Source organism: Paraburkholderia sp. SIMBA_053 (genome assembly GCF_046534895.1).
Lineage (GTDB): Bacteria > Pseudomonadota > Gammaproteobacteria > Burkholderiales > Burkholderiaceae > Paraburkholderia > Paraburkholderia caledonica.
This window is the reverse complement of record NZ_JAWRXU010000008.1, coordinates 170,982-228,652: the sequence shown is the minus strand read 5'-3', so window position 1 is coordinate 228,652 and position 57,671 is coordinate 170,982. Positions and strand designations below refer to the sequence as shown.

Below are 57,671 nucleotides of genomic sequence, written 5' to 3'. Positions count from 1 at the left end.
TGCCGCCATCGTGCAGACGAGGCGCGCGAGCGGCGACACACGCTTGGTCAGGTCCTCGACGAGACCCGAGCCGAAGGCCGGCATGCCGCACGCAATGAGCCCGAGGATGCCGCCCGATACTGCCGGGTAGGCATAGCGCAGTTGCACGGCCGAAACGATCAGCCCGACGAGAATTCCCGTTCCGCCGATGCGCGGTACGGGGCGCACGTGAAACTTCTGTACGCCGGCCAGATCGGTGTCGGTCGAAAATTTTTCATGCAGATGCGCATAGCGCACGATCAACAGCGTGATCAGCAGTGAAACGATAAAGCCGAGCGCAAAACTAAGCATGAAAGTGGGCCTGAGCGAAGACGCCGAATTATACAAACGAAACGCGAGACGCCCGGAAAAGCGCCGGGCTCCCGAGAGCCGCAACGAATCCCAGATAGTGAGGCGCAAATCGCGCGCAAACCCGCGCCAGTCATGGATTTCACCTATGTAGCGAGGGTCGCGCCGCGTCGTTAACCTGGATGCGGCGACGTGTGCGCTATGCGGGCGGATAGAACACTCGCCGCGGATCGACAAGACGGTTCCGGAGACCCAATGCTAAATAACATGACAATTCGTGGCGGCCTGACGCTGGTGATCAGCGTATTCGTTGCCTTCCTGCTGACCGTAATCGGCGTTGGATATGGCGCACTGAAGCTTGCCAGCAGTAGCCTCGACGACACGCAGCGCAGCGCAGCGGCGCTCTCGCATCTGAAGGCAAGCTCGGAGAAGTTGCTGCAGGTGCAACTCGCGCTGGGCTCTTATCAAACGCTCTTCAGCGTCGGCAAGCAAACCGACGACCTGCTGCCCGCCGCGCACAAGGTGCTGGTCGAATCGAACAAGGACTTTCGCAATTACATGGCGGGGCCGTTCTCGAGCGACGCGGAGCAGAAGCTCGCGCAGAACGTCGAGCAGGCCCGTAACGCGCTGGTCGATAAGGCAATCGAACCGGAGTTCAAAGCGCTCACCGACTTCGACTTCAATACGTTCCGCAACATTCAGGGCGAGACGGCGAACGGGTTTTACTCCACGTATTCGAAGGCGATCGACGCGCTCGAACATGCGCAGACCGAGAACCAGCACCGCCAGGCCGGGACCGCCGCTCAATGCTTCCAGATTGCGACGCTTCTCTTTGCAGCAATCGGCGCACTCGCCATCGTGATCGGCGTGGCGGCGCGCGTTGCGTTGTCGGCGGCGCTCATCAAGCCGGTCAATGCCACCGTCAAGCACTTTGAGCGGATGGCTGCAGGCGATCTGACCGTGGCGATCAAGAGCCAGTCGCGCAATGAAATGGGCCAGTTGCTGAGCGCGCTGACGAAGATGCGCGACGGTCTCGTCGACACGGTGTCGCAAGTGCGCGGCAGCACAACGGCCATTGCGCAGGGCGCCAATGAAATTGCCTCGGGCAACGCAGACCTGTCCGCGCGCACGGAGCAGCAAGCCGCGGCGCTTCAGCAGACGGCCGCGAGCATGGAGCAGCTCTCGGCGACCGTGAAGCAGAACGCGGACAATGCGAAGCAGGCCAACCGGCTCGCGCACGGCGCGCTCGACACGGTTACGCGCGGCGGCAAGGTTGTGTCGCGTGTCACGGAGACGATGGACGGCATCAGCGAGTCGTCGCGCAAAGTGACAGAGATTATCGGCATGATCGAGGGCATTGCGTTTCAGACCAACATTCTCGCGTTGAACGCGGCCGTGGAAGCGGCGCGTGCCGGCGAGCAGGGGCGCGGCTTTGCAGTCGTGGCGTCGGAAGTGCGCAGCCTCGCGCAGCGCTCGGGCGCGGCGGCGAAGGAGATCAAGGAACTGATCGGCGATTCGGCGGCTCAGGTCGAGCAGGGCGCGTCACTCGTGGCCGAGGCAAGCCGCACGATGAACGAGGCGATGCAGTCGGTCGAGCGCGTGACCGGCATCATGGGAGAAATCGAGGCCGCCGCGCTGGAGCAGAGCGACGGTATCGAGCAGGTCAACAAGGCCGTCTCGCAGATCGACGAAGTCACGCAGCACAATGCCGCACTCGTAGAGGAAGCGGCTGCGGCGGCGAAATCGCTGGAAGAACAGGCCGCTGTTTTGCGGGAGGCGGTTGCGGTGTTTCGCGTGAGCGATGCATCGGTGAGACACGGCAACCCTGCAGCGACGCGCGCGGCCAGCATGTCCGGCGCGCCGGCGGCGCTTGCAGTGTCCTGAGCGCGGACGCCGAACTCGCAAGCACCGCGCGGTGCGAAGCGCCTGATGTCAGCCAGCGAATCCTTGAGGATTCGCCGACTGCCACCGCCAGTGATCCGCACACATTCTTTCGATGCCGAACTCCGCGCGCCAGCCGAGCAGTTCCAATGCGGCGCGCGGATCGGCAAAGCATGACGCCACATCGCCCGGACGGCGCGCCACGATCTCATACGGCACCGGCCGCCCCGACGCCTTCTCGAACGCCTTCACGACGTCGATCACGCTGTAACCCTGGCCCGTCCCCAGATTCACGACGAAGCTCGCGTCGCGTTTGACGAGCGCGTCGAGCGCCGCCAGATGCCCGCGCGCGAGATCCACCACGTGAATATAGTCGCGCACGCCCGTGCCGTCGGGCGTTTCATAGTCGCCGCCGAACACGCGCAGCTTGTCTAGCTTGCCGACCGCGACCTGCGCGACATACGGCATCAGGTTGTTAGGAACGCCCGCCGGATCTTCGCCGATCAGCCCGCTTTCATGCGCGCCGACCGGATTGAAATAGCGCAGCGTGGCAATGCGCCACGAGGGATCGGCCACTTCGAGATCGCGCAACACCTGTTCGGCAATCAGCTTAGATTGACCATACGGATTCGTGGCCGACAGCGGAAACGATTCGTCGATGGGCGAGCTTTTCGGCACGCCGTACACCGTCGCCGAAGAACTGAACACGAACTGCTTCACGTTGCGATCGCGCATCACGCCGAGCAGCGCGAGCAGGCTGCCCACGTTGTTGCTGTAGTACTCGATCGGCTTCGCAACCGACTCGCCCACCGCTTTCAGCGCGGCAAAGTGGATGGCGCCGGTAATCGGGTGCGCGTCGAACACACGGTTGAGCGCCGCCTCGTCGCGCGCGTCCGCTTCGTAGAACGCAACGGCGCGGCCTGCGATTCGCTCCACGCGTTGCAGCGACTCGCGGTTGCTATTCACGAGATTGTCGATTACCACGACGTCGTAGCCACCGTTCAGCAGTTCAACGCAGGTGTGCGAACCGATGAAGCCCGCGCCGCCCGTTACCAGAATCGTGCCCTTCGTGGTCATGCTGTTGCTCCGTTAAAGTAAAACGCCTGTCATTTTTTGCACCAGGTCCTTATACGTTTCGACGACGACGCGTTCGTCGAACTCCTGCGCGACTTTCTGCCGGCCGCGTTCTGCCATGGCGCGGCGCTCGGCGACGCTCATATCGAGCATTCCGGCGAGCGCCGCGGCGAGGCTTTCTGCGCTGCGCGCTTCGCAAAGCAGTCCATTGACCCCGTGTGCTACCACCTCGCGGCAGCCCGGCACGTCGGTCGTGACAATCGGCCGGCCCATGGCCGACGCTTCCATCAGCGTGCGCGGCACGCCTTCGCGATACGACGGCAAGACGACGCAATCCGCATCGGCGATAAAAGGCCGTACGTCATGCGCCTCGCCGAGATAGTCGATGATGCCTTCCCGTTCCCAGGCCGCCACTTCGTCGCGCGTGATCGCGCTCGGGTTGTCGACGCCGACCGGACCGAGCAGCTGAAAACGCGCTTGCGGATAACGTTGCCGAAGCTGCCGTGCAGCCTCCACGTATTCGCCGACGCCTTTGTCCCACAGCAAACGGCCAATCAGAACGAACTTGAATTCCGCGCGCTCGGGCAGAGGTGTAAAGCCGAACTGTTCGAGATCGACGCCTTCACCGTGCAACAGCCGGGCGCGTTCAGGATGCACTAACAAATTCTGTTCGACAAACGCTGTCTGATCGTCGCGATTCAAAAACCAGATTTCGCGCGGAAAACGGAACGCGAAACGATACAGCTTTTTGGCCACCAGCGCGGCGCGGCTTCGCTGGATGAACACATACCCGAGCCCCGTCGTCACCGCAACCGACTGCACGCCCGCCAGTTTCGCGGCTATCGAGCCATAGATGTTCGGCTTGATCGTGTAATGAAATACCACGTGCGGGCGAATCGCGCGATAGCGCCGGTACAGCGTGTACAACGTGCGCAGGTCGTCGCGCGGATTGGTGCCTTTCGAGGCGACCGGCAATTCGATGCAGCGGCAGCCCATGGCCGTGAGCAGCTCGAACGTGCGGTCGCGCGGCGCGAGCACCGTCACGTCGACGCCGCGTCCCACCAGCATGCGAATCAGCCCTTGCCGGTACGTGTAGATTGCCCAGGCGGTGTTACACACGAGTGTAATGCGCAACGCGGGCGTCGACTTCAAGGCTGGCTTCATGCGGGAACGTGCTCGGCGGTGAATGAAAGGACGAACGGACGTGACAATGCGGATCAATGAGTCGCGCGCGGCGCGAGGAGCCTGCGTTTGACCCGCTGCAACGCGCGGTACGGTGTCACGAGATGCAGCAGATTTTTGGCAAGGCCGAACCAGTCGTAGGGATTCGCGACGTTGAAGTAGCGCAGTTGCAGCCGCAGTGTCGAGAGCACCTGGCGGCGGCGCCTCGTCGCGCTGATGCCGCCTTCGTTCAGTTCGTAGTAAAGACCTAGTTCCGGCAGGTTCGCGCAGTCGTAACGTTCCATCAGACGCACGAACAGATCGAGGTCTTCCGCCGACGGATAGGCCGCGCGGTAGTTGCCGACGGCGCGCACGGCGTCGATACGCAGCATCATGGAAGGATGCGCGAGGCATGAGCGGAAGAACCGCAGCCGGCGAATCGCCGCGGGTTCGGCGGGCGGCGTCAGCATGAAAAGCGGTGCGCCCGCACGCGTGACCACCTGCGTCCACATGCCAAGCCCGGCCACTTGCGGATGCGCTTCCATGTATGCGCGCTGCTTCGCAAGCCGTTGCGGCACGCTGCGGTCGCCCGCGTCTATACGAGCGGCATAGCGAAAGCCGCGCTGCGCAAGCGCGTCGATACCGGTTTGCAACGCACGCTCGATGCCGCCGTTCTGCGGCATGCGCAACACTTCGATCTGCAGGTTCGCAAGTGTTGGCGCGACGATGGGCGGCGTGCTGCCGTCATCGACGATCAGAACGTGCACCAGCGCACTTTCATTGAACGACGCGAGCGTAAGATCGACGTCGGCCTGGCCGTTGTAGGCGGGCATCAGCACCGCGACGTCATCAAGGCAGTGCGGCGGCGTGTCGACGGCGGTAAACGTCATGGGTGCAATTTGAAACGGATGTAATAAAGATTAACCGACGCCGCCGCGAGATAACCGCATGCAAGGCCCACGAGCGCGCCATAAGCGCCAAGCCGCGGAATAGCCAGCAGATTGACGACGAACGCAACGGCTAGCGCGAGCAGCCATTTAAACAGCAACACGAACTTCGCCTGATATTTAAGAACGACCAGATTGCCGATTGCCTCGATGCCGGCGGGCACGGAGAGCCATACCGCCCAGCGGAAAATTTGGATCGCGCCTTCGAAGCCCGGCCCGAACACGCGGCGAATGATAAAGCCGGCGAGCAGATCGAGCACCGCGGCGCCCGCGACCATCAACGCGGCGGTCATTGCGGTAAGGCGCCAGACGTTGCGGCGCAACTGTGCGGCCTGCTGCACACGGTAGACGAACGCCGGCGCGATGGTCTGCGCGAGCATCAGCGCGAGCGTGATCCAGTTCTCGTTCAACTGCTGCGCTGCCGAATAGCGGCCGAGATCGGCGAACGAAATGGCCCGCTCCAACATGAGCCGATCCAGTTTCAGGAACAGATACATACAGATCAGGCCGAGCCAGAACACCGTGCCCGCGCTCGCGAAGTGCTTGAAGAGAGAGCGGTCGAAATGTAACCGCAGCTTGCCGCCATGCCGACGAATGTAATAGACCACCAGTACACTGCCGATGGCCGCAGACTCGAGCGCCCACAGCCAGCCGAAGCGCGCCGGTTGCGCAGCGGCGCGCACGAGCAGATAGACGAAGCCAGCCTTGATAACCGCCGTACTCATGCTGGTGAGCAATTGCGGCTTGCTGTACGTCATGCTCTGCAGCCACGCATTGATCACGCCGACGAACGGTTCGCGAAACAGCATCGTGACGGCGAGTCCCGCGAGCATTGCGCCGACGAGCGGATCGAACAGATTGAGCGCAATGCCGAGCCACGTCAGCAGCAATGCTGCGACCGACACCGAAAAGCGCAGTGCGAACGCGCTGCCGAGCACGGTGCCGAGCTGCGCGGGAGGCCGTTCGACAATGGTGGGTACGAGAATCTCCGCGCCGCATACCCAGGTAATAGGCGAGAGCACCAGCAGCAGCGTATTGGCGTATTGCCATTTGCCGAACGTGTCCGGCCCGAAGTAACGCGCGAGCATGCCGCTGATTGCAATGGCCACGCCGATTTGCGTGAGCCGTTCGAGGCCAAGCCAGACAATGTTCGTGAAAGCGCGCGTGACGTCGGGATTGGCAAAGCGCTTGAGCGTCAGCATCCGGTAAGTGCCTGCCAATGCGTTTGGCGCGAGTCTGCCCACCTGGCTGGCCGTCGAGGCAAGGGCGGCCTTGGCAACTTTACAAATGGAGGGCGTCTAAGCATTAGAATGGTGTTACCAGGCTGGTCCTAAAAGCGCAATTATAAGTTGGAACCGGATTGCTTCCGGCAAGGGCGCAGCATCATGTCCGATCGCTATGATTTACCGATTCAGCATGACTGCGCCGGTCAAAATTTTCCATTGCACGCAAGTGAGCCAACATGATCTCCAAATCTATTTTCAAGGCATATGACATTCGCGGCGTAATCGGCAAGACGCTCGATGCCGATGCAGCGCGTTCGATCGGCCGTGCGTTCGGCAGCGAAGTGCGTGCACAAGGCGGCGACGCCGTGGTGGTCGCGCGTGACGGTCGCCTGTCGGGCCCGGAATTGATCCAGGCATTGTCGGACGGGCTGCGTGCGGCCGGCGTCGACGTGGTCAATGTCGGCATGGTGCCAACCCCGGTCGGCTACTTTGCGGCGAGCGTGCCGTTGCAACTCGAAGGCGGCGAACGGCGTATCGATTCGTGCATCGTCGTGACCGGTAGTCATAATCCGCCGGACTACAACGGCTTCAAGATGGTGCTGCGCGGCTCCGCGATTTACGGCGACCAGATTCTCGCGCTGCATCAGCGCATCGTCGACGAAAACTTCTCCGAAGGCAGCGGCACCTACGCCGAGTACGACATTGCCGATGCGTATCTCGAGCGCATTGCGAGCGACGTCAAGCTCACGCGCCCGATCAAGATCGTCGTGGACACCGGCAACGGCGTCGCCGGCGGCCTCGCGCCGAAGCTCTTCAAGAAGCTCGGCTGCGAACTCGTCGAACTCTTCACGGAAATCGACGGCAACTTCCCGAACCATCACCCGGATCCGGCGCATCCGGAAAACCTTCAGGACGTGATTCGCGCACTGAAGGAAACGGACGCGGAAATCGGCTTTGCGTTCGACGGCGACGGCGACCGCCTCGGCGTCGTCACCAAAGACGGTCAGATCATTTATCCGGACCGCCAACTGATGCTGTTCGCCGAAGAAGTGCTGTCGCGCAACAAGGGCGCGCAGATCATTTACGACGTGAAGTGCACCCGCAACCTCGCGAAGTGGGTGAAGGACAAGGGCGGCGAGCCGCTCATGTGGAAGACCGGCCACTCGCTCGTGAAGGCGAAGCTGCGCGAAACCGGCGCGCCGCTCGCGGGTGAAATGAGCGGCCACGTGTTCTTCAAGGACCGCTGGTACGGTTTCGACGACGGCCTGTACACGGGCGCGCGTCTGCTGGAAATCCTCACGCGTGTGGAAGACCCGAGCAAGCTGCTCAACTCGCTGCCCAACTCGAACTCCACGCCCGAACTGCAACTGAAACTCGAGGAAGGCGAGAACTTCGAACTCATCGCCCGCTTGCAGCAGAACGCGAAATTCACCGGCGCCGACGACGTCGTGAAGATCGACGGCCTGCGCGTCGAGTACCCCGACGGCTTCGGCCTCGCGCGTTCGTCGAACACCACGCCGGTCGTGGTCATGCGTTTTGAAGCCGATAACGACGCGGCACTCAAGCGCATTCAGGAAGACTTCCGCCGCGTGATTCTCGCGGAGAAGGCCGACGCAAAGCTGCCGTTCTAAACGTTCGAACGGCGGGGCCTGCGCCGGCATTGCTGGCGTTGCTGGCGAGCCGTGGCCATCGGCCACAACGCGGCGCGGGTTTCACTTACCGCGCCGCGTTTTTTCATGCCAGTCTGCCAGGTCGCGCTAGAATTGCCGTCCTGGTGACATAACGTCTACGTTCTGTCGTCTCTCGCTGGAAGTCTCACGCGAAGCGCTAGGTTTCGTTGGACTTCTTTCAATGCATCTTCGGGCCGGATAACCGGTTTTCCCACTCTTGAGCGTGCAAAAGATATTGATCGTGAGGGTGTCGTCGTTGGGCGACGTCGTTCACAACATGCCGGTGATCGCCGACATCCGGCGCCGTCATCCCGAGGCGCAGATCGACTGGCTCGTCGAGGAAAGCTTCGTGGGGCTCGTCGAACTCGTGACCGGCGTGCGGCGCGCGATTCCCGTGTCGCTGCGCCGTTGGCGCAAGCGCATCTTGTCGATCGGCAACTGGCGCGAGATAAGCGCATTCCGACGTGCGCTCGCCGCAGAGAACTACGATCTGGTGATCGACTGCCAGGGGCTCATCAAGACCGCGTGGGTCGCGAAGATGGCGCGCGGACCGCTCGTCGGCCTTGCAAATCGCACTGACGGCGCTGGCTTTGAATGGCCGGTGCGCTTCTTTTACGACAAGCGCGTGCCCATCGAGCCGCGCACGCATGTGGTCGAGCGGACGCGGCAACTGGTAGCGGCGGCGCTGAACGACCCGAAGCCGCAACCTACCGACGAAATCGATTTTGGCATCGACACGCGGCGCGCCGCATTGGCGTTGTCGGCGGCGAATCTCAATCTTCCGGTGCCTTACGTGGTGTTCGTGCATGCAACCTCGCGTGCCGACAAGCAATGGCCCGACACCGCGTGGATCGAGCTAGGGCAGTCGCTCGTGCGGCGCGGCGCGTCGATCGTCTTGCCGTGGGGCAGCGAGGCCGAGCGCGAGACGAGCGAGCGTCTCGCCAAAGAGTTCGGGGCGGCAGCCATCGTGCCGCCTAGGCTGTCGTTGCCCGCGGTGGTCGGTCTGATCGAAGGCGCGGCCGCGACGGTCGGTGTTGACACAGGTCTGGTTCACATCGCGGCGGCGCTTAAGCGGCCCACGGTCGAGTTGTACAATTTCGCGACCGCGTGGCGCACGGGCGGCTACTGGTCGCCGAACGTCGTCAATCTCGGCACGGCAGGGCAACCGCCCACGCTGCAACAGGTGAAGTCCGCGCTTGCCGGCTTCGGACTGTTGTGATTCGTCCGGTGCGCTTCGCCTCACGCGTCATCCGTTTCCAAGGGCGATCATGAACGAAACCCAGATCATCGAAGTAGCGAATGCCGACTGGCACGCGCGCAACCTGTCCGTGCCGCGTGAGACGCTGCTCGCCGGAGTCGAACGCGGCAAGGTGCTGTATTTCCCGAACCTGCGTTTCGCGATTGAAGGCGGCGAGCAGGCGCTGCTCGACCCCGCGCTGGCCGATCCGAACCGCAAGAACATCAGCCTCGAACCGAATGGCGGCGCATTGCATGGCGTGGCCGGCAACGCGGTCACGCAGTCTGCGGTGCGCGCATTGATCGCGCGTTATCAAACGAATGCGCGCACGCTCGTCGACGGGCTCTTTCCCGAATACAACGGCAAGCTGCGCGTCGCGCCCACGAGTTTGCGGCTGCATCAGGTTGAAACACGGCAAACGTCATGGCGCAAGGACGATAGCCGCTTGCATGTGGACGCCTTTCCGTCGCGGCCCAATTACGGCGAACGCATTCTGCGCGTGTTCACCAACGTCAATCCGAATGGCGTGCCGCGCGTATGGCGAGTCGGCGAACCGTTCGAGGACATGGCCAAACGCTTTCTGCCGCGCATCAAGCCGCAAATGCCGGGCGCGGCGTGGCTGCTGAATCTGTTGCACGTAACGAAATCGCCGCGCAGCGAGTACGACCATCTGATGCTCCATCTGCACGACGGCATGAAGGCCGACATGGAATATCAGAAGACAAGTCCGCAGGAGACCATGCCGTTTCCGCCGGGCAGCGTGTGGGTGTGCTTCTCCGATCAGACTTCGCACGCGGTGATGTCCGGTCAGTTCATGCTCGAGCAGACGTTCTTCCTGCCGGTCAAGGCAATGGTGCAACCCGAATGTGCGCCGCTCGGCATACTTGAACGCCTGAAGGGCAGGGCGCTGGTTTGAGCGCCGCGGTTCGTTCGGGCTCGCCAGATTTTGTGCACCGTCGCGCGCCGATGGCTGACCATGCGGCTGCGCCAGGGCCATTGCATCGGCACGGTATTCGCGAGCTGCACGCTGCGCGCTTGCATCATGCGGAGCGCCGATGCTAAGGGCAATCTATAACGCGCTCTGGTGGATCATCGCGCCGGTTGCGGTGCTGCGTCTGCTGATCCGTTCGCGCAAGGAGCGCGGTTATCGGCAACATATCGGCGAGCGTTTCGGCTATGTTCGCGGACGTTTGCCCGAAGACGACGCGCCGTTGATCTGGGTGCACGCGGTGTCGGTCGGTGAGACGCGTGCCGCGCAACCGCTGATCGACGCGCTCATCAAAGCGCGTCCGGACGCACGCATTCTGTTGACTCATATGACGCCCAGCGGCCGCGTGACCGGCGAGCAGATCTTCGGCGACCGCGTGATGCGCAGCTATCTGCCGTACGACATGCCGCACGCGGTGCGGCGCTTTCTGCGCGCGTGGCGGCCGTCGCTCGGTCTGGTAATGGAAACCGAAGTGTGGCCCACGTTGATCGACGAATGCCGGCGCGCCGACGTTCCATTGGTGTTGACCAACGCGCGGATGTCGGCGCGCTCATATAAGCGGGCCGCCAGATTCGGCGGCGCGACGAAGGACGTGTTCGGCGGCTTTGCGCGTGTGCTGGCGCAGAGCCCATCGGACGCGGAACGGTTGACGGCGCTCGGCGCGCGCAACGTCGCGGTACTCGGCAATCTTAAATTCGACATGAGCACGCCGCCGGAACTGGCGGCGCGCGGTCATGCGTGGCGCGCGGCAATCGGCGCGCGACCCGTGTGGGTGGCGGCAAGTACACGCGAAGGCGAAGAGCAACTCGTGTTGCAGGCGTTCGCGGCCCTCGACGTTGAGAATGCGCTGTTGATTCTCGTGCCGCGCCATCCACAGCGTTTTAACGAGGTTGCAGCGCTCGTCGAGAAAGCCGGGCTGCGACTCACACGACGTTCGACGTGGGCACCGGATGCGAAGGTTGCGTCAGCGGCTGCAAGCGGCGGTGTGCCCGCTTTGCCGGCGGACGTGAATGTGCTGCTTGGCGACTCGATGGGCGAACTGGGCGCTTATTACGCGGCCTCGGACCTCGCGTTTATCGGCGGCAGTCTGTTGCCGCTCGGCGGACAGAATCTGATCGAAGCCTGCGCGGTGGGTGTGCCCGTGCTGATCGGGCCGCACGTGTTCAACTTCACGCAGGCCACGGCCGATGCGGTCGCCGCAGGCGCGGCGGTGCAGGTGCAGGATCCGGCCGATCTGGCGCGAGCGCTGCGCGAACTCTTCAACGACAAGGCGCGACGGCTCATGATGGGCGGCGCGGCCTCGGCGTTTGCCGCGCGTCATCGCGGGGCAACCGCGCGCACCGTGGATGTGTTGATGGCGTTGTTGCCGGAGTGAGGTCAAGCAAGCGCTGAGGAGACTCAGCGCTTGCCTTCAAACTTTCAACAGCCCCTTTCGCTCGATAAACCGCACCACGTCGTCCAAGCCGTCGAGCGCCTTCAGATTACTCATCACGAAAGGCCGCTCGCCGCGCATTTTCTTCGCGTCGGACGCCATGACGTCGAGATTCGCACCGACCATCGGCGCGAGGTCCGTCTTGTTGATCACGAGCAGATCCGACTTCGTAATGCCTGGGCCGCCTTTGCGCGGAATCTTCTCGCCGCCTGCCACGTCGATTACGTAAATCGTCAGGTCCGACAGTTCCGGGCTGAAGGTCGCCGCGAGGTTATCGCCGCCCGATTCGATAAAGACGATGTCCGCATCCGGAAAACGCGTGAGCATGCGATCGACAGCTTCGAGGTTGATCGACGCGTCCTCGCGAATCGCGGTATGCGGACAACCGCCCGTCTCCACACCCATGATCCGCTCGGCCGGCAACGCGCCCGCCACTGTCAACAGGCGCTGATCTTCTTTCGTATAGATGTCGTTGGTGATCGCGACGAGGTCGTACTGTTCGCGCATCGCCTTGCAGAGCATTTCGAGCAACGTGGTCTTGCCCGAGCCGACCGGACCGCCGACGCCCACGCGCAGCGGCGGCAGTTTCTTCGTGCGGACGGACGAGTGAGCGGGATGATGAGGTGCGTTCATGATGGATCGTTTTATGAGCGAAAAAGCCGCGAATATTGCGACTCGTGACGCGCCGACAGAATGCCGAGCTGCGGCGCGAAAGTATTGATGTTTTCCGGCGACGTGGCTAAAGCGCGCTCGACCGCCGCATTGATCGGCTCGCGCAACGCGACGATGATGCGTTGCCCCGCCAGTTGTCCCAGCGGCACGGCTTTCAATGCCGCGGCGGCCTGGTTCTCGACCCAGCTGAACGCGTACGCGGCAAGCGCGGCGTCGACGGCGGCATCGTGTGCATAGGCTGCAAAAGCGAACGCGGTGGGTTGCGCGAGCGGCGTCATCGAGGCGAGCGTCGCGCGCCGCGCCGCATCGCCCCATTCGAGCGACGCGCACAATTGCCGCAGCGACCAGCCCATCTGTTCGGTCTCACGCCGCAACTCGGCCGACTCGCGGCTCGCGAGGAACTCGCCATTCGCCTGCGCGAGGCCGGCCGCGTCGTGTGTGCGCCAGCGCTCCATCTGGTGCGCGAGAAACGGCAGTTCGCCATGCGCGAGCACATCGGTGAGGCCGCTCGCGATCCAGGCGCGAGCCGAATCGGCGTCGGTGATCAGTTGCGCTTCGATCGCCGCTTCGAGACCCTGCGAGTAGCTGAAGGCGCCGATAGGCAGCGCCGGCGACGCGAGGTGCAGTAGCGCGGTAAGTTCAGCGATGCGCATGGTGATGGTGATGCGCGTGGCCGCAAGATTCGTCGTGGACGTGGCCTTCGTGCCCGTGATCGTGCCCGTGATCGTGCGCGTGGCCATGCCCGTGCTCGTGATCATGAGAATGCTCATGCCCATGATGCTCGCCGAACACCTGCTGCGCTAATGCGTAGTCTTCGGCAAATGTCTCGTCGTGGCCGTGCTTATGGCCGCCGCCGTACGCGCCAGACTCCGGCTGGAACGGCATCGAAACCTGATCGACCGTCGCGCCGATACGCTTCAGCATATCGGCCAGCACCGGATCGTATTCGAGCTTCAGATAATCCGCGCCGACTTCCACAGGCGTATGACGATTGCCCAGGTGATACGCCGCGCGCGTGAGCGTCAACGCGTCTTTCGCACGGACCACCAGCACGGCTTCCGGCGCGGCGACTATTCGCACGAGACCGCCATCGTCGGCAATTAGCACATCGCCGTCGCGCAGCACGGTGCCGCGCGGCAGCAGTACCGCCACTTCTTCGCCGGTGTCGAGCGTGGCCGCAAGTCGGCTCTTACGACGCTCGTCGAAAGCAAGCGTTAGCGTCGGCGCGCGCTTCACCAGCACCGGCGCGAGTTTGAGATGCGGTGCAACCAGTTTGTCGAGTGTGCGCATGGTCAGAACAGAAAATAGCGTTGCGCCATCGGCAGGACAGTCGCCGGTTCGCAGGTCAGCAGTTGACCGTCGGCGATCACCTGATAGGTTTCCGGATCGACGCTGATCGACGGGCGCCACGCGTTGTGAATCATGTCTGCCTTCGTGATGTTTCGGCAGTTCTTCACAGCCACGATACGCTTGTTCAGGCCATAGCGCTCCGCGACGCCTGCATCGGCGGCGAGTTGCGAAACGAAAGTCAGCGACGTGCGCCCGAGTGCACCGCCGCGCGTAGCGAACATCTCGCGATAATGCACCGGCTGCGGCGTAGGAATCGACGCGTTCGGATCGCCCATCTGTGCCATTGCGATCATGCCGCCTTTGAGGATCAACGACGGTTTGATGCCGAAAAAGGCGGGCTCCCAAAACACGAGATCGGCCCACTTGCCGGGCTCGATAGAACCGACTTCATGCGCAATGCCGTGCGTGATTGCAGGGTTGATCGTGTACTTCGCGACATAGCGCTTCGCGCGGAAATTGTCGTGCCGTGCGGTGTCCTCGGGCAGCGCGCCGCGTTGCACTTTCATCTTGTGCGCGGTCTGCCACGTGCGGATGATGACTTCGCCTACGCGGCCCATCGCCTGCGAATCCGAGGACAGCATGGAAAGCGCGCCGAGATCGTGCAGGATGTCTTCCGCGGCGATGGTCTCGCGGCGAATGCGCGATTCGGCGAACGCAATGTCTTCTGCAATCGACGGGTCCAGGTGGTGGCAAACCATCAGCATGTCGAGATGCTCTTCGAGCGTGTTGACGGTGTAGGGCCGCGTCGGATTCGTCGACGAAGGCAGCACGTTCGCTTCGCCGCATACCTTGATGATGTCGGGCGCGTGGCCGCCGCCTGCGCCTTCCGTGTGATACGTATGAATCGTGCGGCCTTTGAACGCCGCCACGGTCGCTTCGACGAAACCCGCTTCGTTCAGCGTATCGGTGTGAATGGCGACCTGCGTGTCGGTGTCGTCGGCGACGGACAGGCAGTTGTCGATTGCGGCCGGCGTCGTGCCCCAGTCTTCGTGCAGCTTCAGGCCGATCGCGCCCGCCGCGATCTGTTCGAGCGCGGGCTCCGGCTGGCTCACGTTGCCCTTGCCGAGGAAGCCGAGGTTCATCGGATAGCCGTCCGCTGCCTGCAGCATGCGTTCGAGATGCCACGGGCCCGGCGTGCAGGTGGTCGCATTGGTGCCCGTTGCCGGACCCGTGCCGCCGCCCAGCATCGTCGTCACGCCGCTGGCGAGCGCTTCTTCGATCTGCTGCGGACTGATGAAGTGAATATGCGTGTCGATGCCGCCCGCCGTCACGATCAGCCCTTCGCCGGCTATCACTTCCGTGGATGCGCCGATCGCGATCGTCACGTTCGGCTGAATGTCGGGATTGCCCGCCTTGCCGATAGCCGCGATGCGGCCGTTCTTGATGCCGATGTCGGCCTTCACGATGCCCCAATGGTCGAGAATCACCGCGTTGGTCACAACGGTATCGACGACGTCGGCATGCACGCGTTGCGACTGGCCCATGCCGTCGCGAATTACCTTGCCGCCGCCGAACTTCACTTCTTCGCCGTACGTGGTGAAGTCGCGCTCCACTTCGATCAGCAACTCGGTGTCGGCGAGACGCACGCGGTCGCCGGTGGTGGGGCCGAACATTTCCGCGTATGCGCGGCGGCCAATGCGTAAGGTCATGATGTCAGTCCGGAATTGAGCAGGGCGGTGCAAGCGGATGAGCGCGCGCGGCGCGTCACAGCTTGCCCATCACCTTGCCGTTGAAGCCATAGACGATGCGCTCACCCGCCAGTTCGACGAGTTCGACGGTGCGCTCCTGGCCGGGCTCGAAACGCACGGCGGTGCCCGCGGCGATGTTCAGCCGGAAGCCGCGTGCGGCTTCGCGGTCGAAAGCGAGTGCGTCGTTCACTTCATAGAAGTGGTAGTGCGAGCCGATCTGCACCGGCCGGTCGCCGGTATTCGACACGAGCACCGTGACGGTGGCGCGGCCCGCGTTGAGTTCGTGTTCGCCGTCGTCGGTGATGAGTTCGCCGGGAATCATGGGCGTGCCTTGTTAGGTTTAGCGGGATTCAGCAGATCAGGGAATCGGATGATGAACCGTGACGAGCTTCGTGCCGTCGGGAAACGTGGCTTCGACCTGGATGTCGGGGATCATCTCGGGCACGCCTTCCATGACGTCGTCACGAGTGAGCAGCGTCGTGCCGTAGTGCATGACCTCGGCGACGGTCTTGCCGTCGCGCGCCGCTTCCATCAGCGCGGCGGTGATGAACGCGACCGCTTCCGGATAATTCAGTTTGAGGCCGCGTGCGCGGCGCCGTTCGGCAAGCAGCGCGGCGGTGAAGATCAGCAGCTTGTCCTTCTCGCGAGGTGTCAGCTTCATCGAATGAGTGCGGTGGGTTGCGCCCGATCCGAAGGAATCGGGCTGCGACAATGATATGCGTTGCGGGTCGCCGATGCGACCCATGCAAAGCCGGACAAAACAGCGACGCTATCAAGCCCGGCTAACGACGCGCTTACAGATCCGCGGGCAGCGCTGCGCCGAACCACTTCTTCGACATCGTATTGAGCGTGCCGTCCTGCTTGGCTTGCGCGATGGCGGCGTTCACCTTCTGCTGCAGGCGCGGTTCGTTCCTGTTCATACCGACAAAACACGGCGAGTTCTTGATGACGAACTTAGGCTCAGGACGGCGCGGCGGATTCTTAGCCAGAATTGCGGCGGCGACGATGTTGCCCGCAGCGATCAACTGAACCTGGCCCGACAGGAACGCGGCAATGGTCGCGTTGTTGTCCTCGAAGCGCTTGATCGTGGCATTCGGCGCCATTTGCGTGAGACCGAGTTCTTCGAGCGCGCCGCGCGTCGCGCCGACCGTCTTGCCGGTCAGATCGGCGGGGCCGCTGACCTTGATGTCGGCGGGGCCGAACACGCCCTGATAGTACGGCGCGTAGGCGTTGGAGAAGTCGATCACTTTCTCGCGATCGGGCGTCTTGCCGAGCGACGAGATCACCAGATCGACCTTGTTCGTTTGCAGATAGGGAATGCGGTTCGCGCTGTTCACGGGCACCAGTTCGAGCTTCACGTTCATCGACTTCGCGAGCAGCGCGGCGGTGTCGATGTCATAGCCTTGCGGCTTCATGTCGGGGCCGACCGAACCGAACGGCGGATAGTCTTCCGGCACGGCGACCTTGAGCACGCCTGCCTTGGCGATGTTGTCGAGCGTATCGGCGTGCGCCGCAGGGGCGGTGGTTGCGAGGACAGGCGAAACGAGCAGGGCGGCGAGGAGCGTGCGGCGAGCGGAACGAAGCGTTGGTCGGTTCATTTGTAGTAGCTGTGGTGGTGGCGGGCAGGCGGCTGGCGGCGAGGAAGCGGCAGCATCGGCCGCTAGCAACGCAAGGTGTGTGCCATCGTGGTGCGGCGGGGCTGCTGGGGAGGTTTGCCAGACGACGCACCAGATAGGGGATCGAGATTGCTTCGAGTTGGTGCGGACTTGTCTTACGCGGTGAAAGCGGGTGTGATTACGGATGTGGTTGGTTAAGAAGCTGCGGCGCTGCCGCGTGCGGCGAAGCGTGCTGATTTTGCGCAGGTAGCCTACGTCGTCCAGATTCTCAAAGGCACCGCCTCGACGCCGTGCACGACGGGCCGCAACTGCAACCAGCATTGCGTCAACGCGCGCTGCAACGTCTCCATCGATCGCGACACGGCGCGCACGAGCAATACGCCACTGGTCACGCAGGAAGCCGCCGCGCGCACGGAGTCGCCGAAGGGAAGCTGCGCGGTCAGCGCTTCAGCGAGCGCGTCGTCGCAAGCTGCGCCAACGGCCCACAGCGTGCCATACGCAGGAAAGCCGCCAAGCCCCTGAGCCGCGTCGCGCAACGGGTCACCGGCAACGAGGCTCGCCCGCTCCAGCCACAACAACTCGCCGTGAGCCCGCGCGATACGCGACACCGCCCGCAGGCTTCCATCGGACCACCGCTCGCCGGCCGCTTGCCGCCCGAGCTGCGTCGCATCCCAACCGATCGCCGTTGCGTCTTCGTCGAGTGTCAGCGAGAAGTCGAGGTCTGCCTTTGCGTGATCGAAAACGATATTGTTCTGCGGCAGCCAGTCGAGCTTCGCATGTTCGCCGACGCGGACAGCGATATGCTGCCGCGCGGAGCGTCCATTGGATTTGTACCAGTTGGTCGCGCCGGGCGTCGTGATGACAGCATGCGCATGAGCACCCACATTGACTTCTATATCGAGTTGATCGCCGCCCGCGATCCCGCCCGGCGGATGCACGATCACTGCATGACAAACAGCCTGACCTTCCGGATACAACGGCCGTTGGACACGCAGCGGGCCATCGTGCAGCCGATGCTGCAGGACGCTGCGCTCGCCATGCCTGACGAACCCAAGTTCGAGCCGCGCGCGCCAATGCGCATGCGTCTCGGCTTTCGCTTGGGGTTGCACAGTAGCGAGCGTGGCGTGATTTTCGTGAAGCGACATGCGAATGAACGTGCGATCGACGTATTGGTACAGGAAGGTACAAGAAGGGAAGCCGCAAGCCCAGGAGCGCGCGGACCCGGCCCGAGACGCGCCGAGCATAGCACGCTCACTCACGCGAGAGCGTCACACCGCGATCAGCGCACGCACGCCATCCGCATCCATGTTCGCGCCTTCGCCGCCCGCGACGATCTCGCCGCGGCTCATCACCCAATAGCGGTCGGCAATGTCCTTCGCAAAGTCGTAGTACTGCTCGACGAGCAGCACGGTCATGCCCATCTCTTCGACCAGCTGACGCAGCGTGCGCCCAATGTCCTGAATGATCGACGGCTGGATGCCTTCCGTGGGTTCGTCGAGAATCAGCAGTTGCGGATCGCTCATCAATGCCCGGCCGATCGCGAGCTGCTGTTGCTGACCGCCCGACAGATCGCCGCCGCGACGGCTGCGCATATCCTTGAGCACGGGAAACAACTCATAGATGCGATCGGGAATCTTCTTCGGTGCCTTCTTGCTGGCGGCGCCCACCAGCAGATTTTCTTCGACGGTGAGCCGCGGAAAAATATCGCGTCCTTGCGGCACGTAGGCAAGCCCTTTCTCGACGCGAGAATAGGTGGGCAGCTTCGTGATCGGCGCGCCGCGCCAGGCGATCGAGCCGCTCTTCGTCTGCACTACGCCCATCAGGCAGCGCAGCAACGTCGTCTTGCCCACGCCATTGCGGCCGAGCAGCACGGTGAGTTTGCCATCGGGCACGGTGAGCTTCACATCGCGAAGAATGTGGCTGCCGCCGTAGTACTGGTTCAGGTTTTCTACTTCTAGCATGTCCGTTCGACCCTTTGACTGGCCTGTCCGCTCAGCGGCCAAGATACGACTCGATCACCGTCTCGTCGCGTTTCACTTCGTCGAGCGTGCCGTGCGCGAGCACGCGCCCTTCGGCCATCACCGTGACCTTGCCGGTGTCGCCCGATAGAGCTTTCACGAACTCCATGTCGTGTTCGACGACCATCATCGAACACGTGCCGCGCAGATGGCTGAGCAGGTCTGCCAGTTGCATCGTCTCGTCGTCGGTCATGCCCGCGGCAGGTTCGTCGAGTAGCAGCAGCGCCGGTTGCTGCATCAGCAACATGCCGATTTCGAGCCGCTGCTTCTGTCCGTGCGACAGTTCGCCGGCAAGACGCCGCGCCTCGGATTCCAGACCGATCAGCACGAGCGTTTCTTCGATGCGTGCTTGCGCTTCGCGATCTAGCCGCGCCCGCAACGACGCAAGCCATCCCTTGTCGGTCTTCATCGCGAGTTCGAGGTTTTCCCACACGGGATGCTGCTCGAAAACCGTCGGCTTCTGGAACTTGCGTCCAATGCCGGCACGTGCAATGGACGGCTCGTTCATTCGCGTGAGGTCGATCGACTGGCCGAGAAACACCTTGCCCGAATCGGGCGAGGTCTTGCCGGTGATCACGTCCATCATCGTCGTCTTGCCGGCGCCGTTCGGTCCGATGATGCAGCGCAATTCGCCAGCGTCGATAGAAAGTGTCAGCGCATTCAACGCACGAAAGCCGTCGAAGCTCACGGTCACGTCTTCGAGATAGAGGATCGTGCCGTGGGAAACGTCGATCTCGCCGGGAACGACGACGTGCCCCATGCTCGCGACGCCGCTCAACGCGTGTTCAGAAGGATGCTCGGGCAAAGCCAGATCGGGAACCATCGGGTTTTCGTTCATGAGCGGTTCCTCTTGCGCGTCACGAGCTCGACCAGTCCCATGATGCCGTTCGGCAGAAACAGCGGGACCAGCACGAAAATCAGACCGAGGAAGAACAGCCAGTATTCAGGAAAGTTTGCCGTGAAGAAGCTCTTCGCGCCGTTCACTGCAAACGCGCCGACAATCGGCCCAATCAACGTGCCGCGTCCACCGACGGCTACCCAGATGGCCATTTCGATCGAATTGCCAGGCGACATCTCACCCGGATTGATGATGCCGACCTGTGGCACGTACAACGCGCCGGCAATGCCGCACAACACGGCGGACACGGTCCATACGAAGAGTTTGTACGCGAGCGGGCTGTAGCCGAGGAACATCAGGCGCGTTTCGCCGTCGCGCACGGCGGTCACGACGCGGCCGAGCTTCGAGGTGACGATGGCCCGCGCGCCGAGGAACGCGACGATCAGCACCGCAAACGTGATCAGCAGCAGGGCGGTGCGCGTACCGGCATGCGTGATTGGAAAGCCGCCGATGCGCTTGAAATCGGTGAAGCCGTTATTGCCGCCAAAGCCCGTCTCATTGCGATAGAAGAGCAGCATGGCAGCGAACGTCATCGCCTGCGTGATGATCGACAGATACACGCCCTTCACTCGCGAGCGGAACGTGAAGAAGCCGAATACCCATGCCACCACGGCCGGCACCAGCACCACGAGCAGCAGCGCATAGCCCAGATGCTGCGTGCCTTGCCAATACCACGGCAGTTGATGCCAGTCGAGGAACACCATGAAGTCGGGCAGATCGCTGCCGTACTTGCCGTCGTGGCCGATTGCGCGCATCAGGTACATGCCGATCGCGTAGCCGCCCAGTGCGAAGAAGAGCGCGTGTCCGAGACTCAGAATGCCGCAGTAACCCCACACCAGATCGAGTGCGAGCGCCGCGATCGCGTAGCACATGAACTTGCCGGTGATGGTCGTCGCGTAAGCGGACAGATGCAGCGGACTCGCTTCCGGCACCACCAGCGCAGCGAACGGCACGCCGAGGCCGAACACGGCGATCAGCGCGATCAGCGCAAGCCATGCACGGCGCGACAGCAGCGCGGGACGCGGCGGCAAGCCGAGGGCAAAGCCCGACTGCGCGACGCGGTCAGCTGAGTTGCCGGCCGGGTTGCCATCCGTTGTACCGACATGAGCCGACGCGGCCGAAGAAGAAGTTGCAGATGTCATCTCATGCCTCCGCGCTACGGCCCTTGAGGGCGAACATGCCCTGCGGACGCTTCTGGATGAACAGCACGATCAGCACGAGCACCGCGATCTTCGCGAGCACGGCGCCCCAGAACGGCTCGATCGCCTTGCTCACGAGTCCGAGCCCGAAGCCGCCGATCACCGTGCCCGCCAGTTGACCCACGCCACCGAGCACGACCGCCATGAACGAATCGATGATGTAGCTTTGCCCGAGGTCGGGCCCGACATTGCCGATCTGCGATAACGCGCAGCCGCCGAGTCCCGCAATGCCCGCGCCGAACGCGAACGCATACGAGTCGACCCGTGCGGTCTTCACGCCGACGCATGCAGCCATGCGGCGGTTCTGCGTGACGGCGCGCACGAAGAGTCCGAGGCGCGTCTTCGTCAACACGGCCCATGCAATGCCGACGACAATCAGCGAAAACGCGAGAATCGCGAGCCGGTTGTACGGCAGGATCAGGTTCGCCATGACGGTCACGCCGCCGCTCATCCACGAAGGATTGACGACCTGCACGTTCTGCGCGCCGAACAGCATGCGCGTCGCCTGAATCAGGATCAGGCTGATGCCGAAGGTGGTCAGCAGCGTTTCGAGCGGACGGCCATACAGATGCTTGAGCACGAGCCGCTCGATCACGATGCCGACGAGCGCCGCCGCAACGAACGACGCGGGCACCGCGACGAGCGGATACCAGTCGAACCCGCCCGGCGCGAAGCGCTGAAAGAGGTTCTGCACGACATACGTGGCGTAGGCGCCGATCATGAGGAATTCGCCGTGCGCCATGTTGATGACGCCGATCAGGCCATACGTGATGGCAAGCCCGAGTGCAGCGAGCAGCAGCACGCTGCCGAGCGAGAGACCCGCGAACAGCGTGCCGGCGATTTCACCGCGGCGCTGGATTGCGTCGAGTTCGTCGATACCGCTTTGCGCCGCGGCCCGCACGCGAGCGTCGGCTTCCGCGAATGTGCCGTCGGGCTTTTTCGCGACGAGCGGTCGCAGCAGTTCGTTCATGTCGAGGTCGTGCCGCGCGGCGACGAGCTTCACCGCTTCGAGACGCTTAGCCGCGTCGGCGTCATGCAGCGCGGTCATTGCCCACAGCGTGTCGAGGCGCTTCTTCAGAGCCGGGTCGGTTTCTTTTGCGCGGGCCGTGTCGACGAGCGGCTTGATCGACGGGTCAGGGTTTTTCAGCAGCGCGTTGATGGCTTGCTCGCGCGTCGCCTTATCCGGGGAGTCCAGCTGTAAGCCCGAGAGCGCGCCCGCCACTTTCGAGCGCAGCAGATTATTCAACGTGACGGGTTGTGCGTCGCTTGCGGCGACGGTCTTGCCGGTGACGGCATCGCGCGTCGCGTCGCCGTCCTGCAGCAGCACGGCGCCTGAGTCGGTGGCGAGCACGCCGTCTTCGGACAACGCCTTCAGCACCGCGACCGACTCCTTGTCGTGATTGGCGATGAGTTTGTCGATGGCTGCGGACTTCGCGTCGAAGTCGTCGGCGGCAAGCGGCGCGACATCGGCCGCGGTCAACGCGAACGCGGCATGCGGCGTCAGCGAGCCCAACGCAACCAACGTGAGCAACGCAAGAGCGGTGCTGCTGACGCTGCGTCGCGCGGACCGCTGTGCAAAAGTGAGGAATGAAAACGCCATGATGGCCTTTGAAGAATGACCGGCGACGCGCTTTGCAAAGCTCGCATCGCGCCGGTTGAATGCGGGCCGGTGTTGTGCCGCACGCTGCACGGCTACGTTCAGCCGCCGAATCGCATGGGGCAGTGTCGAGCGGAACGGGTCGCAAGCATTACGGCCGTGATCGCTCGCCAGGCGCGCGCGAGTTTCGATTGCGATTGCTACGCATGCCGGATTCGCGGCGAACCCACTGCGCGTGCCGGAACACGGTAACGGTCGCCGGGAGTTCACCTGGAATTCGCCCGAGTTCGCCCGAGTTCGCCTCGACACATGACGGCGGCCACTCGAGCCGCCGTCATACGCGGTGCCGTTAAGCGACCCGCGAGCGCTTCAGAAACGCCGGGATCGAGCTGACCACATCCGGCTTGCCTGCATTGCCTGCGATGAACGGGCTCCACGGCTGCGCGCGAACCGCGGTCTTGGTGCGCCACACCACGTTGAACTGACCGTCCGCGCGCACTTCGCCGATCATCACCGGCTTGTGCAGATGGTGGTTGCCGTCCATTTCGAGCGTGAAGCCCGACGGCGCTGCAAACTGCTGGCCGATCATCGCCACGCGTACCTTGTCGACTTCGGTGCTCTTCGCCTTCTCGACAGCCTGCTTCCACATGTGGATGCCGACGAAAGTCGCTTCCATCGGGTCGTTCGTCACGCGCTTGGTGCCGCCAGGCAGATTGTTCTCCTTGACCCACGCGGCCCATTGTTTCTTGAACTTCTCGTTGGCCGGGTTGCGCACGGACATGAAGTAGTTCCATGCCGCGAGGTTGCCCACCAGCGGCTTCGTGTCGATGCCGCGCAGTTCTTCCTCGCCGACCGAGAACGCGACGACCGGCACATCGGAAGCCTTCAGCCCCTGGTTGCCGAGTTCCTTATAGAACGGCACGTTGGAGTCGCCGTTCACCGTCGAGATCACGGCCGTCTTGCCGCCTTGCGAGAACGTCTTGATGTTCGCGACGATGGTCTGGTAATCGCTGTGGCCGAACGGCGTATAGACCTCCTGGATGTCGGCCTCCTGCACGCCCTTCGACTTCAGGAACGCGCGCAGGATCTTGTTGGTCGTGCGCGGATACACGTAGTCGGTGCCGAGCAGGAAGAAGCGCTTCGCGCCGCCGCCTTCCGCGCTCATCAGATATTCGGTTGCAGGGATCGCCTGCTGATTCGGCGCGGCGCCCGTGTAAAACACGTTGCGCGACATCTCTTCGCCTTCGTACTGGACCGGGTAGAAGAGCAGGCCGTTGAGCTCTTCGAACACCGGCAGCACCGACTTGCGCGACACCGACGTCCAGCAGCCGAACACCACCGCGCACTTTTCCTGCGTGATCAATTGACGCGCTTTTTCGGCGAATAGCGGCCAGTTCGAAGCGGGGTCGACCACCACAGGCTGAAGCTGACGGCCCATCACGCCGCCGTTCTTGTTGATGTCAGCGATCGTCATCAGCGCGGTGTCTTTCAGCGATGTCTCGGAGATCGCCATCGTGCCGGACAGGGAATGCAGGATGCCCACCTTGATCGGGCCGCTCGCGGACTGTGCGTGCGCGAACGGCGCGCGACCTGCAAGCGCGAGCGCGCCGGACATGGAGCCGAACTTCAACAGACTGCGACGTTTCATGTGTATCCCCTTGCCATTGATGATGAATGTTTATGGGCGTCGATTTCAGCCACGGGGCTTGCCCCGCATGACTTGCCGCTCGTGTACTGCAAGGCACATGCCATGTGAGGAATGCGCAGCACTCCGCGGCTTCGCGCGCTGCGGCGCGCCTCCACGCGAGCGGGCTTATGCTGCTTGGCGTACGAATCTGGTGCACATGGCTTTAATGCGCCTCGTTTAGGTGCGCGCCGCGCCGCGACGAAGCGTGACGATCGGCCAGCGGGCTTTGGCGGTGCACATGCGCCGCTGCTTTGTGCATGCGCTGTGTTGTGCCTACACTGAAAGACCGCTTACTGGCCTTTGCATGGGACAGGGCTGAGCGCTGAAGCGCTAACTTCTGTCGACAGCGTTGCATGGGACCGGACTAAGCGCTGAAGCGCTAATTCCCGTCGACAGTTCTGCATGGAGATATGAGATGACTGAATCCGCCGGCGCCAATCAACCCGATATGTCCGCGTTCTGGATGCCCTTCACCGCCAATCGCCAGTTCAAGAGCGCGCCGCGTCTGCTCGCGAGCGCGAAAAGCATGTACTACACATCGCACGATGGGCGGCGCATTCTCGACGGCACCGCGGGCCTGTGGTGCGTGAACGCAGGGCACTGCCGCGATGAAATCGTGGCCGCCGTGCAGGCTCAGGCTGCTGAGATGGATTTCGCGCCCACGTTCCAGATGGGCCACCCGAAAGCATTCGAAGCCGCGACGAAAATCGCGCGACACACGCCGGGCGATCTGAAGCACATCTTCTTCGTGAACTCAGGCTCGGAAGCAGTCGACACCGCGCTGAAGATCGCGCTTGCCTATTACCGCTCGCGTGGCGAGGGACAACGCACCCGCTTCATCGGACGCGAGCGCGGCTATCACGGCGTCGGCTTCGGCGGAATTTCCGTTGGCGGGATTGCGCCCAACCGCAAGGCGTTTTCGGGCGCGCTACTGCCGTCGATCGATCATTTGCCGCATACGCTGAACATCAAAGAGGCCGCTTATTCGAAGGGCCAACCGGCGTGGGGCGCGCATCTCGCCGACGAACTCGAGCGGATCGTCGCGCTGCACGATGCGTCGACGGTTGCGGCGGTGATCGTCGAGCCGGTGGCCGGATCGACAGGCGTGCTGATTCCGCCGCAAGGTTATCTTCAACGGTTGCGCGAGATCTGCGATAAGCACGGCATTCTGCTGATCTTCGACGAAGTCATCACCGGTTGGGGCCGCCTCGGCGCGCCGTTCGCCGCGCAGTATTTCGGCGTCACACCCGACCTGCTGACGATGGCGAAGGGCACCAACAACGCGGCCGCTCCGATGGGCGCGGTGGCCGCAAGCGGCCAGATTCACGACTCGATCGTGAACGGCGCGCCGGGCGGCATCGAGCTGTTTCATGGCTATACGTACTCGGGACATCCGATTGCGGCTGCGGCGGCATGCGCGACGATCGACCTCTACGAGCGCGAGCAGTTGTTCGATCGGGCCGCGCGGATGGCGCCGCTTTTCGAGCGCGCGATTCACAAGCTGCGCGGTGAACGGCATGTGATCGACGTTCGCAACCTCGGGCTGGTGGGCGGCGTCGAGCTTGCGTCGCGCGACGGCGCGCCTGGCACACGCGCTTACGACGTGTTCGTGCGATGTTTCCAGAAGGGCGTATTGACACGCTATACCGGCGACATTCTCGCGTTCTCGCCGCCGCTCATTATTGAAGAGGCTCAGATCGACGAGATCTTTACGACGGTGGCCGAGGTGTTGAGGGAGACGGATTGAAGCTTCGGGCGATCGCTTTATGCGCTGACTTTAGGGGTTCGCCGTAGGGGTTGCATCAGGTCTTTGCATCAGGCGTTTGCATGAGGCCAGCGCGTGCCGCGCCGGCCTCATGCATTGCGCGTGTTTTGCGTCAGTACGCTAGAACGCGACGAACGGTCCGCTCTGGTTACCGACCTTCGCGTTCCCCATTACTGTGTAGACGTCCCGGCCGTAGAAAAACGGCAGCCCCCACAGGAACATGCTGTTTTTCCCGCTGTACGCGAAGTTCACGCCGGCGTTGCTGAGAGCGTAGTAGCCGGATAATCGCAGGTTGCTCGTATCAGCAATGGAGAACGGCATATCGAGCGGCTTGCCTGTGCCGTTGGTGGCCTCCATTGTTGCGCTCATATTCAGCGGCGTGGCAGGCGTGTACCAGCCGTCCGCACTCGTCGCGATGGTGTCGTCGGGGAAGGCGTATGCATTAGTGCCGCTGTCGATCACGCTGCGGGTAAAGACTTTGCCGCGATACTGCGTCGTGAAAGCGCCGTATTTGTCGATGGCGAGCACGGTCGCGCTCGGCGGCAACGCGTTGTTCTGCTGCGTACCGATGCCGAACACCAGTTGCCCCGTGACGCTCGTCTGGCCGCCGGCCGGCACAGCGGGCAGGCGGATGATCGTGCCGTTGTTGTCCGTGGCGAATGCGGCTACGGGGTTCTTCACTTCCTTGCCGGCTAGCATGCGTGTGCTAATGCACGAGTTCTGCGACGGGCAGTAGTAGTAATTGCCAGGAATCGCGGTAGTGACCGCGTCGGCTGAGTCTGTAGCGAAACTGTCGACGCCGAGAATACCGTTAATGCCGGCGAAGGCGCCGCCGCCCAGGTCGGCACCGTAGTTCGTGCAGTCGTCGGGGGCGGCGAATGCGTTGTCCGCGTACACCTGGATTGGAAGGTTGCTCGCTGTCTTGCTGCCGATCGTAACGTCGGCGCGTTTGACCGAGCCCCACGTATAGCCTGAGGCGAACGGCATGCATTCGACGATGGGGGCGGAGCCGCTTATGTCGTCGACTGCGCCGACTTGCGTGAGCAGCAACGGGGCCAGTGTGGGAATGGCGCGCGCTGCAATCCGCACGCCGGTGGAGCCGGTGTCGACCAGCATGTTGTCGACGGTCACGCATTGCGGCGCGTTCTGGGTGCCCGGCACGCATAGCCTGATCGAGGCCTTGAGCAGGTTGACGCCGCCCATCGTATTGTCGACGCGGATCGTGACCGTGTTGTCGCCTGTAGCGGGCGGCGATGAATTCCCCGAACCGCCGGAGGCGCCGGACCCGTGCGGTGTCCATTGCGGTGTGGCGTTCCAGCCGGCCGAATTATTGCCCTGAGTGCCGGAGCCGGCACTCCCGCCGCCCCCGCCGCCGCAAGCGGCAAGCGTCAGGACGCCGATGGCCGCCGCGAGCGACAGCGTCTTTTTCAATGTATTCATGTGTTTTCCCGGGAAGCGCATGGCTGTTATTCGAGATCGCCCGGACGCACGCCCGCGGGCATCAGACGCGGCACCCAGGCCATGCCGAAGAAGCGCCCGAGGCGGCCCGCGGATTCGATGCGGAAGTCGTCGTTACCTTCGATCAAAGGACCGGAGCCGCGCACGCCGCTTTGTCCAGACGCAACGTAATTCGCGAAGTAGCTGCCGAGCAGCGCGCGCATGTTCGGCCGCACCGGGCCGTCCCAGGTGACGGCGAACACGACGTTGGCGTTCAACACGTATTCGCGGATCGTGACGCCGTTCGCGTCGATCGACTGGCGCACCGAGTAGGGCGCCGCGCTAACGAGCCCGCCGGCCGGCTGGCTGCTTGCGGACGGCGGAGCGGACGCCGGAGCGGACTGCGGCGTGGCGGCGCGCAGCATGAGCGGCATGGACGCTCCCGTGACCGGCGGGCCGCCCAGCGCGGCGTACGACGACAACGGCAACACGGTTGCGGCCAGCATCGCTATCTTCATGAGTCTCATCACACGGCTCCCGAAATGGACCGAGCATGGTGCCTGTCTGGTATTCGGGAAACCCTGCGAAATTTCTCAATCGGGTGGACGAAGCGGCGCAATTAATTGCGATGAGAGTAAGCGTGCCCAAGGGCGATTGATGGCAGCGGCGCAACGATCAGTTCTTTTCATCGCGCTTCCATAACGCGACGCGTGTCAGTATTCTCCTTTCAGCGCGTTGCCAGATTCGCTCCACAGTTTGTTGCCACCATGGTGGCTTTCGTAACACTCGCGCCGGATCATCCAGTCTGCTATTGCCCAAAACGTGAAACAGGAGAAACGACCATGCCGTACGTGACAACGAAGGACAATGTCGAAATTTTCTACAAAGACTGGGGTCCGAAGGACGCGCAGCCGATCGTGTTCCATCACGGCTGGCCGTTGTCTTCCGACGACTGGGATACGCAGATGCTGTTCTTCGTTCAGAAGGGCTTCCGCGTGATCGCTCACGACCGGCGCGGCCACGGCCGCTCTTCGCAAGTCTCCGACGGACACGACATGGACCACTACGCCGCCGACGCGTTCGCGGTGGTCGAAGCGCTTGATCTGCGCAACGCCGTGCATATCGGCCATTCGACTGGCGGCGGCGAGGTGGCTCGCTATGTGGCGAAGCACGGCGAACCGGCTGGCCGCGTCGCGAAGGCGGTGCTGGTGAGCGCCGTGCCGCCGCTGATGCTCAAGACCGAAGCAAACCCGGAAGGTTTGCCGCTTGAAGTCTTCGACGGCTTTCGCAAGGCGCTTGCCGACAATCGCGCGCAGTTCTTCGTCGACGTTCCGGCGGGGCCGTTCTACGGCTTCAATCGTCCGGGCGCGACGGTCCATCAAGGCGTGATCCAGAACTGGTGGCGTCAGGGCATGATGGGCAGCGCCAAGGCGCACTACGAAGGCATCAAGGCCTTCTCGGAAACGGACCAGACCGAAGACCTTCGCTCGATCAGCGTGCCGACTCTCGTGCTGCACGGCGAAGACGACCAGATCGTGCCGTTTGCCGATGCGGCGCTGAAGTCGATCAAGCTGTTGAAGAACGGAACATTGAAGACGTATCCGGGCTTCCCACACGGCATGTTGACGTTGAACGCAGATGTGCTCAACGCTGATCTGCTGGCGTTCATTCAGGGGTAAATGCAAGGCAGCGAGTCCGCGTGGAGCGGACTCGCTGCCGATGTAGCGAAGGCGGGGAGCCTTGCCGCCTTGGTTACGAATCGAGATGAACCTGAACGCCGGTTGATGAGTAGACCGGCGTGGCTTTGAAGCCATCAACGGAAACAGCGGAGAACTTCACGTTCGAACCATTGCCGCTGATCACAGTGATCGTATCGCCCGCCTTGGGTTTGAAGCCGTCGACGAACTTCACATGCAGCGTTCCGCCGAGAACCGTGGTCTGAGCGCCGACCTTCATCGAGCCTTGTCCATTGGCGCCGAGATTGAGCTCCAGAGTCGTATTCGCAAGCTGCGTGAATTTTCCGACGACCGAAACCACACCGGGCGCATTGACGACCAGCGAGCCCGCACCTAGATACACGTCACCCGTTCCGAGCGCGGACGCAGAGTCGGCTTCGAGCGTGCCGCCGGCAATCTGCGAGCCACCCGAGTACGTGTTGGCTCCGGCCAGTCTCAGCGTGCCGGTTCCCTGCAAGGTGAGCTTGCCCGCGCCCGAGATCGGGTTGCGCCAGGTGTCGAGCGCGTTGAAGCCGCCTTGTGTCGCGTCCATCGAGACGATCACATTGCCGTTGAACGCGCCGTAGCCGTCCGCGGCTGCGAACATGTTCAGGCGGCCCCAGCCTTCGGCATCGTCCATGACGGGATACCCCGACGGAAGTTCTGTCGTCTTCAGCACGACGCGGCGTTGATCCGCGCTGAGGTACGGAAAGCGGGTTTCCAGCAACAGTTCCGCACCCTTCGGAACCACCGGCGCTGCATCGGTCGCTTCGATTTGCGCGAAGCCGAATGTCATGCGGCGCAAATAGTTCGACCGGTTGGCCGTGTAGTCGGCGAAACGGTCCGTCGCGGTCGTGCCCGAATGCGCGAACGTGTTGAACGTGCTGTTCGTCGTGCTGGTTTGAGCCATCAGAGCGCTTTGGGCCTGCGCGTAGGCGGCGGCCTTCAAAGACGCGTTGGCCGGGTTATACAGATTGGCAGCCACAACCGCCAGGCCCTGCATCCGTCCACCTGTCACGTCGAGCGGCGAATGCATGCCTGCGACGATACGGTTTTCGCCGAGTTCCATCGCACGACTCATCATTTCCTGGAAGCGCTGCGGGACCACGTAAGCCATGGCCATCGAGTCGCGCATTGCCTCCGCCGTATGGCCGCTGATGAAGCCGCCATCGGTGGCGGGCGTCGTGCTTTCGGCCGGCACGAGTGTCGGCACGACCACCACCGAACTGCTCCAGCGGTACGGCCTCGCGTATTTGTAGAAGCGCTTCGCCGGTTCTGTCGAACCGTTCGTGCTCATTGCGTTGACAAAGTCGACCACGGTGCCGAACGCGGCATTGGCCGGACGGCCAACGCCCGTGTTGTTGCCTGCGTCGTTGTACAGCGTGGTGGTCGCATTCGCGGGAATCGAGGTGATAGTGGTGGTCTGCTGCGTGAGGCCGAGCCATGCGCCGGTCAACGGTCCCATACCGTCTGTCACGCTGTATCCCTTGTTGCGGCGGTCGTCGAAATACGCTGCGTCCGCTTGCGCCTGGGTGCGCGAGACCGTCTCGTTGACGACGAACTGCGTGTTCTGATTCAACACGGCCGCATTGAGGACCGTGCCGCACGCTGTGCCTGAGTTGATGAGACCTGAGCATGTGGAGGCAACCACGGCGGGGAAACCGTCGACTGCAGGCGCGGACGCTCCGGCGTCGACAATCATGGTCGACGGCTGCCACAGGTCGAGGAAGCGCGCGACCACACGTACACCGGCATTCGTATCGAGGGTCGCGAAGTGCGCGTCGTTTCTTTGATTGGATGCGGCATTGTCGACGAAGGCCGGCACGGGAGGAATGGACGCACTGTCCACAAATCCAGGATCCGCTGGCGGGGCGGGCGCGACGGCCGCACTGCTCTGGAGGTCGTCACTGCTGCCGCACGCGCCCAGCGCGAGCAGGGTGCATAAAGCAACGAAAGTCGATAATGGGCGGCGTGCGGGTGGTTGGAACAACATAGGCTTCCTGATGTCGGTTGTAAGAGATCGAATGGGAACGGATCTTGAGTAACTCAAGTTAAGCCCCGATGACATTCAGAAAGACGGGAGAGGGTTCAAAGCGGCCGCACGCGAGGACAAATGCGAGAGTGAGGCCGCACAGTTGGGTCCCGTTCTGCAGGAAGATGCGTGGATAGTCGCCGCGAAAGCGCGAGCGATTTATATGCTGGGTGAACGGTACAGTCCGCGAATCGGTCCGCGGATCAACCCGGCTTTGAACTGCAGCAGCGGCTACTGCGTTGTGGCCGTGCCGGCCAACCCCCGACGCCCGAGCTTGCCCGCCGCGCCCGTCGCCGCGGCGCCCGGATGCGGCACTGTGGGCGCTTGTGGCAGCGCGGTCAATGCGCCATCGTCGACGGGAGATAGCAGCGAGCTCAGCTGCAAGACGTCCTGATCGGTGAGGTTCGCGGTGGCGGCCTTCAGCTTGAGACTATTGATCAGCGTGTCGTAACGCGCCTTTGCCAGGTCGCGCCGTGCGGAGAAGAGTTGGTCTTGCGCGTTCAGCACATCGATGTTGATACGCACGCCGACCTGATAGCCAAGCAGATTCGATTCGAGCGACGTGCGCGCGGAGCGCTCGGCAGTCTGCAGCGCACGCACTTGCGCGAGCCCGCTGACCACGCCGAGAAACGCCTGGCGCGCGGAGAGCGCCGCGTTGCGCCGGGCAGTGTCGAGATCGGCGGCGGCCTGGTCTTCGAGTGCGAGCGTCTGGCGAACGCGGCTTTGCGTGGCGCCGCCTGCGAAAAGCGGAATCGTGACCTGCACGCCGATCGTGCTGTTCGTGTACGAGGAGCCCAGGTTGCCGAGTTCAGCTGCCAGCGCAGGCGTGCCGGGCGAAGGCGTATTCGCGCCGCTGCCGAAGCCGCCGCCGAAATTCCCGCCGAAGTTGCCGGCTCCCGCCGCGCCCAGGCTGCTATGCGAGCGGCTCGCAACCAGATCCACAGTCGGCAGATGGCCGGCTTTCGCCTTCGACGTTTCGCGCTGTGCGTTATCGAGCGCGATCTGTCTGAGTACGACCTGGTAGTTGGCGTCGCTCGCCGCATCGACCCATTGGTTGATGTCCGCGGGCACGGGCGGCGGCAACGGAGCACCGGCCGCGAGACCGTCGATATGCTCGACCGGATGCCCGACGATCTGCTGCAACGCCGCCAGTTTGACGGCGAGATCGTTCTGCGCGGCGATTTCCTGCGAGACTGCCTGATCGTATTTGGCCTGCGCTTCGTTCGTGTCGGTGATCGTCGTGTTGCCCACTTCGAATGAACGCTTTGCCGATTCGAGTTGTTGCGCGATCGACGCCTTCTGCGACCGCGCGATGGCAACGCTGTCTTGCGCGGCGAGCGCGTCGAAGTACGCCTCGCCAAGGCGCACGATCAGATCCTGGCGCGCCTGCGCGAATGAGGCCTGCGCGGACGCGACCGCGAGTTTGCCTTGCGCATAGCCGTACCAGCTGTCCACATGAATGAGTGGCTGCGTAAGCGAGACCACATAGCCGTAGGTGTTGCCATACGACGCCGGAAAGCCACCGCCGAAGTCCGTGCTCTGACGGCTGCCATTGAGCGACGCCGAGACTTGCGGCAGCAGCTTCGCGCGTGCGAGCGGCAGTTCCTCGCTATTGGCGGCGAGCGCGGCGCGCGCGCTTTGCAGTGGCGCGTCGTTGGAGAGCGCTTCGTCGTAGAGTTGGGAGAGATCGACTGCTTGCGCGAGCGGCGCGTGCAACACGCAGACAAGCGCGCAAGCAAGCGCCAGAGCAGACGCCAGGAGCGGCGCGCGCTGACGCTTCATTGCCCGTGGGCTCAGTAAGTGGGAACCGACGGGTCGACCTGGCGCGACCATGCGTCGATCCCGCCTTGCAGATTAAAGACGTTCGCGTGGCCGCGCGATTCGAGGAACATCGCGACCTGCGCGCTGCGTGCGCCGTGGTGGCAGATGCAGACGATCTGCGCGTCGTCGTCGAGTTCTTCGCTGCGCGCGGGAATTTCACGCATGGGAATCGACACGATGCCGGCCATCGCCGCCGTCTGGATTTCCCACGGCTCGCGCACGTCGAGCAGCACGGGTGCGGGGCGCGAAGTGTCGGCGAGCCATTCGGCGAGCGCGGGAGCGGTCAGGTTTTGCATCAGCGAGACTTCCGTTCAGAGGACGGCGGCGCGCCGGCCGTCCGTGAAAAACACGCGAATCAGAACTTGAAGCGCGGCGGCTGCACGGCGTTGACGAGCGGTTCGACGTAGGTTTCGAACACGTCGGCAACGCGGTACTGCTTTTCGTCGATACGCGTGATGATCTGCGCCTTCATGACCGGCGCGGTGCCGACAAACGCTGCCAGACGGCCGCCGATCTTCAGGTGTTCGAGAATTTCCTGCGGCAGCACGGGCAGTCCGCCCGACACGCAGATCACGTCGTACGGAGCAGCGGCGGCCCAGCCGCGCGCGGCGTCGCCGGTCGCGACTTCGGCATTCAGCACGCCATTTGCGATCAGGTTGTTCTTTGCCAGTTCCGCGAGTTCCGGTTCGATATCGACTGTCAGCACGTGTTGCGCGCGGTGCGCGAGCAGCGCCGCCATGTAACCGGAACCGGCGCCGATTTCGAGCACGCTCTCATGTTTCTTCACCGCCAGTTCCTGCAGCGTGCGCGCTTCGACGCGCGGCGCCAGCATGTGCTGACCGGCCGGCAGGGGCACTTCGAAGTCGGCGAAAGCCAGATCGCGGTATGCGGCGGGGACGAAGTTTTCACGCTTGACGATCGACAGCAGATTCAGCACGTCCTGGTCGAGCACTTCCCAGGGGCGGATCTGCTGTTCGATCATGTTGAAACGCGCTTGCTCGATGTTCATGGTGGGTTTGGCGGTTCTGGTTTGGCGAGTTTTGCGATTTTCCCACTGCGCGGCGGCTTCGGCGGAGAGCCCGCTGATGTCAGCACTAACACTCGATGCGCAAGCCGCGGCAGGGTAACTGCGGGATTGTACCAAATGGTGCCGGCAGTCCGGGGCCGAGGCGGGCATCGCGCCGAGCGGGCTTTCGCAGGCGCCGCCCGGGTTCGCGCATTCGTCGCGAGGTCCGTGTGTTCGTCGCCGCGCTTTCGCCGATGCCCCCGTGTAAATCCCTAGCAATCCGGCCTTGCACTTCCACACTCGTTCGCTAAAAAATGTAATCGATTACATTTCCGGAAGCCGCTGCCTTGTCCAGATCGACATCAAAAGCGAAGCCCGCAGCGGTGTCCGCGACCGGCGACGAGTCGCGGCCGCAACCGCTTTCGCGGGCGTCGCGCTCGGCGGAAGGGCTCTCTATCGCGGGCGTGGCGAGGCAGGCGGGCGTGTCGGTGGCGACTGTGTCACGCGTGCTGAATGCCCACGAGAACGTGCGCCCCGCGACTCGCGACAAGGTGCTCGCCGCCGTCGACGCGAGCGGCTACCGCGTCAACGAGCTCGCGCGCAATCTGCGCACCGCCGAAAGCCGCCTGTTGCTCACCATGGTCCCCGACTTCGGCAATCCGTTCTACGCCGAGATCGTCCGCGGCATCGACAGCGTTGCGCGCCAGCACGGTTACTTCATGCTGCTCTGCGACACGGGCGCGGACGCCGGCCGCGAGCGCGGCTACTTCGACCTGCTGCGCCGCCGCCGCGCCGACGGCGCGATCTGTCTCGACCCGGCGACGATCCAGCAGGCACAAAGCGATGCATCCGGCGCGTTGCCTTGGGTTGCATGCTGCGAGTTCGATCCGGCGGTGGGCGTGCCGTATGTGGGCATCGACAACTACCGGGCCGCGGGCGATGCCGTGCGGCACCTTCTGTCTCGCGGACATCGGCGCATCGGCCTCATCAATTCCGACATCGACTATCTGTACGCGCGGCAGCGTCAGCAAGGCTATCTGGATGCGCTGACCGACGCCGGCATCACGCCGCTCGACGGCTGGCGCATGAACCTGAACAGCCTTGACTATGAGGCGGGTGCGTCGGCGGCGGCCACGCTGATGCTGCCGCCCGACGCACCGACCGCAATCTTCGCCGTGTCCGACACGCTCGCGACGGGCGTGCTTCACGGCTTGCGAAGCGTCGGCAAGCGCGTACCCGACGATGTCGCCGTGGTCGGATTCGACGACATCTCTATCGCGGCGCAAATCGATCCGCCGCTGACCACGATCGCGCAGCCCATGCGCGAACTGGGCGAAACCGCCGCGCGCCTTCTGCTGCAGCGGCTTGCCAATCCGCTCGCCAACGTGCCGGGTGTGCTGCTGCCTCACCGGCTCGTGATTCGCGGGAGCACGTGACTCATGAGCCTCGCTATCCGCTTCGACGACATCCGCAAAGACTTCGGCCCGGTTCGCGTGCTGCATGGCGTGAGCTTCGATCTCGCGCCGGGGCGCATCTACGGTTTGCTCGGGGAGAACGGCGCGGGCAAGTCCACGCTGATGAAAATTCTCGCCGGCTATGAAACCGCGACCTCGGGCACATTGCTGGTGGACGGTCATGCGCAACACTTTGCCGGTTCGCGCGACGCCGAAGCGCAAGGCATCGTGCTGATTCATCAGGAATTCAATCTGGCCGAGCATCTGACGATTGCGCAAAACATGTATCTCGGCCACGAGAAGCGGCGCGGCTGGTTCGTCGACGATGCAGCGATGCGCGCCGACGCCGCGCGTTACCTCGCTCAGGTCGGACTGGACAAGGCTCCGGACACGAAGGTGCGCGAACTGATCGTCGCGGAAAAGCAGATGGTGGAAATCGCGAAAGCGCTGTCGCGCCGCGCCCGCCTGCTCATCATGGACGAGCCGACGGCAACGCTCACGCCGTCCGAAACCGAGCGTCTCTTCACGCTGATGGCAAAGTTGAAGGCCGATGGCGTGACCATCGTTTACATCTCGCACAAGCTCGATGAAGTCGAGCGCATTACCGATGAAGTCATCGTGATGCGCGACGGCCGCTTCGTCGCGCGCAATGAAACCGCGGCGCTCGCGCGGCAGCAGATGGCCAACCTGATGGTCGGCCGCGACGTGTCCGACATGTTCCCCGAGAAGATCACGGTATCCGCCGCCGCGCCGGTCGCGCTGAAAGTGCAAGGGCTCGCCGTGCCGGAATGGGTCGTCGATCTGAGCTTCGACGTGCGTGCCGGTGAAGTGCTGGGCTTCGCGGGGCTCGTCGGCGCGGGGCGCACGGAAGCATTCGAAGCGATCATCGGTTTGCGCAAGCGCACGGCTGGACGCATCGAAATCGCGGGGCGTCCCGTCGATCTGAAAAGTCCACGCGAAGCAATGCGCCACGGCCTCACGTATCTCAGCGAAGACCGCAAAGGCAAGGGCCTGCACGTGAACCTGAGCCTGCAGGACAACGTGACGCTCATGACGCTCGAACGTTACGCGCATCCGCTGCTCGACATGAAAGCGGGCCGCGACGCATTGAAAAGCGCGGTGAGCGAATTCGGCATACGCACGGGCGACCTGTCGAGCCGCGCGCGCATGCTCTCCGGCGGCAACCAGCAGAAGCTTGCGCTCGCCAAGTTTCTACAGCCGGAGCCAGACGTCATCGTGCTCGACGAGCCGACACGCGGCGTCGACGTCGGTGCGAAACGCGACATTTATTTCCTGATTCATCGTCTCGCCGCGCAGGGCCGCGCGGTGATCGTCATTTCATCCGAACTGATCGAGCTGATCGGCTTGTGCCATCGCGTCGCCGTCATGCGCGCGGGACGCCTGCAAGCCACGCTGACGCTCGACCATCTGACCGAAGAGGAGTTGATCGCCCATGCGACCGGCACCCACTGAAGCCGTGCAATCCGGCCGCGCGTTGCGCTTCGCGCATCGACTGTATGCGCTTGGGCCGCTCGTCGGTCTGGTCGCGCTGTGTATCGTCGGCACGGCGTTGAATCGCGATTTCGCGACGCTCGACAACATGATGAACGTGCTGACGCGCACGTCGTTCATCGGCATCATCGCGGTGGGCATGACGTTCGTGATCATCTCGGGCGGCATCGATCTGTCGGTCGGCTCGATGGCGGCGCTAATCGCGGGCAGCATGATCTGGCTGATGAACGGGCTTGCGGCGGGCGTAGGCGGCCACACTTTTGCGCCGCTCGTCATCGTGACGCTTGGCATCGCATTCGCGTTCGTGCTGGGCGGACTGTTCGGCTGCGCGCACGGGCTGCTGATCACCAAGGGGCGCATCGAGCCGTTCATCGTCACGCTCGGCACGCTGGGCATTTTTCGCGCGGTGCTGACATGGCTCGCCGACGGCGGCGCGCTGACACTGGATAATTCGTTATCCGACCTTTATGGTCCCGTTTATTACGCGAGTCTGTTCGGTGTGCCCGTGCCGATCTGGGTATTTCTCGTGACGGCGGCGGGCGGCGCGCTGATTCTGAATCGCACTGCGTTCGGACGTCATGTGCAGGCGATCGGATCGAATGAACAGGTCGCGCGTTATGCGGCCATACGTGTCGATACCGTGAAGATCGTCACGTATGTGCTGCTCGGCATCTGCGTTGGCGTGGCCACCGTGCTGTATGTGCCGCGCCTCGGCTCTGCGACGCCGACCACCGGTCTGCTATGGGAACTCGAAGCGATTGCTTCGGTAGTGGTGGGCGGCACCGCGCTCAAGGGCGGAGAAGGACGCGTGATCGGCACGGTCATCGGCGCGATTCTGCTGTCGGTCATTGCCAATATTCTGAATTTGACCAGCATCATCAGCGTGTATCTGAACGCGGCGGTGCAGGGCGTGGTGATTATCTTCGTCGCGTTCGTTCAACGTGGACGGCGGTAGGTGTAGCGCTGCAAAGCGACACAATGGCAGGGGCGCACGAACGCCTCACAACAGCACAAATTGGAGACACAACCATGAAGCAGGTCATTCGAGCGATCGGCGCCGGCATGCTGGCGTTGGGGATACTGGGCACCGCGGGCGCTGCACGAGCCGATGACAAGGTCACGCTGGGCGTCGCGATTCCGACAGCCGACCACGGCTTCACGGGCGGCATCGTCTGGTGGGCGAACAAGGCGAAGGCCGATCTCGAGAAAGAACATCCGAATCTGAAAGTCATCGTGAAGACAGCGGCCGGAGCGCCAGAACAGGCAAACCAGTTGCAGGATCTGGTTACGGTGAACAAGATCAATGCGCTTGTGATTTTCCCGTTCGAATCGGCTTCGCTCACGCAGCCGGTTGCGCAGGTGAAAAAGAAGGGCGTGTATGTGACGGTGGTGGATCGCGGCTTGACGGATACCAGCGCGCAGGACGCCTACGTGGCCGGCGACAACACCGCGTTCGGCAGGATTCCCGCCGAATATCTAGCGAAAGCGCTCGACGGCAAAGGCGACATCGTCGCGCTGCGCGGCATTCCGACGACGCTCGACAACGAACGCTGGACCGCGTTTACCGGCGTGCTGAAGGGCTATCCGAACATCAAGATTCTCGACGCGAAATACGCGAACTGGAATCGCGACGACGCGTTCAAGGTCATGCAGGACTATCTGACGCGCTTCAAGCACATCGACGCAGTCTGGGCCGCCGACGACGACATGGCGGTCGGCGTGCTCAAGGCGATCGACCAGGCGAAGCGCAGCGACGTAAAGATCGTTTTCGGCGGCGCGGGTTCGAAAGGCATGGTGAAGAATGTGATGGACGGCGCACCGCGCATCCAGGCGGACGTGTCGTACTCGCCGAAATTCATCTACGACGCAATCAAGCTCACCGCCGAAGCCCGCCTGAAGGGCGAGAAGCTGCCGGCCACCACGATCATTCCGTCGGTGCTGATCACGAAGGAGAACGCGCAGCAGTTCTATTTCCCGGACTCGCCGTTCTGAGCCTTTGCACCGTCTATTGGCAGCGGGGCGCGTAGGCAGGCAGCGCACCCCGCTAAAGGAACCATACGATGAGAACCATCAAAGGTCCGGCGATTTTTCTCGCTCAGTTCATGGGCGACGAAGTGCCGTTCGACAACCTCGCGCATCTGGCTAGCTGGGCTGCGGGGCTCGGCTTCAAGGGCATTCAGGTGCCGTGCGATGCGCGCCTGATCGATCTCGAACAGGCAGCGTCGAGTCAGGCGTACTGCGACGAACTGCGCGAGACGGTCGACAACGCTGGCGTCACGATTACCGAACTGTCGACGCATCTGCAAGGGCAGCTCGTGGCCGTGCACCCCGCTTACGATGCATTGTTCGACGGTTTCGCCGCGCCGCATGTGCGTGGCGACCCGGCAGCGCGAACGCAGTGGGCCATCGAGCAATTGAAGCTGGCGGCGAAGGCGTCGCAGCGCCTGGGGCTGACCACGCACGTGTCGTTCTCCGGCGCGCTTGCGTGGCCGTATGTGTACCCGTGGCCGCAGCGTCCAACCGGTTTGATCGAGGCCGCGTTCGACGAACTCGCGCGCCGCTGGACGCCGATTCTGGATGCCTTCGAAGCAGCGGGTGTAGACGTGTGCTACGAACTTCATCCCGGCGAGGATCTGCACGACGGCGTGACCTTCGAGCGCTTCCTGAATGGAGTAAAACAGCATCCGCGCGCGAATATCCTCTACGACCCGAGCCATTTCGTTCTGCAGCAACTCGACTACCTCGCGTTCATCGACATCTATCACGAGCGCATCAAGGCGTTTCATGTGAAGGACGCGGAGTTCCGGCCGAACGGCAGGCAAGGCGTGTACGGCGGTTATAGCGGCTGGGTGGATCGCGCGGGGCGCTTCCGCTCGCTCGGCGACGGCCAGATCGATTTTCGCGCGATCTTTTCGAAAATGGCGCAATACGACTTCCCGGGCTGGGCGGTGCTCGAATGGGAATGCGCGCTCAAGCATCCACATGACGGCGCGCGCGAAGGCGCGGAGTTCATCCGCGAGCACATCATTCGCGTGGCCGAGCATGCATTCGACGATTTCGCGGGCAGCGGCGTCGATGCAGCGCAGTTGAAGCGCGTGCTCGGCATTTAAGGGCGCTGATCGCAACGGTGAGCCAGCGGTAAGCAAAAGGAGCGGACAAGATGCCATCCAGAAGACTCAGATTGGGCATGGTCGGCGGTGGACAGGGCGCGTTCATCGGCGCGGTGCATCGGATTGCGGCGCGCCTCGACGATCGCTTCGAACTCGTCGCCGGCGCGTTGTCGTCCGATCCCGAACGCGCGCGAGCGAGCGCCGCTGAGGCGGGCATTGCGCGAAGCTACGCTGACTGGCAGGAGATGGCGCGAGCGGAAGCAGCGCTCGACGACGGTATCGACGCCGTCGCGATAGTGACGCCGAACCATCTTCATGCGCCGGTTGCCACCGCGTTTCTCGAAGCCGGCATTCATGTGGTGTGCGATAAGCCGCTTGCAATTTCGCTTGCCGAAGGCGAGGCGCTCGCCAAACTCGCGCATCAGAAGAACAAGCTTTTCGCGCTGACGCATACGTACTCCGGCTATCCACTGGTGCGTCATGCACGCGAGTTGGTCGAAGCGGGCGAGCTTGGGCAGATACGCGTCGTACAGGTCGAATACGCGCAAGACTGGCTGGCCGAGCCGATCGAAACGGGCGGCTTGAACAAGCAGGCCGGCTGGCGCACGGACCCGGCTTTAGCGGGCCCGGCGGGCTGTCTCGGCGATATCGGCACGCACGCGTATCACCTTGCCGCTTTCGTCACGGGTATGACGCCTGCCGCGCTTTCCGCCGAGTTGCACACGTTCGTGCCGGGGCGCCGCATCGACGATCATGTGCAGGCGATGCTGCGTTATGAGAACGGCGCGCGCGGCATGCTATGGGCGAGCCAGGTCGCGAGCGGCGCGGAAAACGCTTTACGTCTGCGCGTTTATGGGACCAAAGCGGGCATATCGTTCGACCAGGAGCAGCCCAACGAACTGTGGTTCACACCGCTCGGCGGGGCAGCCGAACGCCTGACGCGTGGACGCGTAAGCGGCGCGAGCGCGATTCATGCGACGCGCTTGCCGCCAGGTCATCCTGAAGGTTATCTCGAAGCATTCGCGCAGTTGTATAAGGACGCCGCGTTGCAGATCGAAGCGTTGGACGAGGGCCGCGCGTTGCCGGCGGAAAGCCTGCTGCTCACGACAGTGGAGGACGGCGTGGCCGGTCTGCGCTTTATCGATGCGGTGCTCGCGAGCAGTGCTGCAGACGGGCAATGGCGCGAGATCGAGAAGTCGTAGAGCCACGCGGTCGCTGCGCGGCTTTACGCTTCATCCGCCTTTGCTCTTCTTGATCTGGGCTTCGAACGCAATGTCGAGCTTGCTCGCCTTGCGCGGTTTTTGCGGACCGTATGCATCGACAAACTTGACGAAGTCGTCAAGCCCGAGCGGATCGGAGACTTTCTTGTCGGTGCCGCCCGATTTGTCGACGAGATAGAAGAGGCCGCCGGAAAGGCTGATCGCGGCGAACTGCGGATTGCCGCTGCGCGTTTTCAAGCGCTCGACAGTGTGGATGGCTCGCGTGGTGCGCATGGTGTGGGACCGCTGATCAGGGAAAGACTATTACTTTAACAATTTCGCCGACCCCCTGCGGCTCAGCCCGCCCGGCGCCGCAACTTCCGTCGCAACCAGTCCGCCCAATCTTCCAGCACGGTGTACACGACAGGCACGACGACGAGCGTCAATATCGACGACGTAATCACTCCGCCAATCACCGTCTGCCCCAGCGGCCCGCGTTGCTCGCCGCCTTCGCCGAGCGCGGCGGCGAGCGGCAGCATGCCGAAGATCATCGCGAGCGTGGTCATCAGAATAGGTCGCAAGCGCACGCGTGCCGCTTCGAGCAACGCCTCGCGCCGCTCCATCACGCGGCCTTTGCCCGAGGCGTCGAGCAGCGTGCCGCGCCGCGCCTGGTTCGCGAAGTCGACGAGCAGGATCGCGTTCTTGGTGACGAGCCCCATCAGCATCACGAAGCCGATGATCGAAAACATGTTGAGCGTGCTGCCGAACAGCAGCAGTGCGACCAGCACGCCGATCAGCGTAAGCGGTAGCGACGCCATGATCGCGAGTGGCTGCGCGAAGCTCGCGAACTGCGAGGCGAGAATCATGTAGATAAAAATAACCGCGAGTGCGAGCGCCTCGACTGCAAACACCAGCGACTCGTTCATGTTCTTGGTCGAACCCTCGAAGCGGTAGCGGTAACCGGCGGGCAGATGCATCGCGTCGAGCGTCTTCGCAATGTCCGACGCGACTTCGCCGGATGAGCGGCCGTTCACGTTCGTGGTCAGCATGACCTCGCGCTGCAGGTCGCGGCGATTCAGCACGTCCGGGCCGGTCGTCTTGACGATGTCCGCGATCTGCCGCAGCGGCACGAGCACCGGTGCGCCGTTCGAGTCGGTGCGGTTGGTGGCGATCATCAACCGCGAGAGATCGTCGATGCTTTCGCGTTGCTCTCGCGGCAAGCGCACGCTGACGTCGTAGTCCTGGTCGTCGGGCGCACGCCATGTGCTGATCGCGTCGCCCGAAAGCAGTGGCCGCAATGCAGTGCCGATGTCCGCCACGCCCACACCCAGGTCGGATGCGAGTTCGCGCTTCACATTGATCGCGACGATCGGCTTGTCGGCCTTCAGGCTCGAATCGAGGTCCACGAGGCCGCGGATCTTGCGCATGCGAGCCTGCGCCGCCTCGGAGAGCCGCCGCAGTTCGTCCATGTTATCGCCCTGCAAGCTGAGCTGGATCGCCTTCGTACTTCCTGCGCCGTCCGGCATGCCGATTTCGGTCACGGTCACGCCCGCCACCGATGCGAGCCGCGCGCGGAACATCTGATTCAGTTCGGCCACGCCGCGTGTGCGGTCGCGCCGGTCTTTCAGCCGCACGGTAATGAGCGCGTTGTTCTTGCCTTGCGTGTTGCCCGAGTTGACCGTTGCATAGGTGTAGCGCACTTCGGGATAAGTCGCGAGAATCGCCTCGACCTGCTGGACCTTCTTCGACGTGGCTTCGAGCGACGTCCCCACCGGCGTGTTCAAGCCGATCTTCGTGATCGAGAAATCCGCGTTTGGCACGAACTCGGTGCCGACAAAAGGCACGAGAAACAGGCTGCCGAAAAAAGTCGCCGCGGCCACTACGAGCGTGATCGCCCGATGTTCGAGCGACCAGCCGAGCAGGCGTTGATAGAGTGCGCTCAGCTGCGCAATCTGCTTGTCGAACAGGTGTAGCGAGCGTTCGACGAAACGGCCGTAACGATAGCCTTTGCGGCCTGTATCCGCGTCGTGGAGATCGGGGTCCGGCCAGATCGACGAGAGCATTGGATCGAGCGTGAACGAGACGAACATCGAAATCAGCACGGCGGCGGCAACCGTAATGCCGAACTGATGGAAGAAGCGGCCGATGATGCCGCCCATGAAGCCGACCGGCAAAAACACCGCGACAATCGAGAAGGTCGTTGCAAGCACCGCCAGTGCGATTTCTTTCGTGCCGTCGAGCGCCGCCGTGCGATGGTCCGCGCCGAGTTGAACGTGCCGCACGATGTTTTCGCGCACCACGATTGCGTCGTCGATCAGAAGGCCCACGCATAGCGACAGCGCCATCAGCGTAATGACATTGATCGTGAAGCCGCACGCGTACATCACTGCGAACGTGCCGATGAGCGCGATCGGCAGCGTAAGACCTGTGATAACCGTGCTGCGCCACGAGCCCAGAAACAGGAACACGATGAACACCGTCAGCAAAGCGCCTTCGAACAACGTGCGCTTCACTTCATTGACGCTCTCTTCGATGTTGATCGACGAGTCGTCGGTGATGTCGAGCTTTACGCCTGGCGGCAACTGCGGCTGCAAGCGCGCGACTTCCGCGCGCACGCCATGTGCGACGTCGACCGTGTTCTCGCCTTGCGCCTTGATGATCGACAGAAACAACGCGCGCCGGCCGTTGAGCAGCGCCATGCTGTCCGCTTCCTGCTGACCGTCGATCACATCGGCGACCTGATCTAGCGTCACCGGCTGCGAGGTGGACGAAGCCGTCGGGATCGCCGACTGCGCGCCGCGCCGGGCGACGATGATCCGCTTGAAGTCAGCCGGCGTTTCGAAGCGGCCCTTTACCTGCACCGTCTGCTCGACGCTGTTCGACGTGAGCGGCCCGGCTGGAATCTCCTGGTTCTCGTTTTGCACCGCACGGATCACCTGATCCACGCCGACCGAAAGCGCCTGCAGTTTCTGCGGGTCCACGTCGATTTGCACTTGCCGCTTCACGCCGCCGACAAGCGACACCGAGCCGACACCGCGCACGGTCTCCAGCCGCTTGCGCACGATCTGATCGGCGACGGTGGTGAGATCGCGCGTGGACAGCGACGCGCCCGGCGCATTCGAGACCGCAACCGTCACGATCGGCATATCAGCCGGGTCGTAGCGCAATACGCGCGGCTCCTTGACGCCGTCGCGCAGGTCGGGGCGGATCAGCGCGATCTTGTCGCGCACGTCCTGCGCGGCCTGCACCGCATCCACCGCGAGATCGAACTGCACGATCACGACCGATTGCGCGTCGTACGAACGCGACGTGATCTGATCGATGCCGCTGATCGTGTTGACGGCTTCCTCGATCTTGCGCGTGACGTCCGACTCGACCGATTCGGGCGATGCGCCCGGATACGCCGTCTGCACGACGACGATCGGGAACGTGATGTCGGGGAACTGATCGACCTTGAGCCGCTGATACGAGAAGAGGCCTATCACGAGGAAGGCCATCATCATCATCGTGGCGAGCACCGGGTTGCCGATGCTGATGCGGGTGAACCACATGGGCGAGCGCTCCGCTCAGCGCTGGCCGGAGCCGGGCGCGCCGGTCGCCGGTGCTGGCGCTGGGCTCGGAACTGGAATTGGAACTGGCCTGGATGCAGGCGCAGTGGCTCCCGCCGCGGGCACCATATGCACGGTGCTGCCGATGCGCAACGAGCCGAGATTGTTCTTCACGATCTGCTGGCCCGAGGCCAGCGGGCCGCCGACGATCTCGGTCCACGTACCGCCGTCGGCGTCTCCGGTGATTCCGGTCTGCACCTGCTGTTCCACGAGTTTGCCGCCGACGAGCGCATAGACGCTATGGCGCGCGGCGTCGGTACGCACGGCGGTGGCGGGCACCGCCAGCACGTTTTCCCTGCTGCCGACCGAGATAGTGCCGGTGCCGAACATGCCCACACGCAATGTGCCCGAAGGATTCGCCACCCGGACATACACCATGATCGAGCGCGAACCGGGCTGCGCGGCGGGATTGATGCGAGTGATTGCGCCTTGTACCGGCCCGTCGATGCCGTCGAACATGATCTGCACCGGCTGGCCGATCCGTACGCGGCCGATCTCGCCGACCGGCACCGGCGCTTCGAGTTCGAGAGTGCGCAGATCGACCACGTCGAAGAGCTTGGTATCCACGGCGACCTTTTCGCCTGGCTCGACCGAACGCGACGCAATCTGCCCGTTGAGCGGCGAGCGCACCACGGTGTCGGCGAGCGACAGATTCGACGACGCGAGCGCCGCGCGCGCCGCATCGAGATTCGCACGCGCTATCTCGTACTGGCTTTGCGCAGTGTCGAACGCGTTCTTCGAAATGAAACCTTTCTCCACCAGCACGCGATTGTTTTCGAGCGTTTGCCTTGCAATGTCCAGTTGCCCCACCATTGCGGCCATCTGACCGCGGCTTTGCTCGGCGCGCGCCACGTAGTCGCGGGCATCGATCTTCGCGAGAATCTGGCCGCTCTGCACAGCGTCGCCTTCGCGCACGGCGACTTCCAGTACCGAACCGGCGACCTTCGATTTGACGGCGGCTTGCGTGACGGCGCGCAGCGAGCCGGTAAGAGGCAGCGTCTGGACGAGCGAGCGGCGGCTGACCGTGGTGAGATCGTCGGGAGAGAATTCGATCACGGAAGATGCAGTGTCCGCCGTGGTGGCGGGCGTTTCGCGCTTTCTGATCGCCTGGGCTATCGCGATGGCGAGAATCACGACGGCAACCACGGCGGCGATGATGATGCGTTTTCTGGTCTTTAGCATGCGCGATCTGACGGACTTCACGGATTGGCGATACACGCGGATTCGGCGGTGGCCCGAGAGGCGGCGGCTTGAGGCACGGGCGCGCCGCGCGCTCGTTGCGCAATCGGCAAGTTAACCTGAGCCCGCGCTCACCGCAAGCTGGCCGTCAGCATGGTACACGGAGGTTGCGGCGCGCGAGACCGGGCCCGCGGCGCCGCTCGAGCGTGCGCACGCAGAACAACGCTTACTGACTCAGATAAACGAACTTGCCGTTCCTGATGATGCCCATCACGCTCGCGCGCTGATCCAGTCCCACGTGGTCCTTCGCGCTCGTATTGACGACGCCGTTCGGCACCACCAGTTCATGCGCGTGTTCCAGTTCGTTGCGCAACGCCACGCGGAAGGCCTCCGTGCCAGGCTGCGCGGTCTTGAGCGCGCGCGTCACCGCGTCCTGCAAACGCGGATAGACGCCCGCTGCATCGCCCGCGAATTGCGTGACGCTGCCCGGTCCGTACTTCGCCTCGTACTCGTTCGCGAACGCGAGCGCCGCCTTTTTCGCCGGATGATCGGCCGGCAACGTGCGCGCGACGACGACCGGCTGCGTCGGGAACAGCGTGCCTTCCACGTCCTTGCCGCCGAGCTTGATGAATTCCGGCGTTGCGATGCCATGCGTCTGGTAGATCGGCCCTTTGAAACCGCGCTCGATCAGCGTGCGCTGCGGCAACACGGTCGGCGTGCCCGCGCCTGCGATCAGGATCGCGTCGGGCTTCGCGGCCATCAGCTTGAGAACCTGGCCGGTCACGCTCGCGTCGGTGCGGTTATAGCGCTCGGTCGCGACCAGTTGAATGTGGCGCAGCGCCGCGAATTTGCTGAACTCGTTGAGCCAGCTCTCGCCGTAGCCGTCCGCGAAACCAATGAAACCGACTGTCTTGACGTTGTGGTTCGACATGTAGCGCGTCATCACGTCGGCCATCGCGCTGTCGGTCTGCGCCATCTTGTACGCCCACACCTTCTTGCCTTCCTGCGGCTCCACGACGCTCGCCGAGCCGATCAGCGTGATCATCGGCGTCTGGCTTTCGGCGACCGGATCGAGCGCGGCCATCGCCGCGGGCGTGATGTTCGGGCCGACGATCACGTCGACGTGATCTTCGTTGATCAGCTTACGGATGTTGCGCACGGCGGCGCCGGGGTCGGAGGCGTCGTCGAGAAAAATGTAGTCGGCTTTCTGGCCGGCGATGGTGGCCGGCCACATCAGCATGGCGTTCTTGCTCGTAATGCCGATCACCGCGGCGGGGCCGGTGCTCGACAGATCGATGCCGACCTTGATGTCGGCGTGCGCGGAGGTGGCGAACAAAAGAGCGCCGAGAGCGGCGAGGCCGCGAAGTTTGTTGTTATGCGACGTCATCGATGGGTCTCCGTAGCGGGATAGCAGGAAGCGGTGGTGAGTTCAAAGTTCGTAGGTTTCGTGTTCGCCCTTGAGCGCCTGTTCGATCAGCTTGCGGTTCATGCTCGGCGACAGCAATTCGACGAGTGTGTACACATAGCTGCGCAGATACGCGCCCTGTTTGAGCGCGACTCGCGTCACATTGCTGCCGAACAGGTGGCCGACCGGCATTGCCCGCAAATGGCGGTCGCGCTCGGCGTTGAATGCAATGTCCGCCATGATGCCGACGCCGAGGCCCAGTTCCACGTAGGTTTTGATCACATCGGCGTCGATGGCCTCCAGCACGATGTCCGGATGCAGCCCGCGCAGCCGGAACGCCTCGTTGATCTTGGTGCGGCCAGCGAACGCGTTGTCGTAGGTAATCAGCGGATACTGGGTCAGATCGTCCAGCGACAGCAGTTTGCGGTCGAGCAGAGGATGGTCCGGCTGCATCACCGCCACGTGGTGCCACTGGAAGCACGGCAGCGAGACCAGTTCCTTATAGTTGGCGATCGCTTCCGTCGCAATGGCGAGGTCCGCCTGGTCGTGCAGCACCATCTCGGCGACCTGCGTCGGGCTTCCTTGCAGTATCGAAAGGTGGACCTTGGGAAAGCGTTTCTTGAATTCGGCGATGGCGGCCGGCAGCGAGTAGCGCGCCTGGGTATGCGTGGCGGCGATCACGAGGTTGCCCTGGTCCTGCGCCGCGTAGTCTTTGCCGACGCGCTTCAGGCTTTCGACTTCCTGCAAGATCCGCTCAACCGACTGAAGAATGATCCGGCCCGGCTCGGTGAGCGAGCGAACGCGCTTGCCGTGGCGTGTGAAGATTTCGACGCCCAGTTCGTCCTCGAGCTCGATGATCGCCTTCGAAACGCCTGGCTGGCTTGTATACAGCGCCTTGGCTGCTTCGGTCAGGTTGAAGTTCTGCCGCACAGCCTCGCGGACGAAGCGGAACTGATGCAGGTTCATATATAACCTCTCCGCATATCAAAAGAATTTTTTAGTCGTTTGAAATATAAGGCGAGTTTATTACGATCTGTCCATCTTTTTCAATATGGATATCTGTATTTGTTATAAGCAAATGAGAGATAGGTCTAAACCCTGACTCGATCCAGCTGACAAACACAGATGTTCAGAGCGCGGCGAAACCGGATCGCCTCGTGTCACGCGGTAACGCAAAAAAATTGGGGTCCCCGAATGTACCAATACGATCAGTACGACCAGACCATCGTCGATGAACGGGTCGCGCAGTACGCCGATCAGGTTCGCCGCCGTCTGTCGGGCGAATTGAGCGAAGAGGAGTTCCGTCCGCTGCGGCTGCAGAATGGCCTGTACTACCAGCGCCACGCGTACATGCACCGCATCGCGATTCCGTACGGCAATCTGCGCAGCGACCAGCTTCGCATGCTCGCGCAGATCGCGCGCGAGCACGACCGGGGCTACGGCCACTTCTCCACGCGTTCGAACATCCAGTACAACTGGATCAAGCTCGAGGAAACGCCGGAGATTCTGCGCAAGCTCGCGTCGGTGCAGATGCACGGCATTCAGACCTCGGGCAATTGCATCCGCAACATCACCGCCGATCAGTTCGCGGGCGTGGCGCCGGACGAATACGTCGATCCGCGCCCTTGGGCGGAAATTCTGCGTCAATGGTCGACGTTCCACCCCGAATTCGCGTGGCTGCCGCGCAAGTTCAAGATCGCCGTGTCCGGTTCGCACGAAGACCGTGCCGCCGTGCAGATTCATGACATGGGCGTGTATGTGAAGCGCAATGCTCAGGGCGAACTCGTGGTCGACATTCTGGCGGGCGGCGGTTTGGGCCGCACGCCGATCGTCGGCGCGGTGATCCGCAAAGACCTGCCATGGCAACACCTGCTGACGTACAGCGAAGCCGTGCTGCGTGTGTACAACCGCTACGGCCGCCGCGACAACATGTACAAGGCGCGCATCAAGATTCTGGTGAAGGCGCTCTCCCCGGAGAAGTTCGCCGCGCAGGTCGAGGAAGAATGGCAGCACCTGAAGGACGGCCCTTCGACGCTCACGCAGGCCGAGTTGGATCGCGTGTCGCAATACTTCCAGCCGCCGGTGTACGAAAAGCTGGCCGACACGGACGCTTCGTTCGAAAAGCATCTGCTGGAAAACCGCGCGTTCGCCCGCTGGGTGGAGCGCAATGTGCGTCCGCATAAGGTTTCGGGCTATGCAGCGGTCACGCTGTCGCTGAAGAACGGCGTAGTCGCGCCGGGCGACGCCACCGACGCGCAAATGGAAGCGGTCGCCGATTGGGCCGACGAGTACTCGCTGGGCGAGATCCGCGTGTCGCACGAACAGAACCTGATTCTCGCGAACGTCAAAAAGCGCGACCTGTTCGCGTTGTGGGAAAAGGCCAAGGCACAAGGTTTCGCAACGCCGAACATCGGCTTGCTGACCGACATCATCGCGTGCCCGGGAGGCGACTTCTGCTCGCTCGCGAATGCGAAGTCGATTCCGATTGCGCTCGCCATCCAGGAGCGTTTCAACGATCTCGATTACGTGTACGACCTGGGCGACGTATCGCTGAACATCTCGGGTTGCATCAACGCTTGCGGTCATCACCACGTCGGCAATATCGGCATTCTGGGCGTCGATAAGGACGGCTCGGAGTGGTATCAGGTGACGCTCGGCGGCGAGCAAGGTACAGGCGAAAGCGGCGCTCAGCTGGGCCGCGTGATCGGCCCGTCGTTCTCGGCGGAAGAAATGCCGGACGTGATGACGAAGGTGATCGACACGTTCGTTGAAAACCGCCATGAAGGCGAGCGTTTCATCGACACGTACACCCGCATCGGCATGGCTCCGTTCAAGGAACGCGTGTACGCGTCGCGTCAACCGGCTCACGCGTAACCGCGCAAAGGATAAAGAACAGATGGCTTCTATCATCAAGAACCGCGCGATCGTCAACGATGACTGGACGCTCGTGCGCCCGGCGGAAGACGGCTCGCTGCCCGCGGTGACCGAACTGCCGGCTGGCCGCGTGCTGGTGCCGCTCGCGTTGTGGAAGGCAGAGCGCGATGCGTTGAGCGCTTCGCGCAGTGCCGCTGAACTCGGCGTGTGGCTCGCGCCGGACAGCGAACCGGCGGACATTGCCGGCGACTTCGACAAGCTTGCAGTGATCGCCGTGGACTTCCCGGTGTTCCGTGACGGCCGCGGTTATAGCATCGGCCGCCTGCTGCGTGAGCGTTATGGCTACAAGGGCGAACTGCGCGCGATCGGCGACGTGCTGCGCGACCAGGTGCGTTTGATGTTCCGTTGCGGCTTCGACGCTTTTGCGGTGCGCGCGGACAAGGACATCAGCGACGCGCTGAAAGCATTCGACGATTTCACCGTGCAATACCAGGGCGCGTTCGACGAGCCGGCGCCGCTGTTCCGCCGCCGCGCAGTTTCGTCCTCTGCTTCGCAGAAGGTTTCGGCATGAGCGCCACCTCGTTGCAATCGCTCACACCGGAACTCGCCGCGAAGGTCGAGCGCCTTGACGCGCTGCTCGATTCGATCGCTGCTCGTCACTCGAACGTGAAGCTCGCAAGCAGTCTCGCCGCCGAAGACATGTTGCTCACGCATGCGATTTTGTCGCGCGGCGTGAAGATCGGCATCTTCTCGCTGAATACGGGCCGCTTGCATGCCGAGACGCTCGGCATGATCGATCGTGTAAAAGAGCGCTATGGCTACGACATCGAGCAGTTTCATCCGCAGGCTGCCGCGATTGACGAATACGTCGCGTCGCATGGGCTGAATGCTTTCTACGAGAGCGTCGATCTGCGCAAGCGCTGCTGCGAAATCCGCAAGGTCGAGCCGTTGAACCGTGCGCTGTCGGACGTGAGCGCGTGGGTGACGGGCCAGCGTCGGGAGCAGTCGGTGACGCGTGCCGAATTGCACGAGGAAGAACACGACGCCGCGCGCAACATCGCGAAGTTCAATCCGCTGACCGACTGGACCGAGGCTGAGGTCTGGGACTATCTGAAAGCCTTCGACGTGCCGGTGAATCCGCTGCATGCGCGCGGTTATCCGAGCATTGGCTGCGAGCCTTGCACGCGTGCGGTGCGTCCGGGCGAAGATAGCCGGGCCGGCCGCTGGTGGTGGGAATCGCGCGATACGAAGGAATGCGGACTTCATATCACGACGATTACGCCGATTGCAGTCGACCGCGGCGAGAACGCTCCGGCCTGATGCATTGCCTGAATTGTGTTGCGTCGAGGACTTGGCTTTGCCACTTCACGCCGCACATACCGAATTGAATATCAGCGCTTTCACGGGCAACCGCTCGACAAGCGAATCAACGAAGGACCCAAACATGAGCACCACGCTCGATTCCACTGTCAACGCTCCGCTTGCCAACACGGCGAACCGGATGGATCACCTCGATTGGCTCGAAGCCGAGTCGATTCATATCCTGCGCGAACTGGTTGCCGAATGCAGCAAGCCCGCGCTGCTGTTTTCGGGCGGCAAGGACTCGGTCGTCGTGCTGGCGCTCGCGCTAAAGGCCTTCGGCATCGGCGCAAATCGCAAGACCGTGTTGCCGTTCCCGCTCGTGCATATCGACACCGGTCATAACTACGACGAAGTGATCGACTTCCGCGACCGTCGCGCGAAAGAGATCGGCGCGGAACTGGTGGTCGGTCACGTTGAAGATTCGATCAAGCGCGGCACGGTGCGTTTGCGCCGCGAAACGGATTCGCGCAACGCGGCGCAAGCCGTCACGCTGCTCGAAACCATCGAACAGCACGGCTATACCGCGCTGATCGGCGGCGCGCGCCGTGACGAAGAGAAAGCCCGTGCGAAAGAGCGCATTTTCTCGTTCCGCGACGAGTTCGGCCAGTGGGACCCGAAAGCGCAGCGCCCGGAACTGTGGAGCCTGTATAACGCCCGTCTGCATAACGGCGAGCATCTGCGTGTGTTCCCGATCTCGAACTGGACCGAACTCGACGTGTGGCAATACATCGCTCGCGAAAAGCTCGAACTGCCGTCGATCTACTACGCGCACCAACGCGAGATCGTGCGACGCAATGGCCTGCTCGTGCCGGTCACACCGCTCACGCCGATGCGCGAAGGCGAAGTCAGCGAAACGGCACAGGTGCGCTTTCGCACCGTGGGCGATATTAGCTGCACGTGCCCGGTCGAGAGCGACGCGGACGATCTGGAGAAGATCATCGCCGAAACGGCCGTGACGGAAATCACGGAACGCGGCGCGACGCGGATGGACGATCAGGTCTCCGAAGCCGCGATGGAACAGCGTAAGAAGCAGGGTTATTTCTAAGCACACGAGGCAATGCAATCATGAATATTCATCAACCGGAAGACCTCGGCGTGCTTCGCTTCATTACCGCTGGCAGCGTGGACGACGGCAAGAGCACGTTGATCGGCCGCCTGCTGTACGACAGCAAAGCCGTTTTGAGCGATCAGCTTTCCGCACTGTCGCGCGCGAAGAACAAGCGCACCGTGGGCGATGAAATCGATCTGTCGCTGCTGACCGACGGCCTCGAAGCCGAGCGCGAGCAGGGCATTACGATCGACGTCGCCTATCGTTACTTCGCGACCGCGAAGCGCAAGTTCATCATCGCCGATACGCCGGGCCACGAGCAGTACACGCGCAACATGGTGACGGGCGCGTCGACCGCGCACGCGGCGATCATTCTGGTCGACGCAACGCGGGTGACGTTCGTCGACGGCGTCGCGCAATTGCTGCCGCAAACCAAGCGTCATAGCGCGATCGTCAAGCTGCTCGGCTTGCAGCACGTGATCGTTGCCATCAACAAGATGGATCTGGTCGAATACAGCGAAGCGCGGTTCAACGAGATTCGCGACGCGTATGTCGATCTCGCGCGTCAACTCGGCTTGAGCAACGTGCGCTTCGTGCCGGTGTCGGCGCTGAAGGGCGACAACATCGTGACGGCGAGCGAAAGCATGCCGTGGTATGCGGGCGAGCCGCTGCTCGATCTGCTCGAAGCGTTGCCGGTCGAAGTGCCGACGGGCCAGGCGCTGCGTTTCCCGGTGCAATGGGTCGCGCGTCAGGATGGCAGCCAGGCCGACGATTTCCGCGGCTACATGGGCCGTGTGGAAGCGGGTGAGGTCAAGGTGGGCGACACGATCGTCGTGTTGCCGGCCAACCGCGAAGCGACGGTTGCGGAGATCATCGCGCCGGTGGTCGGCGGCACGGCGCAGGTGGATCGCGCGTTCGCCGGTCAAACGGTGACGATCCGTCTCGCGGAAGACGTGGACGTGTCGCGCGGCGATACGTTCGTTCTGCGCGAAGCGGCTCCGGAGCCGGCGAAGAAACTCGAAGCCGACCTGTGCTGGTTCGACGACACGCCGCTTTCCACGCAACGCAAGTATCTGTTGAAGCAGACCACCAATACGGTGTTCGCGCGCATCGGCGCGATCAAGGAAGTGCTCGACGTGCATACGCTGTCGCAGTCGACGGATCGCCGCGAACTGGCGATGAACGATATCGGCCGCGTAGCGTTGACGTTGCAAAAGCCGTTGGTGTGCGACGTGTATGACTCGCATCAGGGCACGGGCGCGTTCGTGCTGATCGACGAAGCGACTCATCACACGGTCGCGGCCGGGATGATCCGGGCGTTTTCCGCGTAATACTTGGCGCAGCTGCGCACCGCGAACGCCCCTGACGAACAGGCTGAGGCAAATGGGTAAGGTTTATCTGATCGGTGCTGGACCGGGCGCTGCGGACCTGATTACGGTGCGCGGCGCGCGGCTGCTCGCGACCGCCGATGTGGTCCTGCACGACGCGCTGGTGGAGCCCGCGATGCTCGATTACGCGCCGTCCAGCGCACGCCGGATTGCGGTGGGCAAGCGCTGCGGACAACTATCGACGGCGCAGCAGTTCATCAACAAGCAGATCGTGGACGCCGCGTTGGAGCACGAGGTGGTGGTCCGCCTGAAGGGCGGCGATCCGATGCTGTTCGGTCGCGCCGATGAGGAGATGCGCGCTCTCGAGGCGGCCGGCATCGAATATGAGGTCGTGCCCGGCATTACGGCGGCGCTGGCAAGCGCCGCCTCGCTGAAGCGCTCGCTGACGTTGCGCGGCGTATCGCGCAGTGTCGCGCTGGCGACGTTCAGCCGCGCGCCCGGATCCGACGAAATCCGCGAGCAGGTCAACGCCGATTCGCTCGTGTTTTACATGGGCCGCGATAGCGGCGTTGAGATTGCGCAGCAATTGATCGATGCGGGCAAGCCCGTTTCCACGCCTGTCGCGATTGTCGAGGCTTGCAGTACCGAGCGTGAGCGGATGTTGACGCTGACGCTCGAAAAGCTTGCTGCTGGCGAAGCGCAACGGTGGGTGGATGCTTCGCAGCCGAGTCTGGTGATGATTGGGGAGGCGTTTGCTGAGCGGCAGATCAGCGCGCTTCAGTCTGCGAGTGGGATGTTAGTGGCGGCTTAGGTTTTCGACTGCGTTTCCGATTCAAGGCGATGCGCGCCGCTCGGCCCGGCGGAACGCGTCGCTAATCGGCTAAGCAAAACAACGTTATCAAACCTGCCGCAAACAATACGCTGCAACTGCGTCCAGAACTGCTTCGTCCTCGCCGACCGCCACCGCACAGCGAATTTCGACAGCCGGGTAGAGCCCCCGGCACCGCTCGATTAACTCGGGCAAATCCTTCCTGATATGTCCGCCTTGCCCGAAGAACACGGGCACCACGGTGACGAGCGCGCAACCTTGCGTAGCAAGCTGTCCGATAGCCGTGGGCAAATCCGGTTCCATCAATTCCAGAAAGGCGAGGCTCACTGCCTGCGCGCCTTCATCGTGCGCTCGCGCGGCTATTAACTTCTGCGCCAGCCTCTCAAACGGCTCGCGCCAGCGCGCATCTCTCGCGCCATGCCCGAACAACACCAATCCATGCGTAGCCATGACAAAGGCTCCTAGTGCCGGTCAACCCATTTCAATCCGACGAGACCCAGCACCAGATACACCAGCCCTGGGGTTGCCGCCGTTAGCGGCGCAGGCCAGGTGTTGAGCGTGCCGATATGCGAGAACAGCGTGTTGAACAACTGGAAGCTCATGCCGAGCATGATCCCGCCGAACACCTTCATGCCGACCACGCCGGCCCGCGTATGCAGATATGCGAATGGCAGCGACAGCACCAGCATGACGAACACGGCAAACGGATACAGCACCTTGCGCCACAGCGCGATCTCGTAACGCTGCGTGTCCTGATGATTCTCGGTCAGATGCTGGATGTAGCGGAACAGATTGAACATCGACATGCGATCCGGCGACACGAGCAGCACCGAGAGAATCTGCGGCGTAAGCTCTGAGCGCAACGAATATTCGGGCAGCGCAACCTGCTTTGCACGATACACAGGATTGAGCGCGTCGGCCGGCGTGCCCGGAGGCGGCGGCACGTCGATTAATTGCGTATCGGTCACGCCGGTCAATTGCCAATGCCCCGGCGGCTGATATACGCCGGACTTCGCAATGCGCACATTCGCGAGCCGGAACTTCGAATCGAACTCGTAAATCCGTACGTTACTGATTGTCGCGTCCGGCTTCAGTTCGCCGACGTTCACGAAGCGCGTAACCTGCTCGCCGTCCGCGCGCGCCGTGAGCGTGTCTTTCACCCACACGCCCGACTGGAAGTTGCTCGATACCGACGACCCCAGCGCCTCCAGCCGCACACGTTCCGACAACTGATCCGTGTACGGACCGACCACTTCGCCGATCAGATACGTGAGAAACACGAGCGGAATGCCGATCTTCAGCAGAGAGCGCAATGCCTGATTGGTGGCAAGCCCGGATACGCGGAAAATCGTGTACTCGGAGTTCGCCGCCATTTGCGCGAACACGTAGATCGCGCTGATCAACGCGGCAACCGGAATGATTTCGTAGAAGCGCGACGGCGTTTGCAGCGCGACGCGCAATACCGCGTACTGGAATTTATAGTTGCCGTGGCCAACCGAATTGAGTTCGTTAATCAGGTCGAAGAAAAAGAACAGGCCCGAAAACGCGAACAGAATGAAGATGAACGTGAGATAGATCTGACGCGCGAAGTACCTTTCATAGATGCGCATCGGTCACGCTCCCTGCGAACGGGTGAACATGGCCCGCGTGAACAGCGGCCGGTTGCGCACGCGCAGCCAGAAGATGAACGCGACAACCGCGGCCACGATCACATGCAGACTCACGAGTCCAACCCCGAACGACATCTTGCCTTGCTCGATCCACGACTGGACGACGTTCAACAGATTCGAATAGGTCAGATAGATCAGCACGGCCATGACAAGATTGATCGTGCGGCTGCGCCGCGGGTTCTGATGCGCAAGCGGAATGGCGAGCAGCATCAGGTTGATCGCGATGAGCGGCAGACCGGCGCGCCATGCGAACTCCGCGAGATTGTCTCTGGTCGGATTGCGCAGCAGCGTGAGGGTGGGCGTGCCGGTGGTGCTCGTCGTATTGACGACCGGCTGGCTCTCGATTTTGACGCCGTAACGCTCGAACTCCATGATGCGGAAATCCGCGTGTCCCGGTTCGCCCTCATAGCGGCGGCCGTTCTCCAGAACGACAAAGCGGTCGCCGTTCTTATGCGTTTCGGTGTGGCCGTTCTTGGACACGACCACGTTGACCTTGCCGTTCTCCGTGCTCGTCACGAACACGTTCTCCACATGGCCCTGGTCGGGCGACATCTTCTCGATGAAGAACACGCGGTGAGTGCTCGCCGATTCGCGGAACTGGCCGGGCGCGAGTAGCGAAACTTCGTCTCGCTGTTGAAAACGCGCGCGG

General features: G+C 62.9%; 51 protein-coding genes (2 of these 51 cut by a window edge). 19 read left to right on the top strand and 32 right to left on the bottom strand.

Features of this window, described 5'->3' with window-relative positions; translation table 11 throughout:
- Positions 1-330, bottom strand: the 5' end (the start) of a protein-coding gene (locus SB753_RS23635; protein WP_020069860.1) for an MraY family glycosyltransferase. Its footprint begins 768 nt before the window's first position; the window shows 330 of its 1,098 coding nt (coding positions 1-330); the start codon lies at positions 328-330; the stop codon falls past the left edge of the window.
- A 252-nt stretch (positions 331-582) separates the two neighbouring features.
- Here SB753_RS23635 and SB753_RS23630 point away from each other — a divergent pair, with 252 nt between their 5' ends.
- Complete coding sequence (locus SB753_RS23630) at positions 583-2,211, top strand: methyl-accepting chemotaxis protein (RefSeq protein ID WP_410802102.1); 1,629 nt, start codon at positions 583-585, stop codon at positions 2,209-2,211.
- Positions 2,212-2,259: 48 nt separating this feature from the next.
- On the opposite strand, the gene galE is transcribed toward SB753_RS23630, so the two are convergent.
- The 4 genes from galE to SB753_RS23610 are packed head-to-tail and all read right to left on the bottom strand — an operon-like array spanning position 2,260 to position 6,592.
- Positions 2,260-3,285 (bottom strand): UDP-glucose 4-epimerase GalE, encoded by a 1,026-nt coding sequence (galE, locus tag SB753_RS23625; protein WP_087751402.1) that lies wholly within the window; start codon positions 3,283-3,285, stop codon positions 2,260-2,262.
- A 12-nt stretch (positions 3,286-3,297) separates the two neighbouring features.
- Positions 3,298-4,446, bottom strand: coding sequence for a glycosyltransferase family 4 protein (locus tag SB753_RS23620; RefSeq protein WP_408127526.1), 1,149 nt, complete (start codon positions 4,444-4,446; stop codon positions 3,298-3,300).
- Between the two features lie 53 nt (positions 4,447-4,499).
- Entirely contained in the window at positions 4,500-5,333 is an 834-nt protein-coding gene (locus SB753_RS23615) for a glycosyltransferase (RefSeq protein ID WP_408414501.1), read from the bottom strand.
- A complete protein-coding gene (locus SB753_RS23610) occupies positions 5,330-6,592 on the bottom strand; it encodes an oligosaccharide flippase family protein (protein WP_410802131.1) in 1,263 nt (420 codons plus the stop codon). Before SB753_RS23610 ends, SB753_RS23615 begins: the two co-directional genes overlap by 4 nt.
- A 260-nt stretch (positions 6,593-6,852) precedes the next feature.
- On the opposite strand from SB753_RS23610, the gene SB753_RS23605 reads away from it, so the two are divergent.
- The 4 genes from SB753_RS23605 to waaA all read left to right on the top strand — a co-directional run bounded on the left by SB753_RS23605 (position 6,853) and on the right by waaA (position 11,886).
- Entirely contained in the window at positions 6,853-8,247 is a 1,395-nt protein-coding gene (locus SB753_RS23605) for a phosphomannomutase/phosphoglucomutase (RefSeq protein ID WP_020065107.1), read from the top strand.
- 256 nt (positions 8,248-8,503) lie between these two features.
- The gene (waaC, locus tag SB753_RS23600) at positions 8,504-9,505 is read left to right on the top strand and encodes a lipopolysaccharide heptosyltransferase I (protein ID WP_020065108.1); all 1,002 of its coding nucleotides are present in this window, start codon (positions 8,504-8,506) and stop codon (positions 9,503-9,505) included.
- 49 nt (positions 9,506-9,554) lie between these two features.
- Positions 9,555-10,439 carry a Kdo hydroxylase family protein gene (locus SB753_RS23595; protein WP_020065109.1) on the top strand — a complete coding sequence of 295 codons (885 nt, stop codon included), beginning with the start codon at positions 9,555-9,557 and terminating at the stop codon, positions 10,437-10,439.
- Positions 10,440-10,578: 139 nt separating this feature from the next.
- The gene (gene waaA, locus SB753_RS23590) at positions 10,579-11,886 is read left to right on the top strand and encodes a lipid IV(A) 3-deoxy-D-manno-octulosonic acid transferase (RefSeq protein WP_408414497.1); all 1,308 of its coding nucleotides are present in this window, start codon (positions 10,579-10,581) and stop codon (positions 11,884-11,886) included.
- A 36-nt stretch (positions 11,887-11,922) separates the two neighbouring features.
- On the opposite strand, the gene ureG is transcribed toward waaA, so the two are convergent.
- The 13 genes from ureG to urtA form a co-directional block, all read right to left on the bottom strand.
- Positions 11,923-12,576 (bottom strand): urease accessory protein UreG, encoded by a 654-nt coding sequence (gene ureG / locus SB753_RS23585; RefSeq protein ID WP_020065111.1) that lies wholly within the window; start codon positions 12,574-12,576, stop codon positions 11,923-11,925.
- Between the two features lie 11 nt (positions 12,577-12,587).
- Positions 12,588-13,268 (bottom strand): urease accessory protein UreF, encoded by a 681-nt coding sequence (locus SB753_RS23580; RefSeq protein ID WP_310066112.1) that lies wholly within the window; start codon positions 13,266-13,268, stop codon positions 12,588-12,590.
- Positions 13,255-13,905, bottom strand: coding sequence for an urease accessory protein UreE (gene ureE / locus SB753_RS23575; protein WP_204520363.1), 651 nt, complete (start codon positions 13,903-13,905; stop codon positions 13,255-13,257). The genes SB753_RS23580 and ureE overlap by 14 nt, the downstream gene beginning before the upstream one ends.
- Positions 13,906-13,907: 2 nt before the next feature.
- On the bottom strand, positions 13,908-15,614 hold the full coding sequence (gene ureC, locus SB753_RS23570) for an urease subunit alpha (protein WP_020065114.1): 1,707 nt from the start codon (positions 15,612-15,614) through the stop codon (positions 13,908-13,910).
- Between the two features lie 55 nt (positions 15,615-15,669).
- Entirely contained in the window at positions 15,670-15,975 is a 306-nt protein-coding gene (locus SB753_RS23565; protein ID WP_020065115.1) for an urease subunit beta, read from the bottom strand.
- Between the two features lie 36 nt (positions 15,976-16,011).
- Positions 16,012-16,314, bottom strand: coding sequence for an urease subunit gamma (gene ureA, locus SB753_RS23560; protein ID WP_006048588.1), 303 nt, complete (start codon positions 16,312-16,314; stop codon positions 16,012-16,014).
- A 133-nt stretch (positions 16,315-16,447) separates the two neighbouring features.
- Positions 16,448-17,251: a transporter substrate-binding domain-containing protein gene (locus SB753_RS23555; protein WP_408414490.1), complete on the bottom strand. Its 804-nt coding sequence runs from the start codon at positions 17,249-17,251 to the stop codon at positions 16,448-16,450.
- A gap of 269 nt (positions 17,252-17,520) precedes the next feature.
- Positions 17,521-18,414: an urease accessory protein UreD gene (locus SB753_RS23550; protein ID WP_410802097.1), complete on the bottom strand. Its 894-nt coding sequence runs from the start codon at positions 18,412-18,414 to the stop codon at positions 17,521-17,523.
- A gap of 123 nt (positions 18,415-18,537) precedes the next feature.
- Entirely contained in the window at positions 18,538-19,230 is a 693-nt protein-coding gene (gene urtE / locus SB753_RS23545; protein WP_020065119.1) for an urea ABC transporter ATP-binding subunit UrtE, read from the bottom strand.
- A 31-nt stretch (positions 19,231-19,261) separates the two neighbouring features.
- A complete protein-coding gene (urtD, locus tag SB753_RS23540; protein ID WP_410802095.1) occupies positions 19,262-20,125 on the bottom strand; it encodes an urea ABC transporter ATP-binding protein UrtD in 864 nt (287 codons plus the stop codon).
- Complete coding sequence (gene urtC, locus SB753_RS23535) at positions 20,122-21,327, bottom strand: urea ABC transporter permease subunit UrtC (RefSeq protein WP_410802093.1); 1,206 nt, start codon at positions 21,325-21,327, stop codon at positions 20,122-20,124. The genes urtD and urtC overlap by 4 nt, the downstream gene beginning before the upstream one ends.
- A 1-nt stretch (position 21,328) precedes the next feature.
- Positions 21,329-22,984 carry an urea ABC transporter permease subunit UrtB gene (gene urtB, locus SB753_RS23530; RefSeq protein ID WP_408161469.1) on the bottom strand — a complete coding sequence of 552 codons (1,656 nt, stop codon included), beginning with the start codon at positions 22,982-22,984 and terminating at the stop codon, positions 21,329-21,331.
- A 346-nt stretch (positions 22,985-23,330) separates the two neighbouring features.
- Positions 23,331-24,629 carry an urea ABC transporter substrate-binding protein gene (gene urtA, locus SB753_RS23525; protein WP_020065123.1) on the bottom strand — a complete coding sequence of 433 codons (1,299 nt, stop codon included), beginning with the start codon at positions 24,627-24,629 and terminating at the stop codon, positions 23,331-23,333.
- 454 nt (positions 24,630-25,083) lie between these two features.
- Between urtA and SB753_RS23520 the strand changes: the two genes are divergently transcribed.
- Positions 25,084-26,415, top strand: a complete 1,332-nt coding sequence (locus SB753_RS23520) for an aspartate aminotransferase family protein (protein WP_410802091.1) — start codon at positions 25,084-25,086, stop codon at positions 26,413-26,415.
- Positions 26,416-26,553: 138 nt separating this feature from the next.
- Here the strand turns inward: SB753_RS23520 and SB753_RS23515 are convergent, their stop codons facing one another.
- Positions 26,554-27,873 carry a DUF3443 domain-containing protein gene (locus SB753_RS23515; RefSeq protein ID WP_410802089.1) on the bottom strand — a complete coding sequence of 440 codons (1,320 nt, stop codon included), beginning with the start codon at positions 27,871-27,873 and terminating at the stop codon, positions 26,554-26,556.
- 26 nt (positions 27,874-27,899) lie between these two features.
- On the bottom strand, positions 27,900-28,397 hold the full coding sequence (locus SB753_RS23510; protein WP_410802087.1) for a DUF2844 domain-containing protein: 498 nt from the start codon (positions 28,395-28,397) through the stop codon (positions 27,900-27,902).
- Positions 28,398-28,712: 315 nt separating this feature from the next.
- Here SB753_RS23510 and SB753_RS23505 point away from each other — a divergent pair, with 315 nt between their 5' ends.
- Positions 28,713-29,549: an alpha/beta fold hydrolase gene (locus SB753_RS23505; protein ID WP_204520370.1), complete on the top strand. Its 837-nt coding sequence runs from the start codon at positions 28,713-28,715 to the stop codon at positions 29,547-29,549.
- 73 nt (positions 29,550-29,622) lie between these two features.
- Here SB753_RS23505 and SB753_RS23500 read toward each other — a convergent pair whose 3' ends face one another.
- From SB753_RS23500 to SB753_RS23485, 4 genes are all read right to left on the bottom strand, one after another.
- Positions 29,623-31,578 carry a phosphatase PAP2 family protein gene (locus SB753_RS23500; RefSeq protein ID WP_410802085.1) on the bottom strand — a complete coding sequence of 652 codons (1,956 nt, stop codon included), beginning with the start codon at positions 31,576-31,578 and terminating at the stop codon, positions 29,623-29,625.
- Between the two features lie 270 nt (positions 31,579-31,848).
- On the bottom strand, positions 31,849-33,399 hold the full coding sequence (locus SB753_RS23495; RefSeq protein WP_410802083.1) for a TolC family outer membrane protein: 1,551 nt from the start codon (positions 33,397-33,399) through the stop codon (positions 31,849-31,851).
- 11 nt (positions 33,400-33,410) lie between these two features.
- A complete protein-coding gene (locus SB753_RS23490) occupies positions 33,411-33,734 on the bottom strand; it encodes a rhodanese-like domain-containing protein (RefSeq protein ID WP_088172974.1) in 324 nt (107 codons plus the stop codon).
- Positions 33,735-33,793: 59 nt separating this feature from the next.
- Positions 33,794-34,447, bottom strand: a complete 654-nt coding sequence (locus tag SB753_RS23485) for a protein-L-isoaspartate O-methyltransferase family protein (protein ID WP_020065132.1) — start codon at positions 34,445-34,447, stop codon at positions 33,794-33,796.
- A 344-nt stretch (positions 34,448-34,791) separates the two neighbouring features.
- Here SB753_RS23485 and SB753_RS23480 point away from each other — a divergent pair, with 344 nt between their 5' ends.
- From SB753_RS23480 to SB753_RS23455, 6 genes are all read left to right on the top strand, one after another.
- Positions 34,792-35,880 (top strand): LacI family DNA-binding transcriptional regulator, encoded by a 1,089-nt coding sequence (locus SB753_RS23480; RefSeq protein ID WP_027804172.1) that lies wholly within the window; start codon positions 34,792-34,794, stop codon positions 35,878-35,880.
- Positions 35,881-35,883: 3 nt separating this feature from the next.
- Entirely contained in the window at positions 35,884-37,371 is a 1,488-nt protein-coding gene (locus SB753_RS23475) for a sugar ABC transporter ATP-binding protein (RefSeq protein ID WP_410802081.1), read from the top strand.
- Positions 37,352-38,365, top strand: a complete 1,014-nt coding sequence (locus SB753_RS23470; protein WP_020065136.1) for an ABC transporter permease — start codon at positions 37,352-37,354, stop codon at positions 38,363-38,365. Before SB753_RS23475 ends, SB753_RS23470 begins: the two co-directional genes overlap by 20 nt.
- A gap of 74 nt (positions 38,366-38,439) precedes the next feature.
- Positions 38,440-39,402 (top strand): substrate-binding domain-containing protein, encoded by a 963-nt coding sequence (locus SB753_RS23465; protein WP_020065137.1) that lies wholly within the window; start codon positions 38,440-38,442, stop codon positions 39,400-39,402.
- Between the two features lie 68 nt (positions 39,403-39,470).
- On the top strand, positions 39,471-40,520 hold the full coding sequence (locus SB753_RS23460) for a sugar phosphate isomerase/epimerase family protein (RefSeq protein ID WP_410802079.1): 1,050 nt from the start codon (positions 39,471-39,473) through the stop codon (positions 40,518-40,520).
- A gap of 50 nt (positions 40,521-40,570) precedes the next feature.
- Positions 40,571-41,722, top strand: a complete 1,152-nt coding sequence (locus tag SB753_RS23455) for a Gfo/Idh/MocA family protein (protein WP_410802077.1) — start codon at positions 40,571-40,573, stop codon at positions 41,720-41,722.
- A 30-nt stretch (positions 41,723-41,752) separates the two neighbouring features.
- Here the strand turns inward: SB753_RS23455 and SB753_RS23450 are convergent, their stop codons facing one another.
- The 5 genes from SB753_RS23450 to SB753_RS23430 form a co-directional block, all read right to left on the bottom strand.
- Complete coding sequence (locus SB753_RS23450; protein WP_410802075.1) at positions 41,753-42,013, bottom strand: hypothetical protein; 261 nt, start codon at positions 42,011-42,013, stop codon at positions 41,753-41,755.
- A gap of 62 nt (positions 42,014-42,075) precedes the next feature.
- Positions 42,076-45,270 carry an efflux RND transporter permease subunit gene (locus SB753_RS23445; RefSeq protein WP_410802073.1) on the bottom strand — a complete coding sequence of 1,065 codons (3,195 nt, stop codon included), beginning with the start codon at positions 45,268-45,270 and terminating at the stop codon, positions 42,076-42,078.
- Between the two features lie 15 nt (positions 45,271-45,285).
- The gene (locus SB753_RS23440) at positions 45,286-46,509 is read right to left on the bottom strand and encodes an efflux RND transporter periplasmic adaptor subunit (RefSeq protein WP_410802071.1); all 1,224 of its coding nucleotides are present in this window, start codon (positions 46,507-46,509) and stop codon (positions 45,286-45,288) included.
- Between the two features lie 223 nt (positions 46,510-46,732).
- Positions 46,733-47,893, bottom strand: a complete 1,161-nt coding sequence (locus tag SB753_RS23435; protein ID WP_410802069.1) for an ABC transporter substrate-binding protein — start codon at positions 47,891-47,893, stop codon at positions 46,733-46,735.
- Positions 47,894-47,935: 42 nt separating this feature from the next.
- The gene (locus tag SB753_RS23430; protein WP_020065144.1) at positions 47,936-48,877 is read right to left on the bottom strand and encodes a CysB family HTH-type transcriptional regulator; all 942 of its coding nucleotides are present in this window, start codon (positions 48,875-48,877) and stop codon (positions 47,936-47,938) included.
- A 228-nt stretch (positions 48,878-49,105) separates the two neighbouring features.
- On the opposite strand from SB753_RS23430, the gene SB753_RS23425 reads away from it, so the two are divergent.
- The 6 genes from SB753_RS23425 to cobA all read left to right on the top strand — a co-directional run bounded on the left by SB753_RS23425 (position 49,106) and on the right by cobA (position 55,334).
- Positions 49,106-50,785, top strand: a complete 1,680-nt coding sequence (locus tag SB753_RS23425; RefSeq protein WP_410802067.1) for a nitrite/sulfite reductase — start codon at positions 49,106-49,108, stop codon at positions 50,783-50,785.
- Between the two features lie 22 nt (positions 50,786-50,807).
- Positions 50,808-51,356, top strand: coding sequence for a DUF934 domain-containing protein (locus SB753_RS23420; protein ID WP_410802065.1), 549 nt, complete (start codon positions 50,808-50,810; stop codon positions 51,354-51,356).
- Positions 51,353-52,105, top strand: coding sequence for a phosphoadenylyl-sulfate reductase (locus SB753_RS23415; protein ID WP_288823731.1), 753 nt, complete (start codon positions 51,353-51,355; stop codon positions 52,103-52,105). The genes SB753_RS23420 and SB753_RS23415 overlap by 4 nt, the downstream gene beginning before the upstream one ends.
- Before the next feature lie 124 nt (positions 52,106-52,229).
- Positions 52,230-53,192, top strand: coding sequence for a sulfate adenylyltransferase subunit CysD (gene cysD, locus SB753_RS23410; protein WP_027775707.1), 963 nt, complete (start codon positions 52,230-52,232; stop codon positions 53,190-53,192).
- Between the two features lie 17 nt (positions 53,193-53,209).
- Positions 53,210-54,526 carry a sulfate adenylyltransferase subunit 1 gene (locus SB753_RS23405; protein WP_027804174.1) on the top strand — a complete coding sequence of 439 codons (1,317 nt, stop codon included), beginning with the start codon at positions 53,210-53,212 and terminating at the stop codon, positions 54,524-54,526.
- A 52-nt stretch (positions 54,527-54,578) separates the two neighbouring features.
- Complete coding sequence (cobA, locus tag SB753_RS23400) at positions 54,579-55,334, top strand: uroporphyrinogen-III C-methyltransferase (protein ID WP_204520378.1); 756 nt, start codon at positions 54,579-54,581, stop codon at positions 55,332-55,334.
- Positions 55,335-55,421: 87 nt separating this feature from the next.
- On the opposite strand, the gene SB753_RS23395 is transcribed toward cobA, so the two are convergent.
- The 3 genes in view from SB753_RS23395 to lptF are tightly spaced (at most 11 nt apart) and all read right to left on the bottom strand, a layout consistent with a single transcriptional unit that may run on beyond the window.
- Positions 55,422-55,802 (bottom strand): sirohydrochlorin chelatase, encoded by a 381-nt coding sequence (locus SB753_RS23395; RefSeq protein WP_020065151.1) that lies wholly within the window; start codon positions 55,800-55,802, stop codon positions 55,422-55,424.
- 11 nt (positions 55,803-55,813) lie between these two features.
- Positions 55,814-56,962: an LPS export ABC transporter permease LptG gene (gene lptG / locus SB753_RS23390; RefSeq protein WP_410802062.1), complete on the bottom strand. Its 1,149-nt coding sequence runs from the start codon at positions 56,960-56,962 to the stop codon at positions 55,814-55,816.
- A 3-nt stretch (positions 56,963-56,965) separates the two neighbouring features.
- Positions 56,966-57,671, bottom strand: partial view of an LPS export ABC transporter permease LptF gene (gene lptF, locus SB753_RS23385; RefSeq protein WP_410802060.1) — the 3' portion only. 392 nt of this gene lie beyond the right edge of the window; 706 of the gene's 1,098 nt are visible here — the last part of the coding sequence; the start codon falls outside the window, past its right edge; it ends in the stop codon at positions 56,966-56,968.

Excerpts from the sequence above, each read along its gene's own strand:
- SB753_RS23460 (WP_410802079.1), top strand. The coding sequence starts at position 39,471 with ATGAGAACCATCAAAGGTCCGGCGATTTTTCTCGCTCAGTTCATGGGC.
- ureA (WP_006048588.1), bottom strand. The coding sequence starts at position 16,314 with ATGAAGCTGACACCTCGCGAGAAGGACAAGCTGCTGATCTTCACCGCC.
- urtA (WP_020065123.1), bottom strand. The coding sequence starts at position 24,629 with ATGAAACGTCGCAGTCTGTTGAAGTTCGGCTCCATGTCCGGCGCGCTC.
- SB753_RS23580 (WP_310066112.1), bottom strand. The coding sequence starts at position 13,268 with ATGCGCATCGCTGAACTTACCGCGCTACTGCACCTCGCGTCGCCGGCG.
- lptG (WP_410802062.1), bottom strand. The coding sequence starts at position 56,962 with ATGCGCATCTATGAAAGGTACTTCGCGCGTCAGATCTATCTCACGTTC.
- SB753_RS23565 (WP_020065115.1), bottom strand. The coding sequence starts at position 15,975 with ATGATTCCCGGCGAACTCATCACCGACGACGGCGAACACGAACTCAAC.
- SB753_RS23435 (WP_410802069.1), bottom strand. The coding sequence starts at position 47,893 with ATGACGTCGCATAACAACAAACTTCGCGGCCTCGCCGCTCTCGGCGCT.
- waaA (WP_408414497.1), top strand. The coding sequence starts at position 10,579 with ATGCTAAGGGCAATCTATAACGCGCTCTGGTGGATCATCGCGCCGGTT.
- SB753_RS23620 (WP_408127526.1), bottom strand. The coding sequence starts at position 4,446 with ATGAAGCCAGCCTTGAAGTCGACGCCCGCGTTGCGCATTACACTCGTG.
- SB753_RS23550 (WP_410802097.1), bottom strand. The coding sequence starts at position 18,414 with ATGTCGCTTCACGAAAATCACGCCACGCTCGCTACTGTGCAACCCCAA.
- SB753_RS23425 (WP_410802067.1), top strand. The coding sequence starts at position 49,106 with ATGTACCAATACGATCAGTACGACCAGACCATCGTCGATGAACGGGTC.
- urtE (WP_020065119.1), bottom strand. The coding sequence starts at position 19,230 with ATGCTAGAAGTAGAAAACCTGAACCAGTACTACGGCGGCAGCCACATT.
- SB753_RS23520 (WP_410802091.1), top strand. The coding sequence starts at position 25,084 with ATGACTGAATCCGCCGGCGCCAATCAACCCGATATGTCCGCGTTCTGG.
- cobA (WP_204520378.1), top strand. The coding sequence starts at position 54,579 with ATGGGTAAGGTTTATCTGATCGGTGCTGGACCGGGCGCTGCGGACCTG.
- SB753_RS23630 (WP_410802102.1), top strand. The coding sequence starts at position 583 with ATGCTAAATAACATGACAATTCGTGGCGGCCTGACGCTGGTGATCAGC.
- SB753_RS23395 (WP_020065151.1), bottom strand. The coding sequence starts at position 55,802 with ATGGCTACGCATGGATTGGTGTTGTTCGGGCATGGCGCGAGAGATGCG.
- SB753_RS23485 (WP_020065132.1), bottom strand. The coding sequence starts at position 34,447 with ATGAACATCGAGCAAGCGCGTTTCAACATGATCGAACAGCAGATCCGC.
- urtD (WP_410802095.1), bottom strand. The coding sequence starts at position 20,125 with ATGAACGAAAACCCGATGGTTCCCGATCTGGCTTTGCCCGAGCATCCT.
- SB753_RS23455 (WP_410802077.1), top strand. The coding sequence starts at position 40,571 with ATGCCATCCAGAAGACTCAGATTGGGCATGGTCGGCGGTGGACAGGGC.
- SB753_RS23415 (WP_288823731.1), top strand. The coding sequence starts at position 51,353 with ATGAGCGCCACCTCGTTGCAATCGCTCACACCGGAACTCGCCGCGAAG.
- urtB (WP_408161469.1), bottom strand. The coding sequence starts at position 22,984 with ATGGCGTTTTCATTCCTCACTTTTGCACAGCGGTCCGCGCGACGCAGC.
- ureC (WP_020065114.1), bottom strand. The coding sequence starts at position 15,614 with ATGACCTTACGCATTGGCCGCCGCGCATACGCGGAAATGTTCGGCCCC.
- cysD (WP_027775707.1), top strand. The coding sequence starts at position 52,230 with ATGAGCACCACGCTCGATTCCACTGTCAACGCTCCGCTTGCCAACACG.
- SB753_RS23500 (WP_410802085.1), bottom strand. The coding sequence starts at position 31,578 with ATGTTGTTCCAACCACCCGCACGCCGCCCATTATCGACTTTCGTTGCT.
- SB753_RS23515 (WP_410802089.1), bottom strand. The coding sequence starts at position 27,873 with ATGAATACATTGAAAAAGACGCTGTCGCTCGCGGCGGCCATCGGCGTC.
- SB753_RS23605 (WP_020065107.1), top strand. The coding sequence starts at position 6,853 with ATGATCTCCAAATCTATTTTCAAGGCATATGACATTCGCGGCGTAATC.
- SB753_RS23430 (WP_020065144.1), bottom strand. The coding sequence starts at position 48,877 with ATGAACCTGCATCAGTTCCGCTTCGTCCGCGAGGCTGTGCGGCAGAAC.
- SB753_RS23505 (WP_204520370.1), top strand. The coding sequence starts at position 28,713 with ATGCCGTACGTGACAACGAAGGACAATGTCGAAATTTTCTACAAAGAC.
- ureG (WP_020065111.1), bottom strand. The coding sequence starts at position 12,576 with ATGAACGCACCTCATCATCCCGCTCACTCGTCCGTCCGCACGAAGAAA.
- SB753_RS23610 (WP_410802131.1), bottom strand. The coding sequence starts at position 6,592 with ATGCTGACGCTCAAGCGCTTTGCCAATCCCGACGTCACGCGCGCTTTC.
- SB753_RS23615 (WP_408414501.1), bottom strand. The coding sequence starts at position 5,333 with ATGACGTTTACCGCCGTCGACACGCCGCCGCACTGCCTTGATGACGTC.
- SB753_RS23470 (WP_020065136.1), top strand. The coding sequence starts at position 37,352 with ATGCGACCGGCACCCACTGAAGCCGTGCAATCCGGCCGCGCGTTGCGC.
- SB753_RS23450 (WP_410802075.1), bottom strand. The coding sequence starts at position 42,013 with ATGCGCACCACGCGAGCCATCCACACTGTCGAGCGCTTGAAAACGCGC.
- SB753_RS23475 (WP_410802081.1), top strand. The coding sequence starts at position 35,884 with ATGAGCCTCGCTATCCGCTTCGACGACATCCGCAAAGACTTCGGCCCG.
- SB753_RS23555 (WP_408414490.1), bottom strand. The coding sequence starts at position 17,251 with ATGAACCGACCAACGCTTCGTTCCGCTCGCCGCACGCTCCTCGCCGCC.
- SB753_RS23495 (WP_410802083.1), bottom strand. The coding sequence starts at position 33,399 with ATGAAGCGTCAGCGCGCGCCGCTCCTGGCGTCTGCTCTGGCGCTTGCT.
- SB753_RS23595 (WP_020065109.1), top strand. The coding sequence starts at position 9,555 with ATGAACGAAACCCAGATCATCGAAGTAGCGAATGCCGACTGGCACGCG.
- SB753_RS23445 (WP_410802073.1), bottom strand. The coding sequence starts at position 45,270 with ATGTGGTTCACCCGCATCAGCATCGGCAACCCGGTGCTCGCCACGATG.
- urtC (WP_410802093.1), bottom strand. The coding sequence starts at position 21,327 with ATGACATCTGCAACTTCTTCTTCGGCCGCGTCGGCTCATGTCGGTACA.
- SB753_RS23440 (WP_410802071.1), bottom strand. The coding sequence starts at position 46,509 with ATGCTAAAGACCAGAAAACGCATCATCATCGCCGCCGTGGTTGCCGTC.
- SB753_RS23490 (WP_088172974.1), bottom strand. The coding sequence starts at position 33,734 with ATGCAAAACCTGACCGCTCCCGCGCTCGCCGAATGGCTCGCCGACACT.
- SB753_RS23510 (WP_410802087.1), bottom strand. The coding sequence starts at position 28,397 with ATGAGACTCATGAAGATAGCGATGCTGGCCGCAACCGTGTTGCCGTTG.
- ureE (WP_204520363.1), bottom strand. The coding sequence starts at position 13,905 with ATGCGCACACTCGACAAACTGGTTGCACCGCATCTCAAACTCGCGCCG.
- SB753_RS23465 (WP_020065137.1), top strand. The coding sequence starts at position 38,440 with ATGAAGCAGGTCATTCGAGCGATCGGCGCCGGCATGCTGGCGTTGGGG.
- galE (WP_087751402.1), bottom strand. The coding sequence starts at position 3,285 with ATGACCACGAAGGGCACGATTCTGGTAACGGGCGGCGCGGGCTTCATC.
- SB753_RS23420 (WP_410802065.1), top strand. The coding sequence starts at position 50,808 with ATGGCTTCTATCATCAAGAACCGCGCGATCGTCAACGATGACTGGACG.